The 52090-nt window shown below is 72.9% G+C and carries 50 protein-coding genes and 1 pseudogene; 18 read left to right on the top strand and 33 right to left on the bottom strand.

Annotation, left to right across the window (positions count from 1 at the left end):
• Positions 1–121 precede the first annotated feature (121 nt).
• The 3 genes from ABZ854_RS25465 to ABZ854_RS25455 form a co-directional block, all read right to left on the bottom strand.
• Positions 122–424: a zf-TFIIB domain-containing protein gene (locus ABZ854_RS25465; protein WP_361214746.1), complete on the bottom strand. Its 303-nt coding sequence runs from the start codon at positions 422–424 to the stop codon at positions 122–124.
• A gap of 92 nt (positions 425–516) precedes the next feature.
• Positions 517–1452 (bottom strand): aminoglycoside phosphotransferase family protein, encoded by a 936-nt coding sequence (locus ABZ854_RS25460; RefSeq protein ID WP_361214744.1) that lies wholly within the window; start codon positions 1450–1452, stop codon positions 517–519.
• 408 nt (positions 1453–1860) lie between these two features.
• Complete coding sequence (locus tag ABZ854_RS25455) at positions 1861–2037, bottom strand: hypothetical protein (protein ID WP_361214742.1); 177 nt, start codon at positions 2035–2037, stop codon at positions 1861–1863.
• A gap of 610 nt (positions 2038–2647) precedes the next feature.
• On the opposite strand from ABZ854_RS25455, the gene ABZ854_RS25450 reads away from it, so the two are divergent.
• The gene (locus ABZ854_RS25450; protein WP_361214740.1) at positions 2648–4042 is read left to right on the top strand and encodes a protein kinase; all 1395 of its coding nucleotides are present in this window, start codon (positions 2648–2650) and stop codon (positions 4040–4042) included.
• Positions 4043–4190: 148 nt separating this feature from the next.
• Here ABZ854_RS25450 and ABZ854_RS25445 read toward each other — a convergent pair whose 3' ends face one another.
• The 8 genes from ABZ854_RS25445 to ABZ854_RS25410 form a co-directional block, all read right to left on the bottom strand.
• Positions 4191–5009, bottom strand: a complete 819-nt coding sequence (locus tag ABZ854_RS25445; RefSeq protein WP_361214738.1) for an RNA methyltransferase — start codon at positions 5007–5009, stop codon at positions 4191–4193.
• 73 nt (positions 5010–5082) lie between these two features.
• Complete coding sequence (gene cobA / locus ABZ854_RS25440; RefSeq protein ID WP_129310179.1) at positions 5083–6315, bottom strand: uroporphyrinogen-III C-methyltransferase; 1233 nt, start codon at positions 6313–6315, stop codon at positions 5083–5085.
• Positions 6316–6509: 194 nt separating this feature from the next.
• Positions 6510–10400 carry a nicotinate-nucleotide--dimethylbenzimidazole phosphoribosyltransferase gene (gene cobT / locus ABZ854_RS25435; RefSeq protein ID WP_361214735.1) on the bottom strand — a complete coding sequence of 1297 codons (3891 nt, stop codon included), beginning with the start codon at positions 10398–10400 and terminating at the stop codon, positions 6510–6512.
• 342 nt (positions 10401–10742) lie between these two features.
• Positions 10743–12029: a precorrin-6y C5,15-methyltransferase (decarboxylating) subunit CbiE gene (cbiE, locus tag ABZ854_RS25430; protein WP_361214733.1), complete on the bottom strand. Its 1287-nt coding sequence runs from the start codon at positions 12027–12029 to the stop codon at positions 10743–10745.
• 115 nt (positions 12030–12144) lie between these two features.
• On the bottom strand, positions 12145–12792 hold the full coding sequence (locus ABZ854_RS25425) for a GNAT family N-acetyltransferase (RefSeq protein ID WP_361214732.1): 648 nt from the start codon (positions 12790–12792) through the stop codon (positions 12145–12147).
• Positions 12793–12947: 155 nt separating this feature from the next.
• Positions 12948–13778, bottom strand: a complete 831-nt coding sequence (locus ABZ854_RS25420) for a MetQ/NlpA family ABC transporter substrate-binding protein (protein ID WP_361214730.1) — start codon at positions 13776–13778, stop codon at positions 12948–12950.
• A gap of 69 nt (positions 13779–13847) precedes the next feature.
• Positions 13848–14585 (bottom strand): methionine ABC transporter permease, encoded by a 738-nt coding sequence (locus ABZ854_RS25415; RefSeq protein WP_361214728.1) that lies wholly within the window; start codon positions 14583–14585, stop codon positions 13848–13850.
• Positions 14582–15625: an ATP-binding cassette domain-containing protein gene (locus ABZ854_RS25410; protein WP_361214726.1), complete on the bottom strand. Its 1044-nt coding sequence runs from the start codon at positions 15623–15625 to the stop codon at positions 14582–14584. The genes ABZ854_RS25415 and ABZ854_RS25410 overlap by 4 nt, the downstream gene beginning before the upstream one ends.
• A 631-nt stretch (positions 15626–16256) precedes the next feature.
• Between ABZ854_RS25410 and ABZ854_RS25405 the strand changes: the two genes are divergently transcribed.
• Entirely contained in the window at positions 16257–16616 is a 360-nt protein-coding gene (locus ABZ854_RS25405; protein WP_361214724.1) for a hypothetical protein, read from the top strand.
• A 1-nt stretch (position 16617) separates the two neighbouring features.
• Positions 16618–17037 (top strand): hypothetical protein, encoded by a 420-nt coding sequence (locus ABZ854_RS25400; protein WP_361214722.1) that lies wholly within the window; start codon positions 16618–16620, stop codon positions 17035–17037.
• An 86-nt stretch (positions 17038–17123) separates the two neighbouring features.
• Here the strand turns inward: ABZ854_RS25400 and ABZ854_RS25395 are convergent.
• The 3 genes and pseudogenes from ABZ854_RS25395 to ABZ854_RS25385 form a co-directional block, all read right to left on the bottom strand.
• A pseudogene (locus tag ABZ854_RS25395) lies at positions 17124–17618 on the bottom strand (GNAT family N-acetyltransferase); the annotation flags it as partial.
• A gap of 45 nt (positions 17619–17663) precedes the next feature.
• Positions 17664–18170, bottom strand: coding sequence for a sigma-70 family RNA polymerase sigma factor (locus tag ABZ854_RS25390; RefSeq protein WP_361214720.1), 507 nt, complete (start codon positions 18168–18170; stop codon positions 17664–17666).
• A 101-nt stretch (positions 18171–18271) separates the two neighbouring features.
• Positions 18272–19450, bottom strand: coding sequence for a glycerophosphodiester phosphodiesterase (locus ABZ854_RS25385; RefSeq protein WP_361214718.1), 1179 nt, complete (start codon positions 19448–19450; stop codon positions 18272–18274).
• Positions 19451–19747: 297 nt separating this feature from the next.
• On the opposite strand from ABZ854_RS25385, the gene ABZ854_RS25380 reads away from it, so the two are divergent.
• On the top strand, positions 19748–20470 hold the full coding sequence (locus tag ABZ854_RS25380; protein ID WP_361214716.1) for a lysophospholipid acyltransferase family protein: 723 nt from the start codon (positions 19748–19750) through the stop codon (positions 20468–20470).
• Positions 20471–20627: 157 nt separating this feature from the next.
• Here the strand turns inward: ABZ854_RS25380 and ABZ854_RS25375 are convergent, their stop codons facing one another.
• The 5 genes from ABZ854_RS25375 to ABZ854_RS25355 form a co-directional block, all read right to left on the bottom strand.
• Complete coding sequence (locus ABZ854_RS25375) at positions 20628–22151, bottom strand: MFS transporter (protein WP_361214714.1); 1524 nt, start codon at positions 22149–22151, stop codon at positions 20628–20630.
• A complete protein-coding gene (locus tag ABZ854_RS25370; protein ID WP_361214712.1) occupies positions 22148–22699 on the bottom strand; it encodes a helix-turn-helix domain-containing protein in 552 nt (183 codons plus the stop codon). The genes ABZ854_RS25375 and ABZ854_RS25370 overlap by 4 nt, the downstream gene beginning before the upstream one ends.
• Positions 22700–22779: 80 nt before the next feature.
• Positions 22780–23751 (bottom strand): aldo/keto reductase, encoded by a 972-nt coding sequence (locus ABZ854_RS25365; RefSeq protein WP_361214710.1) that lies wholly within the window; start codon positions 23749–23751, stop codon positions 22780–22782.
• Between the two features lie 205 nt (positions 23752–23956).
• Positions 23957–25390 (bottom strand): argininosuccinate lyase, encoded by a 1434-nt coding sequence (gene argH / locus ABZ854_RS25360; RefSeq protein ID WP_361214708.1) that lies wholly within the window; start codon positions 25388–25390, stop codon positions 23957–23959.
• Between the two features lie 111 nt (positions 25391–25501).
• Positions 25502–26695: an argininosuccinate synthase gene (locus ABZ854_RS25355; protein WP_361214706.1), complete on the bottom strand. Its 1194-nt coding sequence runs from the start codon at positions 26693–26695 to the stop codon at positions 25502–25504.
• A gap of 140 nt (positions 26696–26835) precedes the next feature.
• On the opposite strand from ABZ854_RS25355, the gene ABZ854_RS25350 reads away from it, so the two are divergent.
• The 3 genes from ABZ854_RS25350 to ABZ854_RS25340 are packed head-to-tail and all read left to right on the top strand — an operon-like array spanning position 26836 to position 28512.
• Entirely contained in the window at positions 26836–27423 is a 588-nt protein-coding gene (locus tag ABZ854_RS25350) for a pyridoxamine 5'-phosphate oxidase family protein (RefSeq protein WP_361214704.1), read from the top strand.
• Positions 27424–27426: 3 nt separating this feature from the next.
• Complete coding sequence (locus ABZ854_RS25345) at positions 27427–28128, top strand: L,D-transpeptidase family protein (protein WP_361214702.1); 702 nt, start codon at positions 27427–27429, stop codon at positions 28126–28128.
• 6 nt (positions 28129–28134) lie between these two features.
• Positions 28135–28512 (top strand): hypothetical protein, encoded by a 378-nt coding sequence (locus tag ABZ854_RS25340; protein ID WP_361214700.1) that lies wholly within the window; start codon positions 28135–28137, stop codon positions 28510–28512.
• Between the two features lie 15 nt (positions 28513–28527).
• Here the strand turns inward: ABZ854_RS25340 and ABZ854_RS25335 are convergent, their stop codons facing one another.
• From ABZ854_RS25335 to ABZ854_RS25325, 3 genes are all read right to left on the bottom strand, one after another.
• A complete protein-coding gene (locus tag ABZ854_RS25335; RefSeq protein ID WP_361214698.1) occupies positions 28528–29124 on the bottom strand; it encodes a hypothetical protein in 597 nt (198 codons plus the stop codon).
• 159 nt (positions 29125–29283) lie between these two features.
• The gene (locus ABZ854_RS25330; RefSeq protein WP_361214696.1) at positions 29284–30759 is read right to left on the bottom strand and encodes a HAMP domain-containing sensor histidine kinase; all 1476 of its coding nucleotides are present in this window, start codon (positions 30757–30759) and stop codon (positions 29284–29286) included.
• Positions 30759–31496, bottom strand: coding sequence for a response regulator transcription factor (locus ABZ854_RS25325; protein WP_361214694.1), 738 nt, complete (start codon positions 31494–31496; stop codon positions 30759–30761). The genes ABZ854_RS25330 and ABZ854_RS25325 overlap by 1 nt, the downstream gene beginning before the upstream one ends.
• A gap of 153 nt (positions 31497–31649) precedes the next feature.
• Here ABZ854_RS25325 and ABZ854_RS25320 point away from each other — a divergent pair, with 153 nt between their 5' ends.
• From ABZ854_RS25320 to ABZ854_RS25290, 7 genes are all read left to right on the top strand, one after another.
• Positions 31650–33002 (top strand): ferredoxin reductase family protein, encoded by a 1353-nt coding sequence (locus ABZ854_RS25320; RefSeq protein ID WP_361214692.1) that lies wholly within the window; start codon positions 31650–31652, stop codon positions 33000–33002.
• 61 nt (positions 33003–33063) lie between these two features.
• The gene (locus ABZ854_RS25315; RefSeq protein ID WP_361214690.1) at positions 33064–33546 is read left to right on the top strand and encodes an FMN-binding protein; all 483 of its coding nucleotides are present in this window, start codon (positions 33064–33066) and stop codon (positions 33544–33546) included.
• A 59-nt stretch (positions 33547–33605) separates the two neighbouring features.
• Positions 33606–34988: a ferredoxin reductase family protein gene (locus ABZ854_RS25310; protein WP_361214688.1), complete on the top strand. Its 1383-nt coding sequence runs from the start codon at positions 33606–33608 to the stop codon at positions 34986–34988.
• A gap of 28 nt (positions 34989–35016) precedes the next feature.
• Positions 35017–35877, top strand: a complete 861-nt coding sequence (locus ABZ854_RS25305; RefSeq protein ID WP_361214686.1) for an FMN-binding protein — start codon at positions 35017–35019, stop codon at positions 35875–35877.
• Complete coding sequence (locus ABZ854_RS25300; RefSeq protein ID WP_361214684.1) at positions 35870–36673, top strand: FAD:protein FMN transferase; 804 nt, start codon at positions 35870–35872, stop codon at positions 36671–36673. Before ABZ854_RS25305 ends, ABZ854_RS25300 begins: the two co-directional genes overlap by 8 nt.
• Before the next feature lie 284 nt (positions 36674–36957).
• A complete protein-coding gene (locus ABZ854_RS25295; RefSeq protein ID WP_361214682.1) occupies positions 36958–38805 on the top strand; it encodes an ABC transporter ATP-binding protein in 1848 nt (615 codons plus the stop codon).
• The gene (locus tag ABZ854_RS25290; protein WP_361214680.1) at positions 38802–39734 is read left to right on the top strand and encodes a serine/threonine-protein kinase; all 933 of its coding nucleotides are present in this window, start codon (positions 38802–38804) and stop codon (positions 39732–39734) included. The genes ABZ854_RS25295 and ABZ854_RS25290 overlap by 4 nt, the downstream gene beginning before the upstream one ends.
• A gap of 20 nt (positions 39735–39754) precedes the next feature.
• Here the strand turns inward: ABZ854_RS25290 and ABZ854_RS25285 are convergent, their stop codons facing one another.
• The 8 genes from ABZ854_RS25285 to ABZ854_RS25250 all read right to left on the bottom strand — a co-directional run bounded on the left by ABZ854_RS25285 (position 39755) and on the right by ABZ854_RS25250 (position 46501).
• A complete protein-coding gene (locus tag ABZ854_RS25285; RefSeq protein WP_361214678.1) occupies positions 39755–40534 on the bottom strand; it encodes a zf-HC2 domain-containing protein in 780 nt (259 codons plus the stop codon).
• Positions 40524–41120: an RNA polymerase sigma factor gene (locus ABZ854_RS25280; protein WP_361214752.1), complete on the bottom strand. Its 597-nt coding sequence runs from the start codon at positions 41118–41120 to the stop codon at positions 40524–40526. Before ABZ854_RS25280 ends, ABZ854_RS25285 begins: the two co-directional genes overlap by 11 nt.
• A 97-nt stretch (positions 41121–41217) precedes the next feature.
• Entirely contained in the window at positions 41218–41769 is a 552-nt protein-coding gene (locus ABZ854_RS25275; protein WP_129310128.1) for an arginine repressor, read from the bottom strand.
• Positions 41770–41776: 7 nt separating this feature from the next.
• Entirely contained in the window at positions 41777–42982 is a 1206-nt protein-coding gene (locus ABZ854_RS25270; RefSeq protein WP_361214676.1) for an acetylornithine transaminase, read from the bottom strand.
• The gene (argB, locus tag ABZ854_RS25265; RefSeq protein ID WP_361214674.1) at positions 42979–43896 is read right to left on the bottom strand and encodes an acetylglutamate kinase; all 918 of its coding nucleotides are present in this window, start codon (positions 43894–43896) and stop codon (positions 42979–42981) included. Before argB ends, ABZ854_RS25270 begins: the two co-directional genes overlap by 4 nt.
• Complete coding sequence (argJ, locus tag ABZ854_RS25260) at positions 43893–45044, bottom strand: bifunctional glutamate N-acetyltransferase/amino-acid acetyltransferase ArgJ (RefSeq protein WP_361214672.1); 1152 nt, start codon at positions 45042–45044, stop codon at positions 43893–43895. The genes argB and argJ overlap by 4 nt, the downstream gene beginning before the upstream one ends.
• The gene (gene argC, locus ABZ854_RS25255) at positions 45041–46069 is read right to left on the bottom strand and encodes an N-acetyl-gamma-glutamyl-phosphate reductase (protein WP_361214670.1); all 1029 of its coding nucleotides are present in this window, start codon (positions 46067–46069) and stop codon (positions 45041–45043) included. The genes argJ and argC overlap by 4 nt, the downstream gene beginning before the upstream one ends.
• 45 nt (positions 46070–46114) lie before the next feature.
• A complete protein-coding gene (locus ABZ854_RS25250) occupies positions 46115–46501 on the bottom strand; it encodes a GtrA family protein (protein ID WP_361214668.1) in 387 nt (128 codons plus the stop codon).
• Positions 46502–46665: 164 nt separating this feature from the next.
• Between ABZ854_RS25250 and ABZ854_RS25245 the strand changes: the two genes are divergently transcribed.
• Both ABZ854_RS25245 and ABZ854_RS25240 read left to right on the top strand, forming a co-directional pair.
• Positions 46666–47076: a carboxymuconolactone decarboxylase family protein gene (locus ABZ854_RS25245; RefSeq protein WP_361214666.1), complete on the top strand. Its 411-nt coding sequence runs from the start codon at positions 46666–46668 to the stop codon at positions 47074–47076.
• A 2-nt stretch (positions 47077–47078) separates the two neighbouring features.
• Complete coding sequence (locus tag ABZ854_RS25240) at positions 47079–47522, top strand: DUF6314 family protein (protein WP_361214664.1); 444 nt, start codon at positions 47079–47081, stop codon at positions 47520–47522.
• A gap of 7 nt (positions 47523–47529) precedes the next feature.
• Here ABZ854_RS25240 and ABZ854_RS25235 read toward each other — a convergent pair whose 3' ends face one another.
• Positions 47530–48123, bottom strand: coding sequence for a histidine phosphatase family protein (locus ABZ854_RS25235; RefSeq protein ID WP_361214662.1), 594 nt, complete (start codon positions 48121–48123; stop codon positions 47530–47532).
• A gap of 73 nt (positions 48124–48196) precedes the next feature.
• Positions 48197–49663 carry a PLP-dependent aminotransferase family protein gene (locus ABZ854_RS25230; RefSeq protein ID WP_361214660.1) on the bottom strand — a complete coding sequence of 489 codons (1467 nt, stop codon included), beginning with the start codon at positions 49661–49663 and terminating at the stop codon, positions 48197–48199.
• Here ABZ854_RS25230 and ABZ854_RS25225 point away from each other — a divergent pair.
• A complete protein-coding gene (locus ABZ854_RS25225; RefSeq protein ID WP_361214658.1) occupies positions 49662–50573 on the top strand; it encodes a DMT family transporter in 912 nt (303 codons plus the stop codon). The genes ABZ854_RS25230 and ABZ854_RS25225 overlap by 2 nt on opposite strands.
• Before the next feature lie 16 nt (positions 50574–50589).
• On the top strand, positions 50590–50790 hold the full coding sequence (locus ABZ854_RS25220) for a DUF1918 domain-containing protein (RefSeq protein ID WP_361214656.1): 201 nt from the start codon (positions 50590–50592) through the stop codon (positions 50788–50790).
• Here ABZ854_RS25220 and ABZ854_RS25215 read toward each other — a convergent pair whose 3' ends face one another.
• A complete protein-coding gene (locus ABZ854_RS25215; protein ID WP_361214654.1) occupies positions 50791–52032 on the bottom strand; it encodes a family 10 glycosylhydrolase in 1242 nt (413 codons plus the stop codon).
• Positions 52033–52090: the final 58 nt, after the last annotated feature.

Here is a 52090-nt window from a genome sequence, read left to right as displayed (position 1 = left end):
CTCCCCCGCGAGCGCTGACCTGGTGGCCGTGCCGGCACTGGTTCAATCCCAGTATCGTCCACACACCCAGGAGCCCCCGGCCGTCTCGTACGGCCGGGGGCTCCTCGCGTCGGGTCCGCTGTCAGCTGGAGAACAGCATGTGGCCGAAGCTCTTGTGGCGGTGGTGGTGACCGTGGCCGCCGTAGTGACCGCCGCCGTGGCCGCCGCCGTGCGGGGCGCCCCAGGCGGGCGCGGGCGGGGCCGGGTACGCCTGCGGGGCGGGCGGCGCCGGCGGGGCGGGCTTGGTCCACTGGGACTCCAGCTGGGTCAGCGACTCCAGCTCGCCGTAGTCGAGGAAGATGCCGCGACAGCCGCTGCACTGCTCGATCTGGACGCCGCTGCGGTTGTAGGTGTGCATCGGCGCATGGCACTTCGGACACTGCATGGTCGGCTCAACTCCTCGCCGGTTGGTCCTGCTTCGTGTTTCCCCAGGACAGACTCCGTCCGCGCCTGGTCGGTTGCACCTTACTTCGGGAATCAGTGCGTCAACTGCGCGGGGACGGAAGTCATCCGCGCGCAGGCGTCCACGACGTCCTGCTCGACCTCGTCCAGCGGGCGGCCGGCGGTGAGCGCCTTGGCGAGCGCGGTGGCCGCCGTCTGTACGGTCAGGGCGCGGGCCGCGACGTCCAGGGCGGGCCACGGGTCGCCGTCCGGGGGTACGGCGGGCCCGCCGGCGTTCCGGTAGGCGGTGAGGAAACGGGTCCACTCGTCGGGCGGGAGGAGCCCGCAGGCGAACCAGGCGGCGGGGCGGGCCAGGTCCCAGGCGGGAACGCCGACGCCGAGGTCGTCCACGTCGATCAGCCGCCAGGGGCCGTCGGGCGCGGGGTGGCGGACGAGCTGGCCGAGGTGCAGGTCGCCGTGGCAGAGGGACGGGGTACAGGGCATGGGGGCCTCGGCGCGGGCCCAGGCGGGCAGGGCGGCCCAGGCCCGAAGTATCGGGGCCATGGCCGGATCCTCGCCATCGGTCGCGGCCGCGCGGAGGCGAGCGACGGCGCGGGCGGCCTTGGCGGGGCCGCGCATCGGGGGCAGGCCGATGGGCGGGGCCGTGCGGTGCAGCCGGGCGAGGAGGGTGGCGGCGGCTTCCCAGGGGGCCGCCTCGGGGTCGTCCGGGTCCACGGGGGCGCCGTAGGGCCAGAAGGTCACCAGTCGGCCGTGCAGGGGGGTGGCGGTCGGCGCGAGGGGGGCGAGGAGGACGTCCGGCAGCGCCGCGGCGGTGGCCAGGCGCCGACCGAGCTCGGCCTCCTCCGTCTCCGGGGCGTGCGCCTTCGCGACGGTGCCGGCATGCCGGACGACTGTGGCGTCGGGCCTGTCGGCGAGGGTCTGGACGGGGCCGCACCGGCAGACCCCGCCGCCTTCCGGGTGCGCGGCGCGCGCCGCGAGGGCGGGGAGCAGAGCGGAGGTGTCAGACGTCACGGGGGCCTCGGGGGGTGGACTGTAGGGCGAGCGTACTGGCACAGGCCGCTCCACGAGGCCGGCTGCACAGCGCGGGCACTGGCGCGGGCCGGGGGTCGGTTCGCTCACCGGCGCTGCCAGGGTGCCGCTGCGCCCACCCGTGCCGCCCCTAGCGGCACGCATGCCCGCAGCTGGGTAGCAGGCTCGCAGTTACATACGACTGGCTGCGACGCGCCCCGTAAGGGGCGCGGGGAACTGCGCGGTGGGTTGGGGCGGGCCCAGGTCGTGAGGGGCGGGAGGAAACGGCCAATGCCGGCGCAGCTCCCCAGCTGCGCCGGCATTTGTGCCGTCCGCCGTACCCCCGTCCCCACGGGGTTTCATGGGTGGATGTCCCCGCCCGGACCGCTCTTCCGGGCCTGGGGTCGCCGCTCAGCGCCCCAGCATCACACCCACGGACGACGCCTGTGTGGCCACTGTCTCCCAGCCGTCGAAGACGAGGAGGAGCAGGGCCGCCAGGGGAAGGGCCATGAGCGTCGCCACCAGGGGGTGGCGGCGTCCCGTCCGGCGTGGAGCGAACGCGGTGCGTCGCGGTGCCGTGTGGGCCATGGTCCCTCTCCTGACCGTCTTGTTGTCCTGGCAGCGGCGGGTGCCTGACCTCGGGGGACGAGTGCTGCACCCGCCGCTTGACCTCAAATCTAGGCGCGGGGCGCCCGGCGGGCGTCATGCCCTCGTACCGAATGACGGGCCTCCCGGAGGATGAGGTGTGACCTGGGCTCTACTCCCCTGGGTGGAGACCCGGTCACCGGTCTCGGGGTCTTCCCGGAGGGGGCGCCCGCCGTGTCCCGCCATGTCCGGACCGGCGGTGTGCCACTTCGCGCCGCTTCGAGTGAGTTCGATCACTTGTCCGTCGTCCGGAAGCGGGGTCCCGCGCGAGGGGTGATCCGGCGCTCCCGATGTGCCCGCGTCCGCCCACGGCCAGTCCGCAACAGGCGCCGCACCGCCGCCCCGGCCACTGTTCGAGCGTTCAACAACACTGCCCCTACGGGGGATTGACGGCCTACCCGCCCCAAGGGCTCCGAGCCGTACGGCTTCCTGACCCCGTCTCACTTCGCGCACCCGGCACGCACAATCCATCCGCGTGAGAGGGCGCGGCCTCTGCGCGCGGGCGGCCGGGGAAACGTAAGCTGTGCCACGTCACAGGGACCGGGCAGCGGGGATGAACATGGCGATGATGCGCCTGAGGCGCGAGGACCCGCGTGCCGTCGGCTCGTTCAGGCTTCACCGACGGCTCGGCGCGGGCGGGATGGGCGTGGTCTATCTCGGTTCCGACAAGAAGGGACAGCGGGTCGCGCTGAAGGTGATCCGGCCCGATCTCGCGGAGGACCAGGAGTTCCGCTCCCGGTTCGCCCGCGAGGTCTCGGCGGCCCGGCGCATCCGGGGCGGATGCACGGCCCGGCTGGTCGCGGCGGACCTGGAGGCCGACCGCCCGTGGTTCGCCACGCAGTACGTTCCCGGGCCGTCCCTGCACGACAAGGTCGCCGACGAGGGGCCGCTCGGCACGGCCGACGCGGCGGCGATCGGCGCCGCCCTGTCCGAGGGGCTCGTCGCCGTGCACGAGGCCGGCGTGGTGCACCGGGACCTGAAGCCCTCCAACATCCTGCTGTCCCCCAAGGGACCGAGGATCATCGACTTCGGCATCGCCTGGGCGACCGGCGCCTCCACCCTCACCCATGTCGGTACGGCGGTCGGCTCCCCCGGCTTCCTCGCGCCCGAGCAGGTGCGCGGCGCCGCCGTCACCCCGGCCACCGACGTCTTCTCGCTCGGCGCGACCCTCGCCTACGCCTCGGCCGGCGACTCGCCGTTCGGCCACGGCAGTTCCGAGGTGATGCTGTACCGGGTGGTGCACGAGGAGCCCCAGCTGAGCGGAGTGCCGGACGCGCTCGCCCCGCTGGTGCGGGCCTGCCTGGCGAAGGACCCCGAGGACCGGCCCAGCACGCTTCAGCTGTCGCTGCGGCTGAAGGAGATCGCGGCCCGGGAGGCACAGGGCCTGACCGACGTACGGCCGCCCGCGCCACGCGCCGCCGAGGCGGACCGGCCCACGGGCCCGCTCGTCGACACCTACCCGGAACCGCAGCGCGGCGCCCAGCGGCGTACGTCCCCGGGCACCCCGGTGCCGCGCGGCGGCGCGCCCGCCCGGGGCGGGGTGGCACCCCGGGGCGGCGGTTCCACGCGCGCCGGTGGCGCCGGGTCGCGGCCGGGCGGACCGCGTCCGACCCCGGCCCCGCGTGGCGGTGGCCCGCGGTCCGGCGGCGGCAGCCGTCCCGCGCCGCGCGGTGCCGGCGGCCGGCCGGCGCCGCGGCCGACGGGCACCGGACGGCGCCCGGCCAATCCGCGCCTGCTGCGGCAGCGGTTGTTCGTGTTCGTGGTGGTGACGCTGCTGGTGGCGCTGGGCATCGCCGTCGCCCAGGGCTGCCAGGGGCCGGCCCGCGGCCTCGGCGACCAGCACGGCGGCGTACGCCGGCACCAGCAGCACGCGGCCACGGCTTTCGCCCCGGCGGACGAGGCAGTCCCGGTGTCCGAGCGCTACCACTCGACCCTGCGGCACGGGTGACGCCAGGGCCGCGGTCCGAGGACTTGACGGCGAGGCCGGGGTCCGACGACCGGACGGCCGGGCCGGGCTACGACGGCTCGACGGCAGGGCCGCGGTCCGAGGACTTGACGGCGAGGCCGGGGGTCCGGTGGCCGAACGGCGGCGCGGGTCAGGCCTCCGGGCGGCCCGTGGCGACCGCGTAGAACGCGACCGCCGCCGCCGCACCCACGTTCAGCGAGTCGACACCGTGGGACATGGGGATGCGGACCCATTCGTCGGCGGCGACCAGGGCCTGGGTGGACAGACCGTCCCCCTCGGCGCCCAGCATCAGAGCCACCCTGTCCATGCGGTGCGGGGCGGCCTCGTCGAGGGTGCGGGCCTTGTCGTCCGGGGTGAGGGCCAGCAGCGGGAAGCCGGCCTCCCTGACCTGTTCGAGCCCCTTCGGCCAGGTCTCCAGGCGGGCGTACGGCACCGAGAACACGGCGCCCATGGAGACCTTGACGCTGCGCCGGTACAGCGGGTCGGCGCAGTCGGGCGAGAGCAGCACGGCGTCCATGCCGAGCGCGGCGGCCGAACGGAAGATCGCGCCGATGTTGGTGTGGTCGTTGACGGCCTCCATGACCACCACCCGGCGGGCCGAGCGGAGCAGTTCGGCCGCCGTCGGCAGCGGCTTGCGCTGCATGGAGGCGAGTGCGCCGCGGTGCACGTGGTAGCCGGTGACCCGTTCGGCGAGGTCCGGGCTGACCGCGTACACGGGGGCCGGCAGCTCGTCGATGACGTCGCGCATGACGTCGATCCACTTGGCCGAGAGCAGCATGGAGCGCATCTCGTAGCCCGCGTCCTTGGCCCGTCTGATGACTTTCTCGCCCTCGGCGATGAAGAGGCCCTCGGCCGGCTCGCGCTTGCGGCGCAGCTCGACGTCGGTCAGGCCCGTGTAGTCGGAGAGGCGGGGGTCCTCTGGATCCTCAACGGTGATGAGATCGGCCACAGGGTGATACTGCCTTGTCCTGGGTGTGGTGCCAACGGCTCGGAACGACTGGGTTACTCGGGGTTACGCGTGATCAAGCCAGATTGGCCGGTCCGGCGTCCACCACCGCGCCGATGACGATCACCGCGGGGGGCTTCACCTCTTCGGCCCGGACGGTCTCGGCGACCGTCGCGAGGGTGGCGTCGACCCGGCGCTGCGCGGCCGTCGTCCCCTCCTGGACCAGCGCGACCGGCGTGTCGGCGGGCTTGCCGTGGGCGACGAGCGTGTCCGCGATCTTGCCGATCTTGTCGACGCCCATGAGGACGACGAGCGTGCCGGTCAGCTTGGCCAGGGACGGCCAGTCGACCAGGGAGCGCTCGTCGTCGGGGGCGACGTGACCGCTGACGACCGTGAACTCGTGGGCGACACCGCGGTGGGTGACCGGGATGCCGGCCGCGCCCGGCACGGAGATCGAGCTGGAGATGCCGGGGACGACCGTGCAGGCGATCCCGGCCTCGGCGAGCGCCTGGACCTCCTCCATGCCCCGGCCGAAGACGAAGGGGTCGCCGCCCTTGAGACGTACGACGGACTTGCCCTGCTTGGCGTGCTCGATGAGCGCGTTGTTGATGGCTTCCTGGGCCATGTACCGGCCGTAGGGGATCTTCGCCGCGTCGATCACCTCGACGTGCGGCGGGAGTTCGGCGAGCAGGTCGCGCGGGCCGAGGCGGTCGGCGATGACGACGTCGGCCTCGGCGAGCAGGCGGCGGCCGCGCACGGTGATCAGGTCCGGGTCACCGGGGCCGCCGCCGACCAGGGCGACGCCGGGGGTGCGGGTGCGGTGGTGCGGGGCGACGAGGGTGCCGTCGCGCAGGCCCTCGACGACCGCGTCCCGGACGGCGGCGGTGTGCCGGGGGTCGCGGCCGCGGGCGTCCGTGGTCAGGACGGCGACGGTGACGCCCTCGCTGTGGCCGGTCGCGGGGGTCCAGGCGGTGGCCCGGTCGGCGTCGTCGGAGCGGACGCACCAGACGCGGTGGCTCTCGGCCTCGGCGGAGGCGGCCGTGTTGGCCTCGGGGTCGCTGGTGGCGATCAGGGCGTACCAGGCGTCGGCGAGGTCGCCTTCGGCGTACGGCCGCCGGTGCCAGGTCAGCTCGCCGGCGTCGGCCATGGCCTCGACGGAGGGCGTGGCCTCGGGGGAGACGAGGAGGATGTCGGCGCCGGCCGCGATGAGGGCGGGGAGGCGGCGCTGGGCGACCTGGCCGCCGCCGAGGACGACCACGCGGCGGCCGGTGAGGCGGAGGCCTACGGGGTAGGCGGGGTGTTCGGCCATGAGGGACGGCTCCTCGTGCAGCTCTGCGATGGGGGCGCGCTGCACCTTCGGAGCGGCCCTGACGTGCGGATTTTAGCTGTGGGCAGGGCAGAGGGCACGGGTAGCCCGGCAGCTGGACGCCGGACCACCACGCGCCGTGGCGCCCACTTCGCCGTGGCGCCCACTTCGCCGTGGCGCCCACTTCGCCGTGGCGCCTACTTCTCTGTCACGCCGGCCGAGTCGAACGTCGCCACCTCGTGCATCGCCCGGGCCGTGCTCTGGACCAGCGGGAGGGCGAGGAGGGCGCCGGTGCCCTCACCGAGGCGGAGGTCGAGGTCGACCAGGGGGCGCAGGCCGAGCTTGTTGAGGGCGGCGACGTGCCCGGGTTCGGCGCTGCGGTGGCCGGCGATGCAGGCCGCGAGGACCTCGGGGGCGATCGCGCGGGCGACCAGCGCGGCGGCACCGGCGCTGACGCCGTCCAGGATCACCGGCGTACGCAGCGACGCGCCGCCGAGCAGCAGGCCCACGATGGCCGCGTGTTCGAAGCCGCCGACGGCCGCGAGGACGCCGATCGGGTCGGCGGGGTCCGGCTGGTGCAGTTCCAGCGCGCGCCGGACGACCTCGGTCTTGCGGGCCAGGGTCTCGTCGTTGATGCCGGTGCCGCGGCCGGTGACCTCGGCCGGGTCGGCGCCGGTGAAGACGGAGATGAGCGCCGCCGACGCGGTGGTGTTGGCGATGCCCATCTCACCGGTGAGCAGGGCCTTGTTGCCGGCCGCCACCAGGTCGCGGGCGGTCTCGATGCCGACCTCGATGGCCTGCTTGACCTCCTCGCGGCTCATCGCGGGACCGGTGGTCATGTCGGAGGTGCCGCCGCGGATCTTGCGGGGCAGCAGTCCGGGCGTGGCCGGAAGGTCGCCGGCGACACCGACGTCGACGACGCACACCTCGGCGCCGACCTGGTTCGCGAAGGCGTTGCAGACCGCTCCCCCGCCGAGGAAGTTGGCCACCATCTGCGAGGTGACCTCCTGCGGCCACGGGGTGACGCCCTGGGCGTGCACACCGTGGTCGCCGGCGAAGATCGCCACGGCGGCGGGCTCCGGGATCGGCGGCGGGCACTGCCGGGACAGCCCGGACAACTGCGCGGAGATGATCTCCAGCATGCCGAGCGCGCCCGCCGGCTTGGTCATCCGCTTCTGCCGCTCCCACGCCTCGCCCAGTGCCTTGGCGTCCAGCGGGCGGATCTGCGCGACGGTCTCGGCGAGCAGGTCGTGCGGGTCCTCACCGGGCAGGGCTCTGCGGCCGTACGTCTCCTCGTGCACCACCCACGACAGCGGGCGCCGCTTGGACCAGCCGGCCTGCATCAGCTCGGGCTCGTCCGGGAACTCGTCGACGTAGCCGACGCACAGGTAGGCGACGACCTCCAGGTGCTCGGGGAGGCCGAGGGCGCGGACCATCTCGCGCTCGTCGAAGAAGCTGACCCAGCCCACGCCGAGTCCCTCCGCGCGGGCGGCGAGCCAGAGGTTCTCGACGGCGAGCGCGGAGGAGTAGGGCGCCATCTGCGGCTGGGTGTGCCGGCCCAGCGTGTGCCGGCCGCCGCGGGTCGGGTCGGCGGTGACGACGATGTTCACGGGGGTGTCGAGGATGGCCTCGATCTTCAGTTCCTTGAACTGCTTGGCCCGGCCCTTGGGCAGCGACTTGGCGTACGCCTCGCGCTGACGCGTGGCCAGTTCGTGCATGGTGCGCCGGGTGTCGGCGGAGCGGATGACGACGAAGTCCCAGGGCTGCGAGTGGCCGACGCTGGGGGCGGTGTGGGCGGCCTCCAGGACGCGGAGCAGCACGTCGTGCGGGATGGGGTCGCCGCGGAAGCCGTTGCGGATGTCGCGCCGCTCGCGCATGACCTTCAGCACCGCCTCACGCTCGGCGTCGCCGTAGGCGGGGGCGGCGGGGCCGGCGGGCTGCTGTGCTTCGGCCACCACCGCAGCGCCTTCCTCGGGCTCGGCACCCCGGGTGTCCAGGTCCTCCGCCTGCTGTACGACGTCGATGGCCGGCTCGGTCTCCGGGGCCGCCGGAGTCGGGGCCGGGGCGGGGGTCGGGCTGCCGGGGGCTTCCGCCTCGCGGGGCGCGGGAACGGTGGCGACCGGTCCCTGCGGCGCCTCCGGTGTCTCGGCTGTCGCCGCTGTCTCCGGGGCCTGCGGGGTCTCCCGGGCCTCCGGGGCCTCCTGAGCGGGGAGCACGATCGGGTGCGGCGGGGTGGGGGCCAGATGCGGAGTGGTCGGCACGGACCCCTCCACGGGCACGAACTCCCCGAGCGGCTGCCCGGGACCGGGGGCCTGAGAGCCGTCCGCGGCCACCGCGGGGTCGGGGACGGCGGCGGCCGATTCGCCCTGCGGCCCGGCGGGCGCGGCGGCCTGCGGGACTTGGCCGTCTTGCGGCTCAGGCAGCGGGGCGAGTACGGCGTCGGCGGCGACGGCGTTGCCGAGCTGCGGGCCCTGGACCTGGTGCGGGGCGTGCGCCTCGGGGGTGCCGTCGGCGGGCGTCGCGGTGGCATCACCGGCGGGCTGGGCCGGTACGGCGCCCTGAGCCGGAGAGTCGGCGGCCTCGGTCACCGGTGCCTCCTGGACGGGGTTGACGGAAACGGGTTCGGCTTCGGCGGCCACATCGGGCGCCCGGGTAGGTTCGGCGGCGACCGCGGGCTCGGGCGCCGGCGCCTGCTGGCCCGCGGCGGCCGTCTCGCCTGCCGGTACGCCGGCTGCGGTGCCGGCCTCGGCGGTGGGCGCCGGCAGCTGATCGGCAGTGGCAACGGCAGGCTGGACTGCGGCGGCACCGCCGTCGGTCGCCGCTGCCTCGGCCACCGGCTCGGCGGGTCCGGAGGCGGTGGCTACCGGCTCGGCCGCATCCGCCCGGCCGGTGCCTGCGGCCGCCTCAGCGGCCTGCGCCGGCTCGGCGTCGGGCTGCGCGGGGGCGACCGGCGCCGCCGGCCCCGGAGCGGCGGGCGCGGACGCGGTGATACCGGCGTCCTCGGCCGGCACGGGCACCGGGACCTGAGCCTGGCCCTCGGCCTCCGCCTGCGCGGTCTGGTCCGGAGCGGTCTGCGCCGGCTCGTCCGCCGTGCCCTGCGCCACCTGCTCCGGTCCGCTCGTAGCGGCTGCCTCCGGGACCGGCGCCCCCGCAGTGGCCCCGGTCGGGGCCTCCCCGGCCTGAGCCTGATCCACGACCGGCTGGCTCGGGGGCACCGTCACAGCCTCGGGAGCGGTGGTCTGCGTGCTCTCCACCGACTGCACACCGTCATGAGCGTTCGCGGGCTGCATTCCGTCGTGCCCGTGCACGACGTTCTGCCCCGGTGCCGTCGCCGCGCTCGCCTGGTGGGTGAGACGGGCCACCGCGGCCTGGGCGGCGCCGGGCGTCTCGGTCGCCGCGGGTCCGGCCGGAGCAACCGTTTCCGCAGCCGGGGCCTGAGCCTCGACCTGAGCCACCGCGGCCGGAACCTGCCCCTGGGCCTGCGCCACCCCGACCGGCACCTGAGCCGCGGCCTCTTCCGCCGGTGCCTGGTCCGTCGCGTCCGGGGCCGTACCCCAAGGTGCCGCGCTCTGCGGGGCCATGTCGTGCAGAGGGGGCCGGCCCTCGGCGTACTCAGGACCCGTCGGCAGCCCGGGCTGGCGCACCGGCGTGCCCGCCGGGCCCCGGTCGGCGAGAGAGCGGACCGGGCTGGCGGAGGCGTCCGGGATCGGCGGGCCCAGGTGCAGGGGCCGCCGCGGCTGTTGCACGGCCGCGCTCGGGTCGTGCGGCGCGGAGAGGATGGGCGAGGGCGTCATGGACACGGGGCCGGAGTCGGGCAGCCGGACTCCGGTGAGGTCGACGGAGCCGCTGTCCCGGCCGGCCGTCTCGTGCGGCCCCGGCTCGTGGACGGCCTCGACGACGGGCTCCGGGGCGGGCGGCGGCACCTCGTTGCCCCACGCTCCCTGGGCACCCGGCAGCAGCAGCTCTTCGTCCTCGGCCGGAGCGTCGGAGAGGTAGGTGTACGCGCCGTGCGCGGGGACGCCCGGCTGCTCCACCATGCCCGCGCTCTCCGGCAGTCCCTCGCCCGGGACCTGGCCGGTGTCCGTCATGCGTACCCCTCGCCCATCGGTTAGTGCTCCTGAAACAGCTCACCCGGAACGGCGCACCGACCGCCCCACCGTGAAGAACGAGCGTGCGTGCCCAGCGGCACGAACGACCCATGGAAAAGACGACAAAGCCATTCAGTGGCATTGTCCCGGTCGTTCCGCCGTCGCGACAGCATGATCCGCGACAGGCCGCTGTGGACTGCGCCACGTTGCGCGTCCTCGGGTTTCGCCGTACCACACCCAACCCAAAACGGGCGTGTTTTCCGGACATTGACGAACGAAGTTCCGGGCCACCGGTGCGGCACAACGATCGGCCAGCCTACCGCGCGCGGTACGACAACACGATCACGGGGCGCGGTCGGCCAGTACCCCGGTGAGCAGGAACGCAACGTTCCGCTCGGTCTCCGTCCAGGCCCGGGTGTCGAGTTCGACGGACTGCAGCAGGGCGCACTCGACGCGGTACCCGTGCTCGCTCAGGTCTCGGCCGACGCGCTCGGCCGCGTCGCGGGTGGCGGCGTGGGTGACGATGCGCTGCGGGCGCCGGTCGGCGACCGCCGAGACCACGGCCGCTCCCCCGCCGCCGACGCGTACGACGTCCGGTTCGGGCAGGTTCTCCAGGACGTGGGGCGCGGCTCCGCGCACGACCTGGAGCAGGACGCCGTGGCGGCGCGCGGCGGACTCGGTGCGGGCGCAGGCCCCGGGGTCGTGGTCGACGGCGATGACGGCGGCCCCGGCGCGCGCGGCCTCGGTGGCGAACGCGCCGCTGCCGCACCCGATGTCCCAGACGAGGTCACCGACGCGGGGCCCCAGCCGGGCGAGTTGGGCGGCCCGCAGCAGTTGCGTCTCCCCTTCGCCGAGCCTGGGACCCGTGCCGGAGCCGGCGCCGGTGCCATGACCGGTGCCGGTTACGGAACCGGCGTCGCCGGGCGCGGCGTACCGCTCGTCCGGCTGGACCCAGCCTCGCGGTCCGGCGGCGGGGTCGCGGCCGGCGATCCAGCCGCCGCCCTCGGGCGCGGTCCCGGCGGCGGTGTGCCCGCCGATGACGATGACGACGTTGGGGTCGCGCCAGGTGTGGTCGGGGGCCTTGTCGGAGGTGACGACGGTGACCTGTTCGCGGGCGGTGCCGAGTTCCTCGCAGATGACGAAGGTGCGGTGGACGCCCTCCAGCAGCAGGCCGAGTTCGGCGGGGCCCGCCCCCGGTGAGGTCAGGACGGCGACCTTCGGGTGGGCGCGGCAGACGTTCACGGCGCGGCGCAGGGTGCGCCGGTGGGCGACGACGACCTGGGCGTCGTCCCAGGGCATGCCGGCCCGGGCGAAGGCGGCGGCCACCGCGGAGACGGCGGGCACGACCTCCACCTCCAGGCCGAACTCCGGTGCGCGCAGGGTGCGTACGACGCCGAAGAAGCCGGGGTCGCCGTCGGCGAGGACGACGGCGGTGCCGCGGTGGGCGGCGATGCGGCGGGCGGCCAGGGTGAGGCTGCCCAGGCGGATGCGTTCGGCGGCGTGCGGGACCTCGGGCAGCGCGAGGTGGTGGGCCGCGCCCGCCACGAGGGTGGCGGCGCCGAGGGCGGCGCGTGCCGTGTCGGTCAGCGGCGAGCCGTCCCAGCCGATCACGGTGACCCGGTCGGCCATCGTCGTCAGTCTCCTGGTTTTCGCAGGTCGTCAGGGGTGCGGTGCCCGGGTGGGGGCACCGTGAGGGTACCGGTTCACCCGGCGTTGCGCGCGGTGGGGCGGGCGCGCCCCGAGGTCAGTTCCACTCGGAGTACTCGGCGTACGAGGTGAAGCCGGCGGTGTCGGCGAGCTGCTCGTCGGCGCCTTCCAGGTCCTCGGGGAGGAGACTCCAGACGATGAAGTCGGTGCGCACGTCGGTCCAGGTGCCGTCGTCGGTGCGCGAGTGGACTATGCACGCGTTGCGGAGCACGCCCTCGCTGATGCAGCCGATCTTCTGGGCGACCTGCTGGGAGGCGGTGTTGTCGGCGGCGGTGCGGATCTCGATGCGCTCGAACTTCTGGTCGCCGAGGACCCACTGGGCGGTGGCGAGGGAGGCCTCGGAGGCGTAGCCCTCGCCGCGCGCCCAGGGGGCGACGATGTACGACAACTCGGTGGAGCGGATGTGCCAGTTGGTCTTGGTGAGCTGGACGACACCGACGAGGCGCTGGGTGAGGAACTCGGTGACGGCGAGGTCCAGGCCACGGCCGGCGGCGCGTTCGGCGGGCGCGTACTGGCCGATCCAGTGCCGGGCGCCGGCTTCGGTGAAGGGCTGGGGGATGTCGGTCCAGGCGGCGATCTGCTCGTCGTTCATCATCTCGGCCAGGGCGGGCACGTCGTCCTCGTCGAGGGGGCGCAGCACCAACCGCTCCGTGCTGATGGAGACGTTGGGGAAGGTGCTAGTCATGCGCCGCTCCGTAAAGCTCGGGAAACCTGCGGGAACCCGCAGGGCCTGCTGAACTGCCCAGCATGCAGCATGAAAGCACTGAACCGCATCACGGGGTCCACACCTGGTGAGGGCGCGGACCCCGTGCGTGTCGGGTGAGTTGCCCGGGTGCGGGATCAGAAGGACGGAATGACCGAACCCTGGTACTTGTCCTCGATGAACTTCCTGACCGCGGGCGAGGTGAGGAGCTTGGCCAGCTTCTTCACGCGCGGGTCGTTCTCGTTGCCCTTCTTCACGGCGAGGAAGTTGCCGTAGGGGTTGTTCTTCGCGGACTCCAGGACGAGGGCGTCCTTGGCGGGCTTCAGGCCGGCGGAGATGGCGTAGTTGCCGTTGACGACGGCGGCGTCCACGTCGTCCAGGGAGCGCGCGGTCTGGGCGGCCTCGACCTCCTTGAAGGTGAGGTGCCGGGGGTTGGCGTCGATGTCCTGCGGGGTGGCCTCGGCGCCGGCGCCCTTCTTGAGGGTGATGAGCTTGTTGTCGGCGAGGAGCTTGAGCGCGCGGGCCTCGTTCACCGTGTCGTTGGGGACGGCGACGGTCGCGCCGCTCTTGAGGGCGTCGAGGCTCTTGACCTTGTGGGAGTACAGGCCGAGCGGCTCCAGGTGCACGGTGACGACAGGCACGATGTGGGTGCCGCGCTTGCTGTTGAAGTCGTCGAGGTACGGCTGGTTCTGGAAGTAGTTGGCGTCCACCGAGCCGTCCTCGGTCGCCGTGTTGGGCGTGACGTAGTCGGTGAACTCCTTGACCTCGAGGTCGAGGCCCGCCTTCTTCGCCAGGTTCTTCTTGACGAAGTTCAGGATGTCGGCGTGCGGGGTGGGGCTGGCGGCGACGACAAGCGGTCCGCTGTAGTCGTGTGAGGTGGAGTCCTTGCCGGAGCCGCAGGCGGTCAGCCCGGCGGTGAGGGCTCCGGCGGCGAGGACGGCGGCGGTGATCTTGGCGGTGTTACGCACGAAAAGTGCCTTTCCTTAAGGGTGGTGCGACCCCGTGTGGGTGACGGGGAGTTCTGGGGTGCGGGCCGGTCAGACGGCCTTGCCGACGTGGGCCGTGTCCGGCTCCTTGGCCTTGAGCAGCCGGAGCCTGGGCACGGGGCCGGTCCGCGCGCCCCGGCTGTGCAGGGCGCGGGCGGTGAGGTCGCCGGCGAACTGGACGAGGGAGATGACGACGGCGAGGATCGCGACGATCACCCACATCAGCTCGGTCTCGAAGCGCAGGTAGCCGTAGCGGACGGCGAGGTCGCCGAGGCCGCCGGCGCCGACGGTGCCGGCCATCGCCGAGTAGCCGATGAGGGCGACCAGGGTGGTGGTCGCGGAGGAGATCAGCGAGGGCAGGGCCTCGGGCACCAGGACCTTGCGGACGATGGTGAGGGTGCTCCCGCCCATCGACTGCACGGCCTCCACGAGCCCGCCGTCCACTTCCCGGACGGCGGTCTCGACGAGCCGGGCGAAGAAGGGGATGGCGCCGATGGCGAGCGGCACGATGGCGGCGTCACGGCCGATGCTCGTCCCGGTGACCCAGCGGGTGAAGGTCATCAGCGCGACCATGAGGATGATGAACGGCATCGAGCGGGTGATGTTCACGACCTGCCCGATGACCTTGTTCACCACGATGTTCTGCAACAGGCCGCCGCGCTCGGTGAGCACGAGCAGGATGCCGAGCGGCAGTCCGGCGAGGATGGCGACGACCGTGGACCAGCCGACCATGTAGAGGGTGTTCCAGCACTCGGGTTCCAGCAGCGCCCACATCTCGGACCAGCTCACTTGGCACCTTCCTTCACCAGCGCGGACTCCTGGCCCTCGGGGCCGACGACGTCGATCTGCAGGCCCTGTTCGCGCAGGAAGCCGACGGGCACCACGTTGTCCTCGTAGCGTCCGGGCAGTTCGATGCGCATCCGGCCGACCTGGAGGCCGCCGACGGTGTCGATCGCGGCGCCGAGAATCGATATGTCGATGTTGTAGGTGCGGGAGAGCTGGGAGATGACCGGCTGGGTCGCCGCCTCGCCGTGGAAGGTGATGTCGACGACGGTGCGGTCGGCGCCGGAGGCCTCGCCGCCCACCGGGAACAGCGCCCCGGCCAGTTCGGAGCCCGGCGTGGCCAGCAGTTCGCTGACCGTGCCGGACTCCACGATCCTGCCGTCGCGCATCAGCGCGGCCGAGTCGCACACCGACTTGACCACGTCCATCTCATGGGTGATGAGCAGGACGGTGAGGCCGAGCTGCCGGTTGAGGTCGCGCAGCAATTGGAGGACGGAGCGGGTGGTCTCGGGGTCGAGGGCGCTGGTGGCCTCGTCGGAGAGCAGCACCTTGGGGTCACCGGCGAGGGCGCGGGCGATGCCGACGCGCTGCTTCTGGCCGCCGGAGAGCTGGGCCGGATACGCCTTGGCCTGGCCGCCGAGGCCGACCAGGTCGAGCAGTTCCAGGGCCTTGCGGGAGCGTTCCCGCCCCGAGTGCCCGAGGATCTCCAGCGGCAGCTCGACGTTGTCCTGCACGGTCCGCGAGGACAGCAGGTTGAAGTGCTGGAAGACCATGCCGATCCGGCTGCGCGCCCGGCGCAGTTCCTTCCCGGCGCGCGGTCCGCGTCCGGTGAGGGAGGTGAGGTCCTGTCCGGCGACGGTCACGGTGCCGGAGGTGGGGCGTTCCAGCAGGTTGACGCAGCGGATGAGCGAGGACTTGCCGGCGCCGGACTGGCCGATGACGCCGTAGACCTCGCCCTCGCGGACGTGCAGGTCGACGCCGTCCAGGGCGGTGACCTCACGGCCGCGCGAGCGGTAGACCTTGGTCAGGCCCGAGGTGGTGATCACAGGATTTCCGTCACTGTCGAGTGCGCGGGCGTGGGTGTGCCCGGGCACGGGTGCGTTCTTTGGGTTCGTGGCGTTCATGGCGTGATGTCCGGGACGTGCCGCTTCTCGCCGCACGAGGGGACCGGCGGAGCCGGGAGGACATCGTGTGCGCGGCGGGGTTCCCCGGCCGGATCAGGCGGTATCGACCTGCATCAGGCGGTGGGGGCGGCGTAGGTCCGAGACGCCGCTGGGGCGGCGGGGACAGGCCACGGCTCTCGCTTCGGGGCGCGAGGCTCAGGGGTGGTGCGGGGGCCCTCTAGAAGGCGCACATTCGACACGTACAACGAGCACCGGGCGTCATGGTCGCCTCGGTCGCAGGGATGCGGCAGCTCGTCGTGGTCATGCGATCAGTAAAGCAGACGTACGGTCCTGACCCGGCGCTCCCGTCCGCATGCTGGACAGCGGCGGACACCCGTCAGGCGCGCGCGGAGATCTCCTCTCCCCCTTCAGTGACCAGTGCGGACAGGGCCGGCAGGTCGTGCGCCACCAGGTCGGCGCCCGGCTCCGTGGCCCGTTGGTTGTGGTCAACGCCACGGCGGGGTACGACGGGGGCGGCGGCGTCGGCCCATTTCGGCCGTAATAAGGTCACCGCATGCTCAATGCCCTGACGCTGGTGACCGGTGTCGCCGCGCTGCTGCTCGCCGCCTGGTGCGGCTGGGCGGCCTACCGTGACCAGCCGACGAAGGACTGGCACCTCATCGGCATGGCCGTGGTGTCCGTACTGGCCCTGGTCCAGCTCGGGGTCGGGATCGTGCAGCTGGCGCGGGGCGAGAAGCCGGATCAGGGCACCACGATCTTCGTGGCGTATCTGCTGGGCGCGTTCGCGTGTGTTCCGGCGGCGGGGTTCATGTCGCTGGCCGAGCGGACCCGGTGGGGTTCGGTGACGGCCGCCGCCGGCGGCGTGGTGCTGGCCGTGCTGGAAGTACGGCTCTTCGACATCTGGGGAGGCTGAGGTGACTGCGGTACCGGAGAAGCCGGCCCGTTTGATCAGCGGGCCGGGCATGCTGCTCGTCTGGTTCTACGGCGTGATGGTGGTCGGCGCCGTGTCGCGGTCCGCCTACCAGATCGGGACGGACTTCCAGCGGGCGCCGCTCGCCTACTCCCTGTCGGCCGTGGCCGGAGTCGTGTACGGGTTCATCACCTACACGCTGATCCGGGGCGGCGAGCGGGCGCGCCGGGCGGCACTGGTGTGCTGTGCCGCCGAACTGGCGGGAGTGCTGGTCGTGGGGACGTGGACGCTGGTGGAGCCGTCGGCGTTCCCGGACGCGACCGTGTGGTCGGACTACGGGATGGGGTACGTCTTCATTCCGGTGCTGTTGCCTTTGTCGGCGATGTATTGGCTGCGGAGGGCGCGTTCCGGGCGGGGTGACTGAGGAGCACTGGCGGGTGCGGGTGCGTTGTGGTTGTTCGCGCAGTTCCCCGCGCCCCTTTGGGGCGCCCCCGTGGGCCGTCCTCTTCGGGCCGTCGCCGCGTAGGTGCTCGACTGCTTCTCCAGCACGATCATTTCCACCCCGTCGGATCCCTTGGCGCGGCCCACCGTTTCGTAGCCGACTCGGCGGTAGAGGCGGAGGTTGCCCTCGCTGCGGTGGCCGGCGTGGAGGCGGAAGCGGGTGGCGCCGCGCTGGTCGGACAGGGCCGTCTCGACCGCGCGCAGCAGCCGGGCTCCGATACCGTGGCCCTGGAGGCGGGGGTGGACGCAGAGCCGCCCGATGGCGGCCGCGCCGTCCTCGGTGAGCCGGCCGCGCACGGAGCCGACGACCTCGTCACCGAGCCGGGCGACGAAGACACAGTCCGCGGCGACCTCCTGGCGGACCGAGTCGAGGGTCTGCACGAGCGGGGCGATGCGGTAGTTGCCGTACAGTGCGGCCTCGCTCTGGAAGCACAGGTACTGGAGCTTGAAGACCTGTTCCGCGTCCTGCTCGGTCGCCGCCGAGATGATCACGCTCATGCCCATGTGCGCACGCCTCCCGCTCACCTGATCACCTGTTGTCCCCCACTCCTATCCCCGCACTTCGGGCACCGCAACCTCCGGCGTGAGCAATCGTCGGAGACATCCCAGACATCTGGAGCGTTCCGGTCCGAGACTGCCCTGTGAGATACCCAACTCACCCGCGATCTCCCGGTAGGTCAGGTCCTTCGGTGAGAGCAGTGCCTCCATCAGGCGGGGGCAGCGGCCGGGGAGGCGGCGGACGGCGTCGCGCAGCGCCCGGTGCCGGGCGGCCGTGAGGACGATCTGCTCGGGGCCGGGCCGGGTGTCACGGGGCGGCTCGACGCCGTAGGGCCGTTCGACGCGGGTCGTACGACGGCTGCGGCGGGCCTCCGCACGTACGGCTTTGCGCAGCCAGCCCTCCGGGTCCCGGGGCGGCCCGTCGGACTCCAGCCGCTCCAGGAGGCGGAGCCAGACCGCCTGCTCCAGATCGCTCGGCTCGTCACCGGAGGCATATGCCTCGGCGGAGGCCTCGGCGGTGAGCAGGGGGCGCAGCGTGGCTACCAGGTCGGGCGTCATATGCGGAACGACGCGCCGCCCCGGCGGGGAGTTGCGGGACGGCGGCGAGACACCCCGAACGAGGGGCGTAGCGGGCAGGTGGTTGACGCGGGTGGGCCGGTTCAGCCGTCGAGGAAGTCGGCGCGGGCGAGTACGGCGGTGTCGGCGTTGTCGGTGAAGACGCCGTCGATGCCGGTGGCGAAGTAGGTCCGGAAGGCGCCGAACGCGTCTCCGTAGCCGTCGGGCGCGTCGCCCTTGCGGAACTCGGCGGGCAGGAAGGGGTTCTCGTCGCGCATCGTGTAAGGGTGCAGGATCAGGCCCGCCTCGTGCGCGTCGGCGACCAGCGTGGTCGGTGTGCCGAGGGTGCCGTCGGCCTTCTTGGGAATGACGAGGTCCAGGGTGGGTCCGATGCCCTGCGCGTAGCCGGCGATCTCCGTGAGGCCCTCGGGCGTGATGAGGTCGGCGACCGTGCGCGGGTCGCCCGAGACGACGAAGTCGTACGGGCGGCTGTCCGCGGAGGACAGCAGGACCACGAGCGGGTTGCCGACGAGCCGGTTCAGCCGCTGGATGCTGGTCGGCTCGAAGGACTGCAGGATGACGGGTGCGTGCCGGCCGTCCTTGCCGTGTCTGCGCAGGGTCTTCGCGACCCGCTCCTCCAGGCCGAGGCCGAGCGCCCGGAAGTAGGTGGGGTGCTTGGTCTCGGGGTAGATGATGACCTGTTTGCCCCGCTTGCGGGTCTGCTCGTCCTGCCACCTCAGCACCTCTTCGAAGGTGGGGATCTCCCAGCGCCCGTCGTAGAGGGTGTTGTGCGGTCGGTTGGCGGGGATGCGCTCGACCGCCCGGAGGGTCTTCAGTTCGGCGAGGGTGAAGTCCTCGGTGAACCAGCCGGTGGTGGGCACCCCGTCGAGGGTCTTGGTGGTCCTGCGGCCGGCGAACTCCGGGTGGTCGGCGACGTCCGTGGTGCCGCCGATCTCCGGCTCGTGCCGGCAGACGAGGTGCCCGTCCCGGGTGGGCACCAGGTCCCCGGCCTCCACCACGTCGGCCCCCAGGTCGAGGGCGAGTTCGTACGACCCGAAGGTGTGCTCGGGGCGGTAGCCGGCGGCCCCGCGGTGACCGATGACCGTCGGCACCGGCAGGCCTGCCGGCCCCCGGTCGCCGTGTCCGGCCGGCCGGGCCTGCGCCGCCCCCGCCGTTCCGGGCAGCCCGAGGACCGCCCCGCCCGCGCCGAGCACGGCGGCGCCGAGCAACGCCCGCCGTCCCGTGCCCCGCGCCGTTCCGTTCACCTGATCGTCCCTGTGCATGAGCGCCTCCTGCCTGCCGTCGGTGCGTCTCCGCGCGGCCGATCGTAGGGGCGTGGGCATGACGGGCGGGAGACCGCGTACCGAACACCCGGGTGACGCCGAGTGTCCGGTGAGCGGCGGGACCTGACGGCCCGTCGGCCTTGCTCGGCGCCGTCGCGGCGCGATGTCCGTCACACCGCCGGCCGGGGGGCCTCGGCGGGCGCGGGGGCGCCGCCGCAGGTAAACCCGTGTCAACAATGCGTAAGACATCGGTGAACCGGGCGTACCCGATGTGCGCTTCCCCGGGAGCCGCGAGTAATGTCCTCACCTGCACAGACACATATCGCTCACTCGACATCGGAGGACCCGTTGTCCCGCTTCGCGCTCATCAAGGCAGTGCTCGGACCGATCATGCGCCTGATGTTCCGCCCACAGGTGGAGGGCGCGAAGAACATCCCGGGTGACGGTCCCGTCATCCTGGCGGGCAACCATCTGACGTTCATCGACTCGATCATCCTGCCGATCGTCTGCGACCGTCAGGTCTTCTTCATCGGCAAGGACGAGTACGTCACCGGCAAGGGCCTCAAGGGCCGACTCATGGCCTGGTTCTTCACCGGCGTCGGCATGATCCCCGTGGACCGCGACGGCGGCCGGGGCGGGGTCGCCGCGCTGATGACCGGCCGGCGCGTGCTGGACGAGGGCAAGGTGTTCGGGATCTACCCCGAGGGCACGCGGTCCCCCGACGGCCGGCTGTACCGGGGCCGCACCGGCATCGCGCGGCTGACGCTGATGACGGGGGCGCCGGTGGTGCCGTTCGCCATGATCGGTACGGACAAGTTGCAGCCGGGGGGTGCGGGGATGCCGCGTCCCGGGAAGGTGACGGTGCGGTTCGGTGAGGCGATGGAGTTCTCTCGGTACGAGGGGATGGATCGGGACCGGTATGTGCTGAGGGCGGTCACCGATTCCGTGATGGCTGAGGTCATGCGGTTGTCCGGGCAGGAGTACGTGGACATGTATGCCACCAAGGCCAAGGCTGCGTAGCGCCGACGGCGGTTCGCTCGCGTTTCGGGTGCGGGTGCGTTGTGGCTTGTCGCGCCCACGCGGCGGAGCCGCAAATCGATACGGCCCCGCGCCCCTAGGACCTGTCCGGCGGATCTTCGTGGGCCCGCGACGCCTGGCACGCCCTGGCTGGGTCGCCTCACTCTGTGTCTTCCAGTTTCTGTTGCTTCAGTAGGAACCAGGCCGCCAGGGCCGTCGCCAGGAGTACTGCTGCTCCTGCTGCTGAGGCGAGTTGCAGGCCGTCGACGAATGAGGTGCGGGCTGCTTCCAGCATGTGCTGGGCGGGGGCGGTCGGCATGGTATTCGACGCCTCCACCGCCGCGCCCAGGGATTCGTGGGCCGCTTCGGGGGTGCCCGGGGGGCCGGGGAAGTCCCGGTAGACGCCTGTGACGATGGAGCCGAGCAGGGCGATGCCGAGGGCGGCGCCGAGTTCGTAGGCCGTTTCGGAGACCGCTGAGGCCGCGCCCGCCTGGTCCTTGGGGACGCTGGAGAGGATGACGTCGGCGGTGACGGTGAAGGAGAAGCCGGCGCCGATTCCGACGACGAGGAGGGCGGCCCCGAGGAGCGGGTAGCCCGTCGAGCGGTCCAGCGTGGTGAGGACGGCCAGGGCCAGGCCCACCGCGGCCAGGCCGCCGGAGACCACCGCGCGGACCGAGAAGCGGCGGGCCGCCCGGCCCGCGACCAGGCCGGCGGCCACGGCGCCGACGGCGGCGGGCAGTTCGGCCAGGCCCGCCTCGAAGGGGTGCCTGCCCTGGACGAGTTGCAGGTACTGGGAGAGGAAGAACACCAGGCCGGACATGCCCAGCACGGTCAGCAGGTCGGCGAGGACCGCCCCGCTGAAGCCACGGCTGCGGAACAGCCGCATGTCGAGCAGCGGGGTGGGCATGGTCAGCTGGCGGTGTACGAAGCCGTACAGGGCCGCCGCTCCCAGCAGGCCCACGGCGAGGCCGGGCAGGGCGAACCCGCGGGTCGCCGCCTCCTTGACCGCGTAGACCACGGCGATCATGCCGACCAGGGACAGCAGCACGCTGGTCAGGTCCCAGGGGCCCGGGTCGGGGTTTCTGGACTCGGGGAGCGTGCGGACGCCGACGAGGACCAGGACCGCCATCACCGGCAGGTTGATCAGGAAGACCGACCCCCACCAGAAGTGCTCCAGCAGGAAGCCGCCCGCGATCGGGCCGACGGCGGTGCCGGCGGACGCGGTGGCGCCCCAGATGCCGACGGCGAGACTGCGCTCGCGCGGGTCGTGGAAGATATTGCGGATCAGGGCGAGGGTGGCGGGCATCAGGGTCGCGCCGGCGATGCCGAGCAGCGCCCGCGCCGCGATCATCAGTTCGGGTGTCGTCGCGTAGGCGTTGAGGACCGATATCGCGCCGAACGCCGTGGCGCCGACGAGCAGGATCCGCTTGCGGCCGATGCGGTCGCCGAGGCTGCCCATGGAGACGAGCAGCCCGGCGATGACGAAGGAGTAGACGTCGCCGATCCACAGCAGCTGCGTGCCGGTGGGGCGCAGGTCCTCGCTGATGTACGGGGTCGCCAGGCCGAGGACGGTCGCGTCGACGGCCACCAGCAGCACGGCCAGGACGAGGACGGACAGCGCGAGCCAGCGGCCCGGTCGCTTCTCCGTCTCGACCGTGCCGGCCGGCTGCAGGGTGCTGGTCATGGTTCCTCTCTCCGTAGTGCGCCGCCGAGCAGCAGCTCGACGATCATGTGGTGGAAGTCGTTGGGGGCGACCTTGCCGCTCTGTACGACCCAGGCGGCCGAGGCCATCAGTCCGAACAGGGCCTCCGTCAGCCAGGGGGGCGTGAGGTCGATGCGGAACTCGCCGCCCTCCTGGCCGCGCCGGAACAGCGCGGCGATGCGGGCGTCGAGGCGGGCCCAGCCCGCGTGCTGCCCGTCGCCCTCGAACAGCTGGTTCTCGGTGTAGAGGAAGGACAGCAGTCCGGCGGCCGGTTCCAGTTCCCGCACCAGCCGCCGTACGGCCTCGCCCGCGGGCCCCTCGTCGAGGCGGGCCGCTTCCAGTGCCGCCTCGCACTCCGCGATGCCGAGCGCCTCCAGGGCGCGGACGAGCGCGTCGCGCCCGGCGAAGTGCCGGTGCAGCGTGGCCCGGCTGATGCCGGCGGCCCTGGCGACCTCGTCCATGGTCGCGGTGGACTTGCGGGTCAGCAGGGCCGCGGCGCTGCGCAGCACGTGGTCACGGTCGACGGCCATGAGACAAGGGTAGCGCATGTGAGACATTCTTGTCTCATTATGGGCGTGCGCGTCTCATGGGAGGGTGTTCGCGGTGTCCTTCAGTGCCAGGGCAGCTGTGCGCGCCGCTCCCAGTAGACGTGCGGGTCCTCCGCGAGGCCGGCGAGGCGCTCCAGATGGCCGTCGTCGAGGTCCACGGCGGGTGCGTGGAGGTTGGAGGTGAGCTGGGTGACGGTCGCGGCGCCGGAGAGGACCACGCCCGACCACGGCCGGCGCAGGACGAGGGCGAGGGCTACGGCGTCGCAGCCGAGGGAGGTCTCGTCGGCCACGGCCTTCAGGGCGTCCGGGGCGTGCGGTGCCGCGAGCCGGCCGTTGGCCATGCCCTCCTTGACGATGACGGTGAGCCCGGCGTCGTGCGCCTCGGCGAGGGCGGGACCCGCCGAGGTCTCCAGGGCGTTGTAGGTCGACTGGACCGTACGGAAGAGGGGCTCGCCGTCGACGGTCACGGCGAGGGCCGCGCGGATCGCGTCCGCCTGGGCGGGGCCGCTGGTGGAGAAGCCGATCGTCAGGCCCCCGGCGGCGGCCTCGGCGAGCCGCGCGTGCAGTTCCGTGTCGGTGAGGGCCGGGCTGTCCGGGGTCACCGAGTGGATCTGGTAGAGGTCGAGCCGGTCGCCGAGCAGCTCGTCGGTCTCGGCGCGCTGGCGCTCGTAGGTGGCGAGGCCGTGGTCCTTGACCTCGTGCGTCTCGGCGTCCGCCGACCAGCCGGCGGTGTAGGTGTAGCCCCACTTGCTGCCGACGACCACGTCGTCGAGGCCGGGGCGGGCTGCCAGCCAGTCGGCGAGGAACTCCTCCGAACGGCCGTAGGAACGGGCGACGTCGACATAGCGGACGCCTTGGGCGTAGGCGGCGTCGAGGAGTTCATGGGTACGGGTGCGGAGCGCGTCCGCGCTGCGGTTCGCTCCGAGGTCCTCGTCCCGGCCCAGCGTGATGTAGCCGGGGCGGCCGACTGCGGCGAGGCCCAGGCCCAGGTGGCAGGTGGGGGTTGTCGCTGTCGCCAGGCGGGCGAAGGGCATCGCGGGCTCCGTTCGGTCGGGGGTCCGGTACGGATTCGGTTCGACCAACGTAAGCCCACGATGCTCTTTGGCTGCGCCTGAGGGGGCGGTTCGTGCGGTGCCGTTCGCGCTTGCGGCACCGTCGTGGCTTGTCGCGCCCACGCGGCGGAGCCGCACATCGAGACAGCCCCGCGCCCCTTTGGGGCGCGCACAGGCGGACGTCGAATCAGTTCTGTTTCTTGGCGTTGGCCCAGGTGTGCTGGGTCGCCACGTTCTGCTTCAGTTCCGTGAGCTGGATCGCCACCGCGCTCGGGGCCGTGCCGCCCCGGCCGTTGCGGGAGGCCAGGGCGCCGGGGACGTTGAGGACGGTGCGGACCTCGGGGGTGAGGTGAGGGGAGATCTTGGCGAACTGTTCGTCGGTGAGGTCGTCCAGTTCCTTGCCGTCGGCCTCGGCGACCTTCACGCACTCGCCGGCGACCTCGTGCGCCACCCGGAACGGCACGCCCTGCTTGACCAGCCACTCGGCGATGTCGGTGGCGAGGGAGAAGCCGGCCGGGGCCAGTTCCTCCATGCGCTCGCGGTTCACCGTGAGGGTGGCCATCATGCCGGTGAAGGCCGGGAGGAGGACCTCCAGCTGGTCGCAGGAGTCGAAGACCGGCTCCTTGTCCTCCTGGAGGTCGCGGTTGTAGGCGAGGGGCAGGGCCTTCAGGGTCGCCAGGAGGCCGGTGAGGTTGCCGATCAGGCGGCCGGACTTGCCCCGGGCCAGCTCGGCGATGTCCGGGTTCTTCTTCTGCGGCATGATCGACGAGCCCGTGGAGAACGCGTCGTGCAAGGTCACGAAGGAGAACTCCTTCGTGTTCCAGATGATGACCTCCTCGGCGATCCGGGAGAGGTTCACGCCGATCATCGCGGTGATGAAGGCGAACTCGGCCACGAAGTCCCGGGAGGCCGTGCCGTCGATGGAGTTTCCGGCGCTGCCGTGCTCGAAGCCGAGGTCCTTCGCCACCGCCTCCGGGTCCAGGCCGAGGGAGGAGCCCGCGAGGGCGCCCGAGCCGTACGGCGACACCGCCGTGCGCTCGTCCCACTGGCGCAGCCGCTCCGCGTCCCGGGACAGCGACTGGACGTGCGCCAGCACGTGGTGGGCGAACAGGACCGGCTGGGCGTGCTGGAGGTGGGTGCGGCCGGGCATGGCCACGTCCGGGTGGGCCTCGGCCAGGCCGACCAGCGCGTCCTGGAGCTCGGCGATCAGGCCGCCGATGATCCGGGCGTGGTCGCGCAGGTACATCCGGAAGAGGGTGGCCACCTGGTCGTTGCGGGACCGGCCGGCGCGCAGTTTGCCACCGAGGTCGGGACCGAGCCGCTCCAGCAGACCGCGCTCCAGGGCGGTGTGGACGTCCTCGTCGGCGATGGTGCCCACGAACGAGCCGTCGGCGACGTCGGCCTCCAGCTGGTCGAGTCCGGCCAGCATCCGGGTCAGCTCGTCGTCCGTGAGGAGCCCCGCCTTGTGCAGCACGCGCGCATGGGCACGGGAACCGGCGATGTCGTACGGCGCCAGTCGCCAGTCGAAGTGGACGGACGCGGACAGCTTCGCCAGGGCCTCGGCGGGACCGTCGGCGAAACGGCCGCCCCAGAGCCGTACGTCACCGCTGTTGCTGCTCACTGACCTGCGCTCCTCAAGAAAGGTGATGTATGGCGCCCCTGAAAGGGGCGCGGGGAACGGTGCGACCAGCCACATACGACCCGCACCGTTCCACCGCCCCCAACGGAACTCTCAGGCGAGATCCCGCTTCGCGGCGATCTTCGACGACAGGCTGTAGATGTCGATGAACCCCTTGGCCGCCGCCTGGTCGAACGTGTCGCCCGTGTCGTACGTGGCCAGGTTGAAGTCGTACAGCGACGACTCCGAGCGCCGGCCGGTGACGACCGCGCGGCCGCCGTGCAGGGTCATCCGGATGTCGCCGGAGACGTGCTGGTTGGCCTCGTTGATGAAGCCGTCCAAGGCACGCTTGAGCGGGGAGAACCACTGGCCGTCGTAGACCAGCTCGCCCCAGCGCTGCTCGACCTGCCGCTTGTAGCGGGCCAGCTCGCGCTCGACGGTGACGTTCTCCAGCTCCTGGTGGGCGGTGATCAGGGCGATCGCGCCGGGGGCCTCGTAGACCTCGCGGGACTTGATGCCGACGAGGCGGTCCTCGACCATGTCGATCCGGCCGATGCCCTGGCCGCCGGCCCGCTCGTTGAGCTGCTGGATCGCCTGGAGCACGCTGACGGGCTTGCCGTCGATGGCGACCGGGACGCCTTCCTTGAACGTGATGACGACCTCGTCGGCCTCACGCGGGGTGGCCGGGTTGGAGGTGTACTCGTAGATGTCCTCGATCGGGGCGTTCCAGATGTCCTCCAGGAAGCCCGTCTCGACGGCGCGCCCGAAGACGTTCTGGTCGATGGAGTACGGGGACTTCTTGGTGGTGGCGATCGGGAGCTGCTTGGCCTCGCAGAAGGCGATCGCCTTGTCCCGGGTCATCGCGTAGTCGCGGACGGGGGCGATGCACTTCAGGTCGGGGGCGAGGGCGACGATGCCGGCCTCGAAGCGGACCTGGTCGTTACCCTTGCCGGTGCAGCCGTGGGCGACCGTGGTGGCGCCGTGCTTCTGGGCGGCGGCGACGAGGTGCTTGACGATCGTCGGCCGGGAGAGGGCGGAGACCAGCGGGTAGCGGTCCATGTACAGGGCGTTGGCCTTGATCGCCGGGAGGCAGTACTCGTCGGCGAACTCGTCCTTGGCGTCGGCGACCTCGGCCTCGACGGCGCCGCACGCGAGGGCGCGCTTGCGGATGACGTCCAGGTCCTCGCCGCCCTGGCCGACGTCGACCGCAACGGCGATGACCTCGGCGCCCGTCTCCTCGGCGATCCAGCCGATGGCGACGGAGGTGTCCAGACCGCCTGAGTAGGCGAGTACGACGCGCTCGGTCACGGGTTTCTCCTCACAGTGCATTCGCTGACATGCATGAGTATGCAGAACTCCGCATGATTCGTCAATCGGGGCGCGCCCGGGAGTCTCCCGCCCGAGATTTACTTAGACAGCCGAAAGATCTCCGTCGATAATCACCTGTCATGGGAAAGACCTATGAGCGCATAGACGGCAGGCTCCGGACGTTCATCGAGGAGCAGCCCCTCTTCTTCACCGCGACCGCTCCGCTGTCCGGCGACGGCACGGTCAACCTCTCCCCCAAGGGCCTGAGGGGCTCATTCGCCGTCCTCGACGAACTCACCGTCGCCTACCTCGACTTCGCCGGCTCCAACGCCGAGACGATCGCGCACCTGCGGGAGAACGGGCGGATCACCCTCATGTGGTGCGCCTTCCAGGGGCCGCCGAACATCGTGCGCGTCCACGGCCGGGGCGAGCCGGTCTTCCGCGACGACCCGCGCTTCCCGGAGCTGCTGGGCCACTTCCCGGACATCGACACCGGCACGCACGGACTGCGCGCGGTCGTCGTGGTGCGCGCCGAACTGGTGCGGGACACCTGCGGCTACGCGGTGCCCTTCATGGCGTACGAGGAGGACCGCGACCTGCACGGCAAGCGGTTCGCGCGGGAGGACGACACCTCGCTGAACGCCTACTTCGAGAAGAAGGAGCACGTCGCGACGAGCCTGGATGGCCTACCCGGGCTGCCGTTGCCCCTGCCGCCCTCTAGCGTCTGAGCCATGCGCCCCGGTCTCGCCCTCGCCCTCGTCTCCGCGTCCGTCGTCTGCGTGCTCGGTGCGGCGCCGCGGGCGGAGCAGCCACTGCCGGCGCGGCTGGCGGACACCGGGGGCGGGACCCAGCTGATCGTCGCCCGGGCCCCGCGAACCGAGTCGACGTCGGGCACGGTCAGCTGGTGGGACCTGCGGGACGGCCGGTGGGTACGCGCCGGATCGGCGCCGGCGCGGTTCGGGGCCAACGGGCTGGTCGAGGGCACGTCACGCAAGCAGGGCACGAACACCACGCCGACCGGGCTCTACGACATTCCGTTCGGCTTCGGCATCGAGGCACCGCCGAGCGGTACGACCGTCGAGTACCGGCCGGTGCTGGAGAGTTCGTGGTGGTGCGAGGACACCGCCTCCCGCGCGTACAACCGCTGGGTCGATCCGCTGCCGGCGGACTGCCGGGGCGCCGAGTCCGAGCACCTGGTGTCCTACCGGCCGCAGTACTCGTACGGGCTCGTCATCGGGTTCAACTACGAGCGGCCCGTGCGGGGGCGGGGGGCCGGAATCTTTCTGCACGTCAACGGGCGAGGGGCGACGGCGGGGTGTGTGTCGGTACCGTCCGACGACATGCGGCGGATCCTGCGGTGGGCCGAGCCCTCTCGCTCGCCGCACATCGTCATCGGTACGGCCGACGGAGTCACAGCGGTCACGCGGTATTGAGCCTCGGTGCGCCCACGCGGCGGAGCCGCACATTGCCGCAGCCTCGCTCTTCGGGCGGCCTGGCACCAGCCGGGCACGCCGCCACCCGCACCGGCCACGACCCCGACCGCGGCGCCGGCCGAGCGGTTGCGCGCGCGGGAGCAGCCCGCGTCCGCCTGCCGGGACCGCCGTCGGACGGCCGAGCTCGACCGACTGCCGCTGGAGGACGCGGTCCGGGCGTGCCAGGACGGGCCGGAGACGGAGGAGGTGCGCAGGCTGCTCGTGCTGCGGGATGTGGAGCCCGACTCCGGCATCCCCGGTTACGACACCTACCGGGTGCACCCTGAGCATCCCTCTCACGCCCACCCGGACATCGCCGCACTGTTCGCGGGCCCAGGTGGATGACCGACGCGGCGCGCGTCACGGTTCCTCCGCTCCGCCCCGGTCCGACTGCTCGATCCGGTCGTCGACTGGTAGATCGGGCAGCGGGCGGGCGTCTTCGCGCTCGACGGCCGCCTGGTGGAGGCGCAGCACGCGGTAGCCGCCGATCTGTTCGGGCTCCCGGCCGGTGAAGTGGGCGAGCACGGTGCCCTCGGGTGCTCGTAGGGTGCGGCGAGTGCCCGACTCGCGGTCGTCGCCCGTTCCCGACTCCCACCTCTCGGCGGTGACGGTGATGTGCGCCCAGCGGACCGCGCGCATCGAGTCGCGGTCGGCGATCACGAAGCCGTCCTCGAAGCAGTAGAGGTGCGTCATCGGGCCGCCCTCGCGTCGCTCGAACCGGGGCCAGCAGGTGAGGCCGGCCAGGCCCAGGCCCATGACCAGGCACAGGGTCGTGACCAGACCGTCGGGCCAGCGGTGAACACCGCTGACCAGCTCGTAGCTCGCCGTCCCTACGAAGAGCACGCCCAGCATCATGAAGAACGCGTCGCCGCCCGCGGATCGCGGGACCGCGAGTCCCCGGTACCCGCCCAGCCCGTCGGCCGCCCCCATCGCCAGCGCCGCCTCGCGTTTGTTCACGCAGCCCTCCCCGCACGCGTGCCCGCCCCCACGGCCCCGCCGCGGGTCCCGCCTCCTCCAGGGAGACGCTGCGGAGCCCGTCCGGGTTCCTGGGCGAGGCAGCGCACGGGCTTCCCGCGTGCGCCGCTCAACTGCCCACCAACGTCACCGGTATTGCCCCTAGGTGCGTTCACCGGCCGGAAGTCCGACAGTGAACGTGGTCGCCCCCGGGCTGCTCGCCAGCCCCACGGTTCCCCCGTGTGCCTCCGCCACCGCGGAGACGATCGACAGGCCCAGGCCCGCTCCGCCGCCCGGGGCGTGGGGGCGGCGACGGTGTTCCGCGCGGGTGAAGCGTTCGAAGACGTGGGGCCGGATGTCGTCCGGGACGCCGGGACCGTCGTCGTGCACCAGGAGCCGAGCCCCGTCCGGGCCGGAGTCCAGGGTCACCGATACCTTGGTGCCCACGGGTGTGTGCAGACGGGCGTTGGCCAACAGGTTGGCCAGCATCTGCTGGAGGCGGTGGGCGTCGCCGGTGACGGTGACCGGTTCCTCGGGGAGGTCCAGGGTCCAGCCGTGCTCGGGGCCCGCCGCACGCGCGTCCGTGACCGCGTCCAGCACCAGGCGGGTGAGGTCGACCGGCAGGGACTCCAGCGGGCGGCCGGCGTCCAGGCGGGCCAGCAGGAGCAGGTCGTCGACCATCTCCCCCATCCGGGACGACTCGGCCGTGATCCGCTCCAGCGCCCGTGTCACCTCCGGCGGCACCGGCCCCGGATGCAGGAGGGCCAGTTCGGCGTGGCCGCGCACGGAGGCGACCGGGGTGCGCAGCTCGTGGCTGGCGTCGGCGGCGAACCGGCGCAGCCTCTCCTCGCTGGCGTGGCGCTTGGTCAGGGCGCCCTCGACGTGGCCGAGCATGCGGTTGACGGCGGCGGCCACCCGTCCCACCTCGCCGTGCGGGTCGGACTCGGGCACCCGCGCGGGCAGCGCGACCTCGCCGCTGGCGAGCGGGAGTTCGCTGACCCGGGTGGCGGTGGCGGCGACCCGGCTGAGCGGGCGGAGCGACCAGCGGACCCAGCCGGCGCCGGCCACGCCGGCCACCACCAGGGCGAGGCCGAAGACGATCCCGGCCACCAGTTCCAGCCGGTGGACGGCGGCCTGCACGGACTCCAGGGGGAGGCCGACGATCAGGACGTCGCCGTCCCGGCCGGGTGAAGCGAGGACCCGGTAGTCGTCGAGGGCGGAGAGGTCGACCGTGTGCGGTCGGCTGTCGGCCGGCACGGCGGCGAGGCGCTCGCGGTCGGCGGCGGTGAGGTTCACGCCGAGGTCGGCGGACGGATCACCGGAGCGGATCAGGCCCTTGTTGGTGATGACGCCGTGCACCAGGCGTGCGCCGAAGGTGCCGGTGGCCTGGCGGCGGGTGTCGCCGTACTCGTCGCCGTCGTGGTCGTCCGGGACCAGGCCCTGGTGTTCCAGGCTCTCCGGGAACCGGGTGCCGACCTGGACGAGCTGTTCGTCCAGGCGCTGGGTGAGGAAGCCGTTCAGCTCCACGACCGCGGCCAGGCCGACGGCGGCGCAGCTCACGGCGAGCAGCACCACCAGGCCGACGGTGAGGCGGGCGCGCAGGGTGCGGGGGCGGGGCAGGTGCCGTACGGAGCGCATCAGGCCGCCGGCTTCAGGACGTAGCCGGCGCCGCGCACCGTGTGGATCATGGGTTCGCGGCCGGCGTCGACCTTCTTGCGCAGGTAGGAGATGTACAGCTCGACGACATGTGCCCGGCCGCCGAAGTCGTACGACCAGACGCGGTCGAGGATCTGGGCCTTGCTCAGGACGCGGCGGGGGTTGCGCATGAGGAAGCGCAGGAGTTCGAACTCGGTCGGGGAGAGTTCGATCAGCTCGCCGGAGCGGGTCACCTCGCGCGCCTCCTCGTCCATGACCAGGTCGCCGACGGCCATCCGCGGCCCCTCCTCCGCCTGGCGGGCCATGCCGGCGCGGCGCAGGAGGCCGCGCAGCCGGGCGACGACCTCCTCGAGGCTGAAGGGTTTGGTCACGTAGTCGTCGCCGCCCGCGGTGATGCCGGCGATGCGGTCCTCGACCGCGTCCCGGGCGGTGAGGAAGAGCACACAGACGCCGGGCCGCACCTCGTGCAGCCGGCGCAGCACGGTGAAGCCGTCGGTGTCGGGGAGCATCACGTCCAGGACGACGGCGTCGGGCAGCAGCTCGCGCGCGGTGGCGACCGCCGAGGCGCCGTCGCCGGCCCCGCGCACCTCCCAGCCCTCGTAGCGCAGGGCCCCGGTGAGCACCTCGGCGAGGTCGGGGTCGTCGTCGACGACGAGGACGCGGAGCGGGGTGCCGTCGGGGCGGGTGAGGGCCGGGCGGCCGGAGCAGGTCGTGTTCATCGCGTTGCCAGCATCGCCCCTGCGGGGTGGCGGGGGCCGCCGGGGCCCCTTCTGAGTTTGTTGTGAATGTGCTCCGGACGGGTCCGCTGAGAGGTTCCTCAGAGCTACGCGCCGCACAGTGGCAGGGCCGACGGACGAAGGGAACGACGACTGATGACCACCGTGGACGCGAGGCGGGCGGCCCCGCCGCTGCCCCCGGCCGTACGGCGTTCCCCGGCGGGGCCGGTGCTGGCGCTGCTGTGGGCGGGGGCGGCGGGCGTGGTCGCGCTGTGGTGGGCGGACACCGGGTCCGTGGTGGGTACGGCGGGCGTGCTGACCGGTGCCGGCCGGATCGCCGGGCTGCTGTGCGGCTACGCGTGCGCGGTGCTGGTCGCCCTGATGGCGCGGGTGCCGCTGCTGGAGAACCGGGTGGGTTCGGACCGGGTGGCCCGCTGGCACGCGATGGCCGGCCGGTACACGGTCTGTCTGCTCGTGGCGCACATCACGCTGATCCTGTCCGGGTACGCGGCGCAGGACGGTGCCTCGCTGTGGCACGAGACGGTGACCGTCGTCCTGGACTACCCGGACATGCTCAAGGCCACCGCCGGCACGCTGATCCTCTTCGCGGTCGGCATCACCTCGGCGCGCGCGGTGCGCCGCCGTACCCGTCACGAGTTCTGGTACTACGTCCACCTGCTGACGTACGCGGCGGTGTTCCTGGCCTTCTTCCACCAACTGACCCTGGGGGACGAGTTCAACGGCGAGCCGGTGGCGACCGCCGTATGGTACGCCCTGTACCTGGGGGCCGCGGCCGTGGTGCTGTGGTTCCGGGTGCTGGCGCCCATCCGGCTGAACCGACGGCACCGGCTGCGCGTGGAGTCGGTGCACCGGGAGGCGCCGGGTGTGTACTCCGTCGTCGTGCGGGGGCGGCACCTGGACGCGCTGGGTGCGCGGCCCGGGCAGTTCTTCCGCTGGCGGTTCCTCGGCGAGGGGATGCGCTGGACGTCGACGCCGTACTCGCTGTCGGCGCCGGCGCGCCCGGACCTGCTGCGGATCACCGTCAAGGCGCTCGGCGACCACAGCGCGGCCGTGCCGCTCCTGCGGCCCGGTACCCGAGTGTGGGCGGAGGGGCCGTACGGCTCCCTGACCGCGGACCGGATATCGAGTCACCGCACGCTGCTGATCGCCGCCGGGGTGGGCATCACCCCGCTGCGGGCCCTGTTCGAGACGTTGCCCGGCGAGGTCACCCTGCTGTACCGGGCGCGGAACGCGGAGGACCTGGCGCTGGGCGGCGAGCTGGAGGCGATCGCCCGTTGGCGCGGCGCGCAGGTGCGGTACGCGCTCAACGGCCCGCAGGGGCAGCGACCGCCCCTGACGGCCGAGTCGCTGCGTTCGGCCTTCCCCGGGCTGTCCGGCCACGACGTCTACGTCTGCGGCCCGCACGGCTTCGCCCAGGAGGTGTACGGGGCGCTGCGGGCGGCGGGGGTGCCGGACCGCCGTATCCACCACGAGTCGTTCGAGCTGTGAGGGCGCCGCGAGTCATGACCGTCCTCATCATGAGTGTCCTGCGAGAGGTGCGAGGCCCGCTGTGCACGCGTTGAACAAGAACCGTCCCTTCCGCCGCATCGTGCTGGCCAGCGCGGCCACCGTCTCCGGGATGGTGCTGCTGCTGTCGCTGAAGCCGCACACGACACCGACGGTGGTGACGGCGAACGCCAAGTCGCCTTCCTCCTCGAGCAGTTCGTCGGGCGGTTCGTCCGCCGGCGGGAGCGACGCGCCCGCCGCCGCCTCGGGGACGAAGACCGCCACCGGCGAGACGGTCCAGACCCGCTGGGGACCGGTCCGGGTGCGGGTGACCCTCACGGACGGGCGGCTCACCGACGTCACGGCCGTCAGCTACCCGGAGGACAACCCGCGCGACCAGGAGATCAACAGCTACGCCCTGCCCCAGCTGCGGCGCGAGGCGCTGGCGGCGCAGAGCGCGCGGATCGACACGGTGTCCGGGGCGACCTACACCAGCGACGGTTACCGCCTCTCGCTCCAGTCCGCGCTGGACTCGGCGGGCGTCTGAACACGGAGCGGGGCCGGTGCGTATCAGTGGGCCATGGGTCAAGTCCCCACGGAGGAACCGTGACCACCACGCTCGCGGGCGGACGTGCCGCCCGACGACAGACGATGCGCCGCATCCGCCCGCGCCGCTCCCCGGCCGTCCCGCTGCTGATCGCCGTATGGGCGGGCGCGGCGGCCGTGCTGTGGCTCTGGTGGCAGAACACGCCGTCCATCGCGGACGGCAACGGGAGAATCCTCAACGCGGGCCGGATCACCGGCCTGCTGGCGGGCTATCTGATGGCCCTGGTCGTGCTCCAGATGGCGCGCGTGCCCGCCCTGGAGCGGCGCGTCGGCTCCGACCGGGTGGCCCGCTGGCACGCGATGAGCGGCCGGTACACCCTGTGCCTGGTCCTCGCGCACGTCTTCCTCATCATGTGGGGGTACGCGCTCCAGGCCGGCAAGTCGCTCGGCGACATCGTCGGGCAGACCGTCGACTCCGTCGAACAGCTGCCGGACATGGGCAAGGCCGCGATCGGCACGGGCCTGCTGGTGGTGATCGGGCTGACCTCGGTCGGCGTGGTCCGCCGCCGACTGCCCTACGACGGCTGGTACCACGTGCACCTGATGACGTACGCGGCGGTGTTCCTGACGTTCTGGCACCAGATCAGCACGGGCAACGACTTCGCGCTGACCCCGGTCGCGAAGACCTTCTGGTACGGCCTCTACGGCTCGGTCACGGCGCTGGTCGTGTGGTACCGGATCCTCACCCCGGTCCGGCTGAACCTGCGTCACCGGATGCGGGTGGAGGCCGTCGTCGAGGAGACGCCGGGCATCGTGTCGGTGCTGATCGGCGGGAGGAGGCTGCACCGGATGGGCGCGGAGGCGGGCCAGTTCTTCCGCTGGCGGTTCCTCTCCCCCGGCATGCGGTTCAGCTCGCACCCGTACTCGCTGTCGGCGGCGCCCCGCCCTGACATGCTGCGGATCACGGTGAAGGCGATCGGCGACCACAGCGCCCGGCTGCGGGAGCTGGAGCCGGGCACCCGGGTGTGGGCGGAGGGGCCGTACGGGGCGCTGACCGCGCGGCGCCGCAGCCGCGGCAAGGTGCTGCTGGTCGCGGGCGGGGTCGGCATCACACCCATGCGGGCGCTGTTCGAGACGCTGCCCGGGGCGGCCGGTGACATCACGCTGCTGTACCGGGCCAACACCACGCAGGACCTGGCCCTGTGGGACGAGCTGGCGGCGATCGCCGAGGAGCGGGGCGCCCGGCTGATGTACGCGGTGAACAGCCCGGAGGGCGAGCGGCCGGACATCTCCGCGGAGAGCCTGGAGCGGAAGATCCCGGACATCGACCGGCACGACGCCTTCCTGTGCGGGCCGCCCGGCTTCGCGCAGTCGGTGTACGAGGCACTGCGCGGCGCGGGGGTTCCCGCCCGCCGCATCCATCACGAGTCGTTCGAGATGTGAGCGACGGACGAACGGGAGCTTGGGAAAGATGAGGAAGAGCCACCCCCTCCGGCGCGTCGTGCTGGCCGGCGCCGCCACCGTGTCCGGGGTCGTGCTGCTGCTGTCGCTGAAGCCCGCGGGCAACGCGGCCCCGGCGACGGCGGCCGGCGGGGCGCCGCAGCGGCAGGCGGCCGGGCAGGAGTCACCGCAGGGCGGAGCCCAGGGCGGGGTACGGCCCGGCGGCACCGGGACGGTGACGGGGGACGCGACGCAGACCCAGTACGGGACCGTGCAGGTGCGGCTCACCGTCAGCGACGGGAAGATCACCGAGGCGGAGGCGGTGCAGGCGCCCAAGGGCGGGGTCAGCGACCAGAAGACCGCGCTCGCCGTGCCGAAGCTCAACCAGGAGGCGGTGGCGGCCCAGAGCGCGCGGATCGACGCGGTGTCCGGGGCGACGTACACGAGTGACGGGTACAAGAAGTCGCTGCAGTCGGCGCTGGACAAGGTGAAGCCGGCTGCGTCCGGGTCCGGCGCGAGCTCCCCTTCAGGGTCAGGTTCCACGTCCGGTTCGGGTTCAGGTTCGGCTTCCGGGTCCGGGTCCGGGTCCGGGTCCGGGTCAGCCTCCGGCTCCGCGCAGGGCCGTACCGTCACCGGGAAGGCCGTGCGGACCGACTACGGGACCGTGCAGGTCCGGATCACGGTCAGCGGGGGAAGGATCGTCAGGGCGGAGGCACTCCAGGCGCCCAAGGGCGGGGTCAGCGACCAGAAGACCGCGCTCGCCGTGCCGAAGCTCAACCTGGAGGCGGTGACGACGGGGTCCGCGGACATCGACGCCGTGTCCGGGGCCACCTACACGAGCGAGGGGTACAAGAAGTCGCTGCAGTCGGCGCTGGACCAGGCCGGTGGCTGACCCGGTGGCGGGGCAGGCCGGCACTCCCGCCACGGTGCGGCACGCGGAGGAGGTCATGGGCACCGTCTTCTCCTTCGACGTCCGCGGCGGGGAACCGGGTGCCGTACGGGCCGCGCTGCGGGAGGCGGTCGCGGGCCTGCACCGGGCCGACGCGCTGTTCAGCACCTACCGGCCGGACAGCGAGGTGTCCCGGCTGGTCCGGGGCGAACTGGCTCTGGGCGACTGCGCTCCCGACGTCACCGAGGTGCTGGAGCTGGCAGCCGAGGCGGAGCGGCTGAGCGAGGGCTGGTTCAGCACCCGGTACCAGGGCTCGCTGGACCCGACCGGCATCGTGAAGGGCTGGTCCGCAGAGCGCGCCGCGCGGGCGCTGGCCGAGGTCGACGGTGTGTGCGGGGTCAGCGTCAACGGCGGCGGGGACGTGCAGATGCTGGGTGCGCCGGAACCGCAGCGGCCGTGGCGGGTCGGGGTGGCCGATCCGCTCCGGCCGGGCGGGCTGGCGGCGGTGATCTCGGCCGCCGGGGTGGCCGAGTTGTCGGTGGCGACGTCGGGCACGGCGGAGCGCGGGGACCACATCGTCGACCCGCGCACCGGCCGCTCGGCGGTCACGGACCTGGTCTCGGTCACCGTGGTGGGCCCCCGCCTGACCTTCGTGGACTGCTGGGCCACGGCCGCCTTCGCGATGGGCTCGCGGACCGGCCTCGCCTGGCTGGAGTCCCTGCCCGACGTGGAGGCCCTGCTGATCACGGCGGGCGACGAGGTCCGCTGCACCGCGGGACTGGCCGACCGGCTGGGCTGAACAACCGAAAACGCGGACACCGCCCTCACCTGCGCCTTGTGATTTTCCTCCCGAAATTTCACCTTATTGGCCATCCGGGCGCGCCCCTGCCCCGTATCACTTGTGTCGCATGTTTCGGGAGGAACCTCATGGCGATCTTCAGCAGTCTCTTCCCTGCCAAGTTCGGCCACGATCGCAACGGAAAGGACACGACCTCACAGGTCGACGACACGTCGATGCGTAGGCAGCGTCGGCGTCGCCGGACCAACCGCCACAACAACTCGGGTCACAAGTGGTGACCACACATGCCGGCTGAGCGGACCGGAGTCCGGAGGACCCGGTCCGCTCCGCGGTCGTCCTCCGACGCCGTGGTCGCGGCGGCGCCCCCGGTGCCGCTGCGCGAGGTGTTTAGGAGGTTCTGGCCCTACACCCGGGGCGGCCGGCGCTGGTTCGCGCCGATCCTCCTGTTCAGCCTGATCGGCCCGTGCGTGGACGCGGCGGAGATCTGGCTGTTCAAGGTCGTCGTGGACGAGGTGCTCGTCCCCCGGGACCTGCATCCCTTCCTGTGGATCGCACCGGCCTACCTGGGCCTCATCATCTGCTCGGGCGCCCTCGGCTACGCGGACGACGTCACCTCCACCTGGGTCAGCGAACGCTTCCTGCTCGGGCTGCGCTCCGACGTGTTCCGGCACGTCCAGGGCCTCTCGCTCGGCTTCTTCGAACGCCGCCGGCTCGGGGACGTGCTGTCCCGGGTCACCGGCGACGTCGACGCGGTCGAGACGTTCCTGCTCTCGGGCGTCGCGAACGCCCTCTACTACGTGGTCCGGCTCGGCGTCTTCCTCGGGCTGCTGGTCTACCTGCGCTGGGACCTGACCCTGCTCGCCCTGTTCATCGTGCCGCTGTTCTGGGCCGCCGCCCGGCACTTCTCCCGGCTGATCAAGGACGCCTCGCGGGAACGCAGACGGCGCAGCGGCTCGATCAGCGCCATCGCCGAGGAGTCGCTGGGCAACGTCGCGCTGGTGCAGGCGTACAACCGGCAGGAGTGGGAGGAGCGCCGGTTCGACACGGAGAACGAGGGCCGGTTCCGGGCGGCGATGGCGTCGGCGCGGATCCGTGCCGTCTACGGTCCCGTCGTCGAGATCATCGAGGTGTGCGGCGGCCTCGCGGTCATGGGTCTTGGCACCTGGAAACTCGCCCAGGGCCAGCTCACGCTGGGCGGGCTGCTGGTCTTCCTGGCCCTCATCACCAAGCTGTACAGCCCGGTGCGCTCATTGTCCCACCTCGGGACCACCTTCTACGCGGCCTCCGCCTCGGCCGAACGCATCATCGAACTCCTGGACCAGCGGCCCCAGGTCGCCGAGGTCACGGGCGCCCGGCACACCGGCCGGGTCCGGGGCGAGGTGACCTTCGACGGCGTCGGCTTCCGCTATCCGGGCTCACCGGCGTGGGCCCTGACGGACGTCTCCTTCCACGTCGCACCGGGCGAGACCCTGGCGCTGGTCGGGGCCAGCGGCGCCGGCAAGTCGACCGTCGCCAAACTGCAGTTGCGCTTCTACGACCCCGACCGGGGAGCCGTCCTCCTCGACGGGACCGACCTGCGCGAGCTGCGCCTCACCGACGTGCGGGAGAGCGTCGCGGTGGTGTTGCAGGAGACCCTCGTCTTCCACGGCACCGTGCGCGAGAACATCGCCTACGGCCGGCCGGGGGCGACCGACGCGGAGATCGTCGCCGCGGCCCGCGCGGCGGACGCCCACGCGTTCGTCGAGCGGCTCCCGGCGGGTTACGACACCCTGGTCGGCCAGCGCGGCCGGACCCTGTCCGGCGGCCAGTGCCAGCGCCTGGCGATCGCCCGCGCGATGATCAGGGACGCGCCCGTGCTGCTGCTCGACGAGCCGACCACCGGGCTCGACGTCCGCTCCGGGCGGCGGATCATGGACCCGCTGCGCCGGCTGATGGCCGGGCGGACCACGGTCGTCATCTCCCACAACCTGCTCACCGTCCGGGACGCCGACCGCGTCGTCGTCCTCGACCAGGGGCGGGTCGTCGAACAGGGCGCCCACGAGGACCTGCTCCGGCACGAGGGGCCGTACGCCCGCCTGCACCGGCTGAACGCCATGACCGCGCTCCCCGACGACGGGAAGGTGCTGTCGTGAGCGTCTCCACCGTCCGGCAGGCCCCGCCGCTCCTGGCCCCGGGCGCCCGGCCGGCCCCCGGCTACCAGATCCTCGCCCACCTCACCCGCACCGGCTGGCTCGACGTGTACGACGCCTGGAGCGCGGAGCGGGACTGCCGGTGCGTGGTCAAGGTCGTGCGGCCCGACCGGCGGAGCGAGCCGCGGATGACCGGACGGCTGCTGCGGGAGGGCCGCTGGCTGCGCGAGTTCAGCCATCCGCACCTGGTCCGCGGCTACGACGCCTTCGACGGCCCCGAGCCGCTCGTGGTCCTGGAGACCCTGACCGGTGAGACGCTGTCCCATCTGGTGGACCGGCTGCGGCGCCGGCCGGCCGCCGCCGACGTGGCGCTGCTCGGCGTGCAGGTGTGCTCGGCGGTCCACTACCTGCACGGCCGGGGTCTGCTGCACCTGGACCTGAAGCCGTCCAACGTGGTGGTGGACCGCGGGCACGCGAAGGTGCTCGATCTCAGCGTGGCGCGGCCCCCCGGTCCGGCGCCGGCCGGGCTGGGCACGTTCGGCTACCTGTCGCCGGAGCAGGCGCGCGGCGGGCCGCTGACGGCCGCGGCCGACGTGTGGGGCATCGGAGTCACGTTGTTCGAGGTCGCCTGCGGTGACGTGCCGTTCGATCCCGGCGAGACCGTGGACGACTCGGACGGCGGGAGCGGCGGGAGCGGCGGGAGCGGCGGGAGCGGCGGCGGCCCGTTCGGTGACGGTCCCGGAGACTGGTACCCGCAGCTGGAGGAGAGCGCCCCGCCGGTCGTGTCCCGGCGCCGGCTGCCGTCCGCGCTGGCCGCCGCCATCGACCGCTGTCTGCTGCCCGACCCGGCGTCCCGGCCCACCGTCGCCGCTCTGGCCGCCGCCCTCGACGCGACCCTCCCCGTCCGGCAGCGCCCCGCTCCCCGCGTCTGAGCCGCTCGGCCCGCCGGGGTTCAGTCCGCCGGGGTCTGGATGTGCCCGGTCTGCAGCTGGGCCCGGGCCAGGAGCGTGCCGCCCGTGGACAGCAGGCGGGCGCCGGACAGCGCGGCGGGGTCGACGTGGGCCGCCACGCCCCACTCGCCGTGCCCGTCGCGTACCGCGAAGTCGCCGACGCGGACGGAGCTGCCGTCGGTGTGCTCCAGCAGGCAGACGACCCGACCGGTGTACGGCGTGCCCGAGGCGGCCGCGTCGAGGGACACGAAGATCCACCCGGGGCTGCCCGGGTGGGCGTAGACCTCGCCGACGGACCGGCCGCGGCCGCCCGGCGTGGTGAGGTCACCGACCAGCAGGCGTTCGGACTCCAGGGCGGACGAGGCCGTCGAGGAGGACGCGGCCTGTTCGACGGCGGTGCCGACGGCCCAGCCGCCGAAGCCGCAGACGAGCGCCGCGGCCACCGCGGCCGACGCGATCCGCAGCCGGGCCCGCCGGGCGGGTCCCCCAAGGCCCTGGCGCAGCCGGCCGGGGCCGCGGGGCTGCGGGCGTTCCTGGAGCGTCGGCGCGGCCGGGGTCATGCGGAGCGCGGCCCGGGACTCGAATCCGAGCGGTGGTTCGCGGTCCGGGAGCAGGCCGATCAGCCGGTCGCCGATCAGGGTGAGCTGCCCGACGTGTTCCCGGCAGTCCGCGCACTGGTCCAGGTGAGCGACCGCCTCGGCGCGTTCCCGTCCGGGCAGCACGCCCAACGCCAGCTCGGCGCCGTACGCCCGTACCCTCTCGCAGGTCACGTCACTGGCCATGGTCGCCTCGGCTCTGCGGCCCCGGCGCCGCGAGCGTGGTCCTCAGCTTGCCCATCGCGGCCCGTATCCGCGTCTTGGCGGTGCCCAGCGGGATGCCCTCGGAGTCGGCGACCTGCTGGGCCGTCAGGCCGTAGATGCCCGCCATCACCAGCGCACGGGCCTGTTCCCGCGGCAGCCGCGCCACGGCGGCCCGGAGCTGGGCGGAGGCCTCGTCGGCCAGCGCCCACCGCTCGGGGGTCTCGGTGACGATGCCGAGGAGCGCGTCCAGGTCCTCGGGCGGCACCGGCTGCGTCCGGCGGGCGCGGACGGCGTCGATGGCGAGGTTGTGCGCGATGGTCGTCAGCCAGGTCGTGACCGAGCCGCGGCGCGGGTCGTAGATCTGCGCGTGGCGCCAGGCCCGTTCGAAGGTCTGCTGGGCGATGTCCTCGGCGAGCTGCCGGTCCCCGGTGACGGCCATGGCGACACCGAAGACGCGGTGCTGGAACCTCCGTACGAAGGTGACCGCGAGTTCCGGGTCACCCGTGGACAGCCCGGAGAGGAGAGCCTCGTCCGGGAGGCGCCCGACGGGAAACCGGAAACCCGACACACCTGTGTATACGGCCGACCACCGCCAGGGGATTGCCCGCCGGCTGCGGAAGAACACCCGTCCATTGTCCGCCGCGGGCGCGGGGCCCGCACCCGGGTCAGTGCCCGTTCTGCGCCAGCCGCAGCAGGTGGTCCGCGAGGGCCTGGCCGCCGTCCGGCTCGCGGCTGATCAGCAGCAGGGTGTCGTCGCCGGCGATGGTGCCGAGGATGTCGTGCAGCTCGGCCTGGTCGATCGCCGAGGCGAGGAACTGGGCGGCACCCGGCGGGGTGCGCAGGACCACGAGGTTGGCCGAGGCCTCCGCGGAGATCAGCAGCTCCTGGGAGAGGCGCCGCATGCGCTCCTCCTTCGCCGACCCGCCGAGCGGTGCGCGCGGGGTGCGGAAGCCGCCCTCGCTGGGCACCGCGTAGATCAGGTCGCCGTCGGTGTTGCGGATCTTGACCGCGTTCAGCTCGTCGAGGTCGCGGGAGAGCGTCGCCTGGGTGACGCTCAGCCCGTCGTCGGCGAGCAGCTTGGCCAGCTGGCTCTGCGAGCGCACCGGCTGCCGGTTGAGGATGTCCACGATCCGGCGGTGGCGTGCGGTGCGGGTCTGCGGTACGGCGGGCCCGGCACCCGGCTGTTCCGCGTGCTCGTGTTCCTGCGCCTGGCTCATCGTCGTCTCATTCTCCGGATCGTTTGTCCCCGTGTCCCGGGTCCACCGCGCCGAGGATGCCGGGCAGCGCCCGGAGGAAGGCGTCCACCTCGTCGTCGCCGATGTTCAGCGCCGGCATGAGCCGTACGACGTCGGGGGCGGGCGCGTTCACCAGGAAACCGGCCTCCTGGGCCGTCTGCTGCACCTGTGACGCGTGTGGCCCGGTGAGCACGATACCCAGCAACAGGCCCGCGCCCCGGACATGGTCGATCATCGGGTGGCCGAGGGACTCGATCCCGTCGCGGAGCCCGCCGCTCTGCCGCTTGACGTTCTCCAGCAGGCCCTCGGACTCGATGGTGTCGAGGACGGCGAGTCCGGCGGCGCAGGCGACCGGGTTGCCGCCGAAGGTGGTGCCGTGGTGGCCGGGGTGGAGCAGGTCGGCGGCGCGTCCGAAGGCGACGGTGGCGCCGAGCGGCAGGCCGCCGCCGAGCTGCTTGGCGAGGGTGACGACGTCGGGCAGCACGCCGTCGTGGGCCTGGTACTCGAACCAGTGCCCGGTGCGGCCGATGCCGGTCTGCACCTCGTCGAGGACGAGGAGGGCGCCGGTCGCCGCGGTGATGGCGCGGGCCGCCTTCAGATAGCCGGGCGGCGGGACGACGACGCCGAGTTCGCCCTGGATGGGCTCGATGACGACGAGGGCGGTCTCCTCGGTGACGGCGGCGGCCAGGGCCTGCGCGTCGCCGAAGGGCACGTGGGTGACGTCGCCGGGCAGCGGCTGGAACGGCTCCCGCTTGCCCTGCTGTCCGGTGAGCGCGAGGGCGCCCATCGTACGGCCGTGGAAACCGCCTTCGGTGGCGACGACATGGGTCCGTCCGGTCAGCCGGCCGATCTTGAACGCGGCCTCGTTGGCCTCGGCGCCGGAGTTGCAGAAGAAGACCCGGCCCTCCCGGCCGAACAGCCCGAGCAGGCGTTCGGCGAGGGCGACGGTCGGCTCGGCCATGAAGAAGTTGGAGATGTGGCCGAGGGAGCCGATCTGCCGGGTCACGGCCTCGACGATCGCGGGGTGGGCGTGGCCGAGGGCGTTGGTGGCGATGCCCCCGACGAAGTCGAGGTACTGCGTGCCCTCGGCGTCCCAGACCTTCGAGCCCTCGCCGCGCACGAGGGGCATCCTCGGCGTGCCGTAGTTGTTCATGAGCGCGCCCTGCCAGCGCGCGGTCAGCTCCTGGTTGCTCATGACTCCCCCTCGTGGTCGTCGGGCTCGTCGGGCACGACCATCGTGCCGATGCCCTCGTCGGTGAAGATCTCCAGCAGGATCGAGTGCTGGACCCGGCCGTCGATGACGCGTGCGGTCTGCACGCCGCCGCGCACGGCGTGCAGGCAGCCCTCCATCTTCGGGACCATGCCCGAGGACAGCTCCGGCAGCAGCTTCTCCAGCTGGGAGGCGGTGAGGCGGCTGATCACCTCGTCGGAGTCGGGCCAGTTCTCGTAGAGGCCCTCGACGTCGGTGAGGACCATCAGCGTCTCGGCGCCGAGGGCGGCGGCGAGCGCGGCGGCCGCGGTGTCGGCGTTGACGTTGTAGACGTGCCCGTCGTCCTGGGAACGGGCGATGGACGACACGACCGGGATGCGGCCGTCGGCGAGCAGCGCCTCGATGGCGCCGGTGTCGATGTCGGTGATCTCGCCGACCCGTCCGATGTCGACCAGTTCGCCGTCGATCTCGGGCTGGTGCCGGGTGGCGGTGATGGTGTGCGCGTCCTCGCCGGTGAGGCCGACGGCGAGCGGGCCGTGCTGGTTGAGCAGCCCGACCAGCTCTCGCTGAACCTGGCCGGCCAGCACCATCCGTACGACGTCCATGGCGTCCTCGGTGGTGACGCGCAGGCCGGCCTTGAACTCGCTGACGATGCCGTGCCGGTCGAGGGCGGCGCTGATCTGCGGGCCGCCGCCGTGCACGACGACCGGCTTGAGGCCGGCGTGCCTCAGGAAGACGACGTCCTGGGCGAAGGCGGCCTTCAGCTCCTCGTCGACCATGGCGTTGCCGCCGAACTTGATGACGACGATCCTGCCGTGGTGCCGGGTCAGCCAGGGCAGCGCCTCGATGAGGATCTGGGCCTTGGGCAGTGCGGTGTGTTTCCGGGTCACATTGCTCATGACGAATAGGCGCTGTTCTCGTGGACGTAGTCGGCGGTCAGGTCGTTGGTCCAGATCGTGGCGGTCTCCGAGCCGGCGGCCAGGTCGGCGACGATGTGCACCTCGCGGTAGCGCATGTCGACCTTGTCGCGGTCCTCGCCGACGGAGCCGTTCTTGCACACCCAGACGCCGTTGATGGCGACGTTCAGCCGGTCCGGCTCGAAGGCGGCGGAGGTGGTGCCGATGGCGGACAGGACACGGCCCCAGTTGGGGTCCTCACCGTGGATGGCGCACTTCAGGAGGTTGTTGCGGGCGATGGAGCGCCCGACCTCGACGGCGTCGTCCTCGGTCGCGGCGCCCACCACCTCGACCTTGATGTCCTTTCCGGCGCCCTCGGCGTCCCGGATGAGCTGCTGCCCGAGGTCGTCGCAGACCTGCCGTACGGCCTCCGCGAACTCGGCGTGGTCCGGGGTCAGGCCCGAGGCGCCGGAGGCGAGGAGCAGCACGGTGTCGTTGGTGGACATGCAGCCGTCGGAGTCGACCCGGTCGAAGGTGACCTTCGTGGCCGCCCTGAGGGCGCGGTCCAGGGTGGCGGCGTCCAGGTCGGCGTCGGTGGTGAGGACGACGAGCATGGTGGCGAGGCCGGGGGCGAGCATCCCGGCGCCCTTGGCCATGCCGCCCACCGTCCAGCCCTCCTTGGTGACGACGGAGGTCTTGTGGACGGTGTCGGTGGTCTTGATGGCGATGGCGGCCTTCTCGCCGCCGTGCTCGGAGAGCTGTCCGGCGGCGGTCTCGACGCCGGGGAGCAGCTTGTCCATGGGGAGCAGGACGCCGATGAGCCCGGTGGAGCAGACGGCTACCTCGCCCGCGCCGGTGCCGAGCACCTCGGCCGCCTTCTCGGCGGTGGCGTGGGTGTCCTGGAAGCCCTTGGGTCCGGTGCAGGCGTTGGCGCCGCCGGAGTTGAGGACCACGGCGGTGACCTGCCCGCTCTTGAGGACCTGCTCGGACCACAGCACGGGGGCGGCCTTGACGCGGTTGGAGGTGAAGACGCCGGCGGCGGCGCGGCGGGGGCCGGTGTTGACCACGAGGGCCAGGTCGGGGTTGCCGTTCTCCTTGATCCCGGCGGCGATGCCCGCCGCCGTGAATCCCATTGCTGCCGTCACACTCACGGCGCGACTCCGATCGTGGTCAATCCGGTGGTCTCGGCGAGACCGAGGGCGAGGTTCATGCTCTGCACGGCACCGCCCGCGGTGCCCTTGGTCAGGTTGTCGATGGCGCTGATCGCGATGATCCGGCCTGCCTCGGCGTCGTACGCCACCTGCACCTGGACGGCGTTGGAGCCGTACACCGAGCCGGTGGCCGGCCACCGGCCCTCGGGGAGCAGATGGACGAACGGCTCGTCGGCGTAGGCCTTCTCGTAGGCGGCGCGCAGGGACTCGGCGGTGACGCCGGGCCGGGCGGCCGCGCTGCACGTGGCGAGGATGCCGCGGGGCATGGGTGCGAGCGTCGGGGTGAACGACACCGAGATCCGCTCGCCCGCCGCTCCGCTGAGGTTCTGGATCATCTCGGGGGTGTGCCGGTGGCCGCCGCCGACGCCGTAGGGGGTCATGGAGCCCATGACCTCGCTGCCCAGCAGGTGCGGTTTGGGTGCCTTGCCGGCGCCGGAGGTGCCGGAGGCGGCGACGATCACGGCCTCGGGCCCGGCGAGCCGGCTCGCGTAGGCCGGGTACAGGGCGAGGGAGACCGCGGTGGGGTAGCAACCGGGCACCGCGACGCGCTTGGACCCCTCCAGCGCGGCACGGGCACCCGGAAGTTCGGGGAGGCCGTAGGGCCAGGTGCCGGCGTGCGGAGAGCCGTAGAACCGCTCCCAGTCGGCCGGGTCCTTCAGCCGGAAGTCGGCGCCCATGTCGACGACGAGGACGTCCGGGCCGAGCTGTTCGGCGACGGCGGCGGACTGCCCGTGGGGCAGCGCCAGGAAGACGACGTCGTGCCCGGCGAGCTGCTCGGCCGTCGTCTCGGCCAGCACCCGGTCGGCCAGCGGCAGCAGGTGCGGCTGGAGCGCGCCGAGCCGCTGCCCGGCGTTGGAGTTGCCGGTCAGGGCACCGATCTCGACCTCGGGGTGTGCGAGGAGCAGGCGCAGGAGTTCTCCGCCCGCGTATCCGCTCGCTCCGGCCACCGCCGCACGTACCGCCATGTCCACCCTCCTCTGGATGGCATGACTATACGTATCGCTGCACGTTTATGCAATCGTGCCGGGTGATCTCCGGGGCAGCATGATCCGGCGGGAGACAAGGAAGGTCACCGGGATCGCCGCCGCGGAGGCCAGCAGGGGGGCGAAGCGGCTGGAGGTGCGCAGCAGGTCGACCATCACGTAGACGGTGGCCGTGGTGATCACGAAGTTGGTGACGTTCGTCAGGGGGAACAGCACGAACTTCCGCCAGGTCGGCCGCGTGCGGTAGGTGAAGCGCGCGTTCAGGAAGAAGGACCCGACCATGCTGAGCACGAAGGCGAGGGTGTGGGCCGCCAGGTAGGGCAGCCAGGTGAGGAACAGCAGGTAGAGCAGGTAGTAGGCGGCCGTGTTGACCGCGCCCACCACCCCGAAGGTGAGGATCTGTCTCGATATCAAGGAAAGTGGTCTTTCGCCGGTTCCGCGTCGGCTTCCAGCATGGCCGACTTGACCTTGAGCACACTCGAAGTCCTACCGTTCCAGCGTTCCGGTCACGCTGAACGGCAACGCACGCATACTACGGACGACCGCCGCGCGAGCGGCGGACGGGGACGGACGACCACATGAGCGAGAGCACCACCCGTGAAGAGCGCTTCGACCGCGGCCTGGAGGTCCTGCGCAGCGTCGACGGCGAGGCCGGACAGCGGGTCATCGACTCCCTCGCGGACATCAGCCCCGAGCTGGGCCACCAGATCGTGTCCTGGGGCTTCGGCGAGATCTACGCCCGGCCGGAACTGGCCCCGCGCGACCGCCAGCTGGTGACCATCGGCATGCTGACCGCGCTCGGCGGCTGCGAGCCCCAGCTGGAGGTGCACGTCAACGCCTCCCTGAACGTGGGCCTCACCCCGGAGCAGATCGTCGAGGCGATGCTGCACGCGGCCGGCTACTGCGGCTTCCCGAAGGCCCTGAACGCCACGTTCGTGGCCAAGAAGGTCTTCGCCGAGCGCGGGCTGCTGCCGCTCGGCCAGGAGTGACGGTGGCCGCCTGGCTTCCGGTGCCCGACGTCCTCGCCCACCTGCGCGGCAGCTGGCGGGTCGAGCGGAGCGTCCGGGACCTGGCGGGCGGGGACGAGGGCCGCTTCCACGGGGTCACCGTCTTCGGCCCGCTCGACGGCGGCGGGCTGCTGCACGAGGAGTCGGGCACGTTCACCTGGCGGGGCGTGTCCCGGCCCGCGACGCGGACGCTGCGGTTCCTGCCGGGCGCCACGCCGGGCACGGCCGAGGTGCGGTTCGCGGACGGGCGGCCCTTCCACACGCTGAACCTGACGTCCGGGCGGTGGATCGCCGAGCACCCGTGCGCGGCCGACCGCTATCGCGGCGAGTTCGCCGTCCTCGACACCGACCACTGGCGGGCGGTGTGGCGGGTCGGCGGTCCGGCGAAGGACCTCGTGCTGACCACCGGCTATACGCGTGAGCGCTGACCACCGGCTATATGCGTGAGCGCTGAGCGGCGATCCCGTCGAGCCGGAGGTTCCAGCGGCCCGAGCAGCCGCTGACCGTGGTCGTCGACAGCGGGCGGACGTCGATGTTCCAGTACGTGGCGGGCGGCGCCTTCAGGGCGTAGACGAGGGCGGCGCGGATCACGGACGGCTCGGCGACGGCGACGATCCGGCCGCCGTCCTCCACCGGTCGGGTGTCCAGCCAGCCGCCGACCCGGGAGATGAAGGCGAGCAGCGACTCGCCGCCGTGCGGCGTGGAGCGCGGATCGGCCAGCCAGGCGTCCACGGACTCCGGCTCGCGGGCCATCGCCTCGCCCAGCGTCAGCCCGCGCCAGCGGCCCATGTCGCAGTCCCGCAGGGCGAGTTGCACCAGCGGGGCGTAGCCGAGCGCGTCGCCGGTGGCGCGGCTGCGCGGGGTCGGCGAGCAGTAGCGCAGCTCGGCCGCCGCGAGCGGCAGCAGCTCCCCGGCGAACCGCTGCACCTCGTCCCAGCCGGCCTGGTCCAGCGGCCGGTCGTCCTCGAAGCGCTCCGCGAGCAGCGGGGAGCTGCGCGCGGCGGCGACGAACGTCACCCGAAGTTGCATGCGGTGATGGTGTGCCGCCCGTGCGGGCAGGTCAAGGGGCGTTACCGCTGAGTTACCCGGGGTGTGCGGACGCTCACGCGAAGGAGCCCGGCCCGGGGGCGCGGCCTTCGAGCACCTCGCCGCAGGCCGCGCGCAGCCGCCGTACCCCTTCGGTGATCTCGCCGGTGCCGGCGACCGCGGCGAAGCTCAGGCGGAGGTGGGCGGCCGGGGGTTCGGCGCTGAAATAGGGGCGGCCGGGGGTGAGGGCGACGCCGGCGCGGAGGGCGGCGGCGGTCAGGGCGCCCTCGTCGGTGCCGTCGGGCAGGCGGAGCCAGAGGTGGTAGCCGCCGGACGGGATGTGCGGCAGGGCGAGTTCGGGCAGCCTCAGGGCGAGCGCGCCCGTCATGGCGTCACGGCGGGTCTTCAACTCGGCCGAGAGGTTGCGCAGATGGCGGGGCCAGGCCGGGGAACCGACGAGTTCCAGGGTGGCCTCCTGCAGTGGCCGGGGCACGAAGAAGCTGTCCACGACCTGGATGGCGCGCAGCCGTTCCAGGACCGGTCCGCGTGCGGCGAGCGCGCTGACCCGGAAGCTCGGCGAGGTCGCCTTGGTCAGCGAGCCGACGTGGACGACGACGCCGTCCGGGTCGTCGGCGGCCAGCGGACGGGGCAGGGGCCCCGCGTCGGCGTGCACGAGGCGCCGCACGAAGTCGTCCTCGACGACGAACGCGCCGGCCGCGCGGGCGATGCGCAGCACCTCGGCGCGCCGGGCGGGGGCGAGGACGGCGCCGGTCGGATTCTGGAACAGGGGCTGGCAGACGAACACCCGGGCGCCGCTGGCCCGGAAGGCGTCGGCGAGCAGGGCGGGTCGCACGCCGTCGGGGTCGACGGGTACGGGGACCGGGCGCAGTCCCGCGGCGCGGGCGAGGGCGAGCATGCCGGGGTAGGTGGGCGATTCGACGAGGACGGGGGCGCCGGGCGGGGCGAGGGCGCGCAGGGCGGTGGCCAGCGCGGACTGGCCGCCGGCGGCGATCAGCACCTCGGCGGCGGTGACGGACCCGCCGATGCCGCGGGCGAACCACTCCCGCAGCTCGGGCAGGCCCTCCAGCGGCGGCCGCCCCCAGGCGCCCGGGCGCCGCCCGGCCCGGGCCAGGGCGGCGGCCATGGCCCGCTCGGGCTGCAGGGAGGGGTGCGGGTAGCCGCCGTTGAACTCCAGCACGCCGGGCGGCGGCGCGGCGAGGGAGACGGTGACGCCGGTGGCGTCCACGGTGCGCGGTACGAGGTCTCCGGCGCCGTCGGCGCTCAGCGCGACCTCCTGCCAGGAGGTGTCCCCGGCGGGTACGGCCGCCTCGCGCGGGCCGGCCTTGAAGGCGCCGGCGCCGGGACGGGTGACGACGAGCCCCTCGGCGGCGAGCCGGCCCAGCGCCCGGGACACGGTCACCGGGCTGACCCGGAACCGCTCGACCAGGGCCCGGCTCGACGGGAGCTTTCCGCCAGGTGAGTAGCGGTCGAGGTCTCGCCGCAACTGTTCTGCCAGTTCACCGACACTGCTACGCTCTTGCATGAGAGTAAAGAGTAGCGCTACTGCCGCAAGCCCGATAGCGGTCACCGCCCCCGGGGAGCGCCGCCTTCTCGGTGTCGGGCAGGCCGCGCTCGGCGTCGTCGCCTTCTCCCTCACCTTCCCCGCGACCGCCTGGGGGCTGGAGGGCTTCGGCCCGTGGTCGCTGGTGGCGGTGCGCAGCGTCCTCGCGGCCCTCGTCGCGGGAGGCTGTCTGCTGGCCCTGCGGGTGCCGCTGCCCGAGCGGCGTCATCTGCCGGGGCTCGCCGTGGTCGGGGCGGGCGTGGTGCTGGGCTTCCCGCTGCTGAGCACGCTCGCGCTGGAGACCTCCACCACGGCGCACGCGGCCGTCGTGGTGGGTCTGCTGCCGCTGACCACCGCACTGTGCTCGGCGCTGCGGATGGGCACCCGGCCCTCGCGCCGCTTCTGGCTGGCGGCGCTGACGGGAGCGGCGGCCGTGCTCGCGTTCACCGTGGGGCAGAGCGGCGGCGCGCTCACGGCGGCCGACGCCTACCTGTTCGCGGCCCTGGTGGTGTGCGCGGCCGGCTACACCGAGGGCGGCCGGCTGGCCCGGGTGTTGCCGGGCTGGCAGGTCATCGGCTGGGCGCTGGTGCTGTGTCTGCCGCTGACCGGGCCGATGGCCGCGCTGGCCCTGTCGCACGAGCCCGTGCACCTGACCGGGCACGCGGTCACGGGCCTGCTGTGGGTAGCGGTCGGCTCGCAGTTCCTCGGCCTGGTCGTCTGGTACCGGGGCATGGCGGCCGTCGGGATACCGCGGGCGAGCCAGTTGCAGTTGGCTCAGCCGCTGCTCACACTGGTGTGGTCGGCGCTGCTGCTGGGCGAGCACCTCACGGCGGCCGCTCCGCTGACCGCCGTCGCCGTGCTCGTGTGCATCGCCGTCACGCAGCGGTCGTGAACGTGAGGAGGGTCTGATGCGCGCAACCGTGGGCGACCAGCTCGTCCAGCACGGCAGAGTGGTCGGACAGCACGACCAGGTCTCGGAGGTCGTGGAGGTGATGGGCTCGGAGGGCAATCCGCCCTATCGCGTCCGCTTCTCCGACGGCCATGAGGCGATCATGTCCCCCGGCGCCGACTGCGAGGTCCGACACCAGGAGACACAACGGCAGATGTGATCAGCGCGGTGGTCCCGCCGGCTGCCCGTAGTGGTCGGCGACCACCCGCGCCATCGCCCCGACGGGGTCCGTCGCCACCTCCGTCGCGGCGAAGAAGACGTGCCCGCGCACCTGGGGGTACGCGGCGGCGAACGTGAGGTGCCGGGACAGTTCGGCCGGGTCCTGCCAGGCCGGGGGCTGTCCTGCGGCGCCCGCCTTGTACAGCGCCTCGCCGATGTAGAGGCGCGTCCCCGTGCCCCGGGCGACGTCCGCCCACCAGTCCACGAGCTTGGCGTAGTCGGCGGCGGCGAAGCCGATGTTCCAGTACACCTGCGGGGCGATGTAGTCGATCCAGTGCTCGCGGACCCATCTGCGGGTGTCCGCGTGCAGGTCGTCGTACGTCTGCACGCCCGCCCGGGTGTCGGAGCCGAGCGGGTCGGTGCTCGCGTTGCGCCACACCCCGAAGGGGCTGATCCCGAACCGCGTGCGAGGCCGGATCAGCTTGACGCCGGCCGCGATCTCGCGGACCAGCCGGTTGATGTTGTCGCGCCGCCAGGCGGCCCGGTCGGGGAATCCGCCGCCGTAGGCGGCGTACGCCTCGTCGTCGTCGAAGGTCTGACCCGCGACCGGGTACGGGTAGAAGTAGTCGTCGAAGTGCACCGCGTCCACCGGGTACTTGACGACCGCGTCCAGGATGGCGCGGCGCACGAACGCGCGGACCTCGGGCAGCCCCGGGTCGTAGTAAAGCTTCCCGCCGTACGGCACCACCCACTCCGGGTGCCGGCGTGCCGGGTGCCAGGGGGCGAGCCGGGTGAGGTCGGTGTGGTTGGCGATCCGGTACGGGTTGAACCAGGCGTGCAGTTCGAGCCCCCGCGCGTGGGCCTCCCGCACGGCCGTGCCCAGCGGGTCCCAGCCCGGGTCCTCGCCCTGGGTCCCGGTCAGGTACTCCGACCACGGCTCGAACGGCGAGGGCCACAGCGCGTCGGCGGTGGGCCGCACCTGGAAGACCACGGTGTTCAGCCGGTCGCGGACCGCCCGGTCGAAGTGGCCGATCAGCTCCGCCCGCTGCTCGTCCGCCGTCAGCCCCGGCCGGGAGGGCCAGTCCCGGTTGGACACCGTGGCCACCCACACACCGCGCATCTCGCTCCGGGCCCGCGGCCACCGGAAGGCGGCCGCAGCGCTCTGCGCCGTCGCCACCGTGGGCGCCGTCACCACCGTGGACAGCGCGGCCAAGGTGAAAGCGCGCCGTGACATCCGCCCCATCTGCACACCCCCAAACCGTCCGGACCCGCTCCGTCACGGATCGTCGTGCGCATCAGCA

This window comes from Streptomyces sp. NPDC047028, assembly GCF_040644095.1.
Classification (GTDB): Bacteria; Actinomycetota; Actinomycetes; order Streptomycetales; family Streptomycetaceae; genus Streptomyces.
This window is presented reverse-complemented; position numbering and strand designations above follow the sequence as displayed.

Bases quoted from the DNA above. Each gene is read 5' to 3' on its own strand.
- ABZ854_RS25215 (WP_361214654.1), bottom strand. From the start codon at position 52,032: ATGGGGCGGATGTCACGGCGCGCTTTCACCTTGGCCGCGCTGTCCACG.
- ABZ854_RS25325 (WP_361214694.1), bottom strand. From the start codon at position 31,496: ATGAACACGACCTGCTCCGGCCGCCCGGCCCTCACCCGCCCCGACGGC.
- ABZ854_RS25225 (WP_361214658.1), top strand. From the start codon at position 49,662: ATGAGAGTAAAGAGTAGCGCTACTGCCGCAAGCCCGATAGCGGTCACC.
- ABZ854_RS25350 (WP_361214704.1), top strand. From the start codon at position 26,836: ATGGGAAAGACCTATGAGCGCATAGACGGCAGGCTCCGGACGTTCATC.
- ABZ854_RS25330 (WP_361214696.1), bottom strand. From the start codon at position 30,759: ATGCGCTCCGTACGGCACCTGCCCCGCCCCCGCACCCTGCGCGCCCGC.
- ABZ854_RS25270 (WP_361214676.1), bottom strand. From the start codon at position 42,982: ATGAGCAACCAGGAGCTGACCGCGCGCTGGCAGGGCGCGCTCATGAAC.
- ABZ854_RS25365 (WP_361214710.1), bottom strand. From the start codon at position 23,751: ATGCCCTTCGCCCGCCTGGCGACAGCGACAACCCCCACCTGCCACCTG.
- cbiE (WP_361214733.1), bottom strand. From the start codon at position 12,029: ATGGCCGACCGGGTCACCGTGATCGGCTGGGACGGCTCGCCGCTGACC.
- ABZ854_RS25345 (WP_361214702.1), top strand. From the start codon at position 27,427: ATGCGCCCCGGTCTCGCCCTCGCCCTCGTCTCCGCGTCCGTCGTCTGC.
- ABZ854_RS25425 (WP_361214732.1), bottom strand. From the start codon at position 12,792: ATGACTAGCACCTTCCCCAACGTCTCCATCAGCACGGAGCGGTTGGTG.
- ABZ854_RS25235 (WP_361214662.1), bottom strand. From the start codon at position 48,123: ATGCAACTTCGGGTGACGTTCGTCGCCGCCGCGCGCAGCTCCCCGCTG.
- ABZ854_RS25450 (WP_361214740.1), top strand. From the start codon at position 2,648: ATGAACATGGCGATGATGCGCCTGAGGCGCGAGGACCCGCGTGCCGTC.
- ABZ854_RS25275 (WP_129310128.1), bottom strand. From the start codon at position 41,769: ATGAGCCAGGCGCAGGAACACGAGCACGCGGAACAGCCGGGTGCCGGG.
- argC (WP_361214670.1), bottom strand. From the start codon at position 46,069: ATGGCGGTACGTGCGGCGGTGGCCGGAGCGAGCGGATACGCGGGCGGA.
- ABZ854_RS25285 (WP_361214678.1), bottom strand. From the start codon at position 40,534: ATGGCCAGTGACGTGACCTGCGAGAGGGTACGGGCGTACGGCGCCGAG.
- ABZ854_RS25320 (WP_361214692.1), top strand. From the start codon at position 31,650: ATGACCACCGTGGACGCGAGGCGGGCGGCCCCGCCGCTGCCCCCGGCC.
- ABZ854_RS25370 (WP_361214712.1), bottom strand. From the start codon at position 22,699: ATGGCCGTCGACCGTGACCACGTGCTGCGCAGCGCCGCGGCCCTGCTG.
- ABZ854_RS25375 (WP_361214714.1), bottom strand. From the start codon at position 22,151: ATGACCAGCACCCTGCAGCCGGCCGGCACGGTCGAGACGGAGAAGCGA.
- ABZ854_RS25220 (WP_361214656.1), top strand. From the start codon at position 50,590: ATGCGCGCAACCGTGGGCGACCAGCTCGTCCAGCACGGCAGAGTGGTC.
- ABZ854_RS25465 (WP_361214746.1), bottom strand. From the start codon at position 424: ATGCAGTGTCCGAAGTGCCATGCGCCGATGCACACCTACAACCGCAGC.
- argB (WP_361214674.1), bottom strand. From the start codon at position 43,896: ATGAGCAATGTGACCCGGAAACACACCGCACTGCCCAAGGCCCAGATC.
- ABZ854_RS25295 (WP_361214682.1), top strand. From the start codon at position 36,958: ATGCCGGCTGAGCGGACCGGAGTCCGGAGGACCCGGTCCGCTCCGCGG.
- cobA (WP_129310179.1), bottom strand. From the start codon at position 6,315: ATGGCCGAACACCCCGCCTACCCCGTAGGCCTCCGCCTCACCGGCCGC.
- ABZ854_RS25245 (WP_361214666.1), top strand. From the start codon at position 46,666: ATGAGCGAGAGCACCACCCGTGAAGAGCGCTTCGACCGCGGCCTGGAG.
- ABZ854_RS25385 (WP_361214718.1), bottom strand. From the start codon at position 19,450: ATGCACAGGGACGATCAGGTGAACGGAACGGCGCGGGGCACGGGACGG.
- ABZ854_RS25380 (WP_361214716.1), top strand. From the start codon at position 19,748: ATGTCCTCACCTGCACAGACACATATCGCTCACTCGACATCGGAGGAC.
- ABZ854_RS25455 (WP_361214742.1), bottom strand. From the start codon at position 2,037: ATGGCCCACACGGCACCGCGACGCACCGCGTTCGCTCCACGCCGGACG.
- ABZ854_RS25305 (WP_361214686.1), top strand. From the start codon at position 35,017: ATGAGGAAGAGCCACCCCCTCCGGCGCGTCGTGCTGGCCGGCGCCGCC.
- ABZ854_RS25405 (WP_361214724.1), top strand. From the start codon at position 16,257: ATGCTCAATGCCCTGACGCTGGTGACCGGTGTCGCCGCGCTGCTGCTC.
- cobT (WP_361214735.1), bottom strand. From the start codon at position 10,400: ATGACGGACACCGGCCAGGTCCCGGGCGAGGGACTGCCGGAGAGCGCG.
- ABZ854_RS25390 (WP_361214720.1), bottom strand. From the start codon at position 18,170: ATGACGCCCGACCTGGTAGCCACGCTGCGCCCCCTGCTCACCGCCGAG.
- ABZ854_RS25230 (WP_361214660.1), bottom strand. From the start codon at position 49,663: ATGCAAGAGCGTAGCAGTGTCGGTGAACTGGCAGAACAGTTGCGGCGA.